The organism is Marmoricola sp. URHB0036 (genome assembly GCF_000426045.1).
Lineage (GTDB): Bacteria > Actinomycetota > Actinomycetes > Propionibacteriales > Nocardioidaceae > Marmoricola.
On the sequence record NZ_AUEP01000012.1, the window covers coordinates 77,501 to 132,975 of the forward strand.

At 71.0% G+C, this 55,475-nt stretch carries 59 protein-coding genes and 1 riboswitch (2 of these 60 running past the window's edge); of the genes, 12 read left to right on the plus strand and 47 right to left on the minus strand.

The window, feature by feature from the left end:
- Positions 1–1,035, minus strand: the 5' portion of a protein-coding gene (gene tyrS / locus H976_RS0114620) for a tyrosine--tRNA ligase (protein WP_027862145.1). The gene continues 228 nt to the left of window position 1, outside the view; 1,035 of the gene's 1,263 nt are visible here — the first part of the coding sequence; it begins with the start codon at positions 1,033–1,035; the stop codon falls past the left edge of the window.
- Positions 1,036–1,150: 115 nt separating this feature from the next.
- Between tyrS and H976_RS28910 the strand changes: the two genes are divergently transcribed.
- Positions 1,151–2,206 carry a glycerophosphodiester phosphodiesterase family protein gene (locus H976_RS28910; protein WP_027862146.1) on the plus strand — a complete coding sequence of 352 codons (1,056 nt, stop codon included), beginning with the start codon at positions 1,151–1,153 and terminating at the stop codon, positions 2,204–2,206.
- A gap of 159 nt (positions 2,207–2,365) precedes the next feature.
- Here H976_RS28910 and H976_RS0114630 read toward each other — a convergent pair whose 3' ends face one another.
- From H976_RS0114630 to argC, 10 genes are all read right to left on the minus strand, one after another.
- Positions 2,366–2,932 (minus strand): DNA-3-methyladenine glycosylase, encoded by a 567-nt coding sequence (locus H976_RS0114630; protein WP_027862147.1) that lies wholly within the window; start codon positions 2,930–2,932, stop codon positions 2,366–2,368.
- Positions 2,920–4,332 (minus strand): argininosuccinate lyase, encoded by a 1,413-nt coding sequence (gene argH / locus H976_RS0114635; protein WP_027862148.1) that lies wholly within the window; start codon positions 4,330–4,332, stop codon positions 2,920–2,922. The genes H976_RS0114630 and argH overlap by 13 nt, the downstream gene beginning before the upstream one ends.
- Positions 4,333–4,399: 67 nt before the next feature.
- Entirely contained in the window at positions 4,400–5,830 is a 1,431-nt protein-coding gene (gene argG / locus H976_RS0114640; protein ID WP_027862149.1) for an argininosuccinate synthase, read from the minus strand.
- Between the two features lie 88 nt (positions 5,831–5,918).
- Positions 5,919–6,449, minus strand: a complete 531-nt coding sequence (locus H976_RS0114645; protein WP_027862150.1) for an arginine repressor — start codon at positions 6,447–6,449, stop codon at positions 5,919–5,921.
- On the minus strand, positions 6,446–7,375 hold the full coding sequence (gene argF, locus H976_RS0114650; RefSeq protein ID WP_027862151.1) for an ornithine carbamoyltransferase: 930 nt from the start codon (positions 7,373–7,375) through the stop codon (positions 6,446–6,448). Before argF ends, H976_RS0114645 begins: the two co-directional genes overlap by 4 nt.
- Complete coding sequence (locus tag H976_RS0114655) at positions 7,372–8,601, minus strand: acetylornithine transaminase (protein ID WP_027862152.1); 1,230 nt, start codon at positions 8,599–8,601, stop codon at positions 7,372–7,374. Before H976_RS0114655 ends, argF begins: the two co-directional genes overlap by 4 nt.
- Entirely contained in the window at positions 8,598–9,554 is a 957-nt protein-coding gene (argB, locus tag H976_RS0114660) for an acetylglutamate kinase (RefSeq protein ID WP_051276876.1), read from the minus strand. The genes H976_RS0114655 and argB overlap by 4 nt, the downstream gene beginning before the upstream one ends.
- 11 nt (positions 9,555–9,565) lie before the next feature.
- Positions 9,566–10,717, minus strand: a complete 1,152-nt coding sequence (argJ, locus tag H976_RS0114665; RefSeq protein ID WP_027862154.1) for a bifunctional glutamate N-acetyltransferase/amino-acid acetyltransferase ArgJ — start codon at positions 10,715–10,717, stop codon at positions 9,566–9,568.
- Positions 10,718–10,776: 59 nt separating this feature from the next.
- A complete protein-coding gene (locus H976_RS0114670; RefSeq protein ID WP_027862155.1) occupies positions 10,777–11,163 on the minus strand; it encodes an ACT domain-containing protein in 387 nt (128 codons plus the stop codon).
- On the minus strand, positions 11,160–12,200 hold the full coding sequence (gene argC, locus H976_RS0114675) for an N-acetyl-gamma-glutamyl-phosphate reductase (protein WP_196804093.1): 1,041 nt from the start codon (positions 12,198–12,200) through the stop codon (positions 11,160–11,162). Before argC ends, H976_RS0114670 begins: the two co-directional genes overlap by 4 nt.
- Positions 12,201–12,452: 252 nt before the next feature.
- Here argC and H976_RS0114680 point away from each other — a divergent pair, with 252 nt between their 5' ends.
- Positions 12,453–13,232: a class I SAM-dependent methyltransferase gene (locus H976_RS0114680; protein ID WP_196804094.1), complete on the plus strand. Its 780-nt coding sequence runs from the start codon at positions 12,453–12,455 to the stop codon at positions 13,230–13,232.
- Positions 13,233–13,239: 7 nt separating this feature from the next.
- Here the strand turns inward: H976_RS0114680 and pheT are convergent, their stop codons facing one another.
- The 6 genes from pheT to H976_RS0114710 all read right to left on the minus strand — a co-directional run bounded on the left by pheT (position 13,240) and on the right by H976_RS0114710 (position 22,242).
- Positions 13,240–15,723 carry a phenylalanine--tRNA ligase subunit beta gene (pheT, locus tag H976_RS0114685; RefSeq protein WP_027862158.1) on the minus strand — a complete coding sequence of 828 codons (2,484 nt, stop codon included), beginning with the start codon at positions 15,721–15,723 and terminating at the stop codon, positions 13,240–13,242.
- Positions 15,724–15,775: 52 nt separating this feature from the next.
- Entirely contained in the window at positions 15,776–16,879 is a 1,104-nt protein-coding gene (gene pheS / locus H976_RS0114690; RefSeq protein WP_027862159.1) for a phenylalanine--tRNA ligase subunit alpha, read from the minus strand.
- A gap of 157 nt (positions 16,880–17,036) precedes the next feature.
- The gene (locus H976_RS0114695; RefSeq protein WP_231388942.1) at positions 17,037–18,086 is read right to left on the minus strand and encodes an ATP-binding protein; all 1,050 of its coding nucleotides are present in this window, start codon (positions 18,084–18,086) and stop codon (positions 17,037–17,039) included.
- A 14-nt stretch (positions 18,087–18,100) separates the two neighbouring features.
- A complete protein-coding gene (locus tag H976_RS0114700; RefSeq protein ID WP_027862161.1) occupies positions 18,101–20,689 on the minus strand; it encodes a DUF4153 domain-containing protein in 2,589 nt (862 codons plus the stop codon).
- Positions 20,686–21,387: a response regulator transcription factor gene (locus H976_RS0114705; RefSeq protein WP_027862162.1), complete on the minus strand. Its 702-nt coding sequence runs from the start codon at positions 21,385–21,387 to the stop codon at positions 20,686–20,688. Before H976_RS0114705 ends, H976_RS0114700 begins: the two co-directional genes overlap by 4 nt.
- A gap of 63 nt (positions 21,388–21,450) precedes the next feature.
- Positions 21,451–22,242 carry an AraC family transcriptional regulator gene (locus H976_RS0114710; RefSeq protein ID WP_027862163.1) on the minus strand — a complete coding sequence of 264 codons (792 nt, stop codon included), beginning with the start codon at positions 22,240–22,242 and terminating at the stop codon, positions 21,451–21,453.
- Between the two features lie 49 nt (positions 22,243–22,291).
- On the opposite strand from H976_RS0114710, the gene H976_RS0114715 reads away from it, so the two are divergent.
- Both H976_RS0114715 and H976_RS0114720 read left to right on the plus strand, forming a co-directional pair.
- The gene (locus tag H976_RS0114715; RefSeq protein ID WP_027862164.1) at positions 22,292–22,720 is read left to right on the plus strand and encodes a DUF2000 domain-containing protein; all 429 of its coding nucleotides are present in this window, start codon (positions 22,292–22,294) and stop codon (positions 22,718–22,720) included.
- Positions 22,721–22,740: 20 nt separating this feature from the next.
- Entirely contained in the window at positions 22,741–23,172 is a 432-nt protein-coding gene (locus tag H976_RS0114720; protein ID WP_027862165.1) for an MmcQ/YjbR family DNA-binding protein, read from the plus strand.
- Here H976_RS0114720 and H976_RS0114725 read toward each other — a convergent pair.
- From H976_RS0114725 to H976_RS26495, 5 genes are all read right to left on the minus strand, one after another.
- Positions 23,169–23,993, minus strand: a complete 825-nt coding sequence (locus H976_RS0114725; protein ID WP_027862166.1) for an RNA methyltransferase — start codon at positions 23,991–23,993, stop codon at positions 23,169–23,171. The two genes, H976_RS0114720 and H976_RS0114725, sit on opposite strands and share 4 nt — an antisense overlap.
- A gap of 15 nt (positions 23,994–24,008) precedes the next feature.
- Positions 24,009–24,392, minus strand: coding sequence for a 50S ribosomal protein L20 (rplT, locus tag H976_RS0114730; protein WP_027862167.1), 384 nt, complete (start codon positions 24,390–24,392; stop codon positions 24,009–24,011).
- Between the two features lie 70 nt (positions 24,393–24,462).
- Positions 24,463–24,657, minus strand: a complete 195-nt coding sequence (gene rpmI / locus H976_RS0114735) for a 50S ribosomal protein L35 (RefSeq protein ID WP_027862168.1) — start codon at positions 24,655–24,657, stop codon at positions 24,463–24,465.
- A gap of 24 nt (positions 24,658–24,681) precedes the next feature.
- A complete protein-coding gene (infC, locus tag H976_RS0114740; protein WP_027862169.1) occupies positions 24,682–25,416 on the minus strand; it encodes a translation initiation factor IF-3 in 735 nt (244 codons plus the stop codon).
- Positions 25,417–25,732: 316 nt separating this feature from the next.
- Positions 25,733–26,182 carry an SseB family protein gene (locus tag H976_RS26495; RefSeq protein WP_051276860.1) on the minus strand — a complete coding sequence of 150 codons (450 nt, stop codon included), beginning with the start codon at positions 26,180–26,182 and terminating at the stop codon, positions 25,733–25,735.
- Between the two features lie 212 nt (positions 26,183–26,394).
- On the opposite strand from H976_RS26495, the gene H976_RS0114750 reads away from it, so the two are divergent.
- From H976_RS0114750 to H976_RS0114765, 4 genes are read left to right on the plus strand one after another with little or no spacing between them, the layout of a single operon-like run.
- A complete protein-coding gene (locus tag H976_RS0114750) occupies positions 26,395–26,877 on the plus strand; it encodes a hypothetical protein (RefSeq protein WP_051276861.1) in 483 nt (160 codons plus the stop codon).
- 3 nt (positions 26,878–26,880) lie between these two features.
- On the plus strand, positions 26,881–28,104 hold the full coding sequence (locus H976_RS0114755; protein ID WP_027862171.1) for an amino acid deaminase/aldolase: 1,224 nt from the start codon (positions 26,881–26,883) through the stop codon (positions 28,102–28,104).
- Positions 28,101–28,652: a 4-amino-4-deoxy-L-arabinose transferase gene (locus H976_RS0114760; RefSeq protein ID WP_231388944.1), complete on the plus strand. Its 552-nt coding sequence runs from the start codon at positions 28,101–28,103 to the stop codon at positions 28,650–28,652. Before H976_RS0114755 ends, H976_RS0114760 begins: the two co-directional genes overlap by 4 nt.
- 12 nt (positions 28,653–28,664) lie before the next feature.
- Entirely contained in the window at positions 28,665–29,750 is a 1,086-nt protein-coding gene (locus H976_RS0114765) for an MBL fold metallo-hydrolase (RefSeq protein ID WP_027862173.1), read from the plus strand.
- Here the strand turns inward: H976_RS0114765 and H976_RS0114770 are convergent.
- From H976_RS0114770 to ribD, 9 genes are read right to left on the minus strand one after another with little or no spacing between them, the layout of a single operon-like run.
- Positions 29,732–30,697 (minus strand): GNAT family N-acetyltransferase, encoded by a 966-nt coding sequence (locus tag H976_RS0114770; protein ID WP_155918279.1) that lies wholly within the window; start codon positions 30,695–30,697, stop codon positions 29,732–29,734. The two genes, H976_RS0114765 and H976_RS0114770, sit on opposite strands and share 19 nt — an antisense overlap.
- A 49-nt stretch (positions 30,698–30,746) precedes the next feature.
- Complete coding sequence (locus H976_RS0114775) at positions 30,747–31,223, minus strand: PH domain-containing protein (protein WP_027862175.1); 477 nt, start codon at positions 31,221–31,223, stop codon at positions 30,747–30,749.
- On the minus strand, positions 31,207–32,064 hold the full coding sequence (gene hisG / locus H976_RS0114780) for an ATP phosphoribosyltransferase (RefSeq protein ID WP_027862176.1): 858 nt from the start codon (positions 32,062–32,064) through the stop codon (positions 31,207–31,209). Before hisG ends, H976_RS0114775 begins: the two co-directional genes overlap by 17 nt.
- 8 nt (positions 32,065–32,072) lie before the next feature.
- Positions 32,073–32,336 (minus strand): phosphoribosyl-ATP diphosphatase, encoded by a 264-nt coding sequence (locus tag H976_RS0114785; RefSeq protein WP_027862177.1) that lies wholly within the window; start codon positions 32,334–32,336, stop codon positions 32,073–32,075.
- Between the two features lie 10 nt (positions 32,337–32,346).
- Positions 32,347–32,817 carry a hypothetical protein gene (locus H976_RS30060; RefSeq protein WP_155918281.1) on the minus strand — a complete coding sequence of 157 codons (471 nt, stop codon included), beginning with the start codon at positions 32,815–32,817 and terminating at the stop codon, positions 32,347–32,349.
- Between the two features lie 4 nt (positions 32,818–32,821).
- Positions 32,822–33,313, minus strand: coding sequence for a 6,7-dimethyl-8-ribityllumazine synthase (gene ribH / locus H976_RS0114795; protein WP_027862179.1), 492 nt, complete (start codon positions 33,311–33,313; stop codon positions 32,822–32,824).
- Positions 33,310–34,578, minus strand: coding sequence for a bifunctional 3,4-dihydroxy-2-butanone-4-phosphate synthase/GTP cyclohydrolase II (locus H976_RS0114800; RefSeq protein ID WP_027862180.1), 1,269 nt, complete (start codon positions 34,576–34,578; stop codon positions 33,310–33,312). The genes ribH and H976_RS0114800 overlap by 4 nt, the downstream gene beginning before the upstream one ends.
- The gene (locus tag H976_RS0114805) at positions 34,575–35,165 is read right to left on the minus strand and encodes a riboflavin synthase (protein WP_027862181.1); all 591 of its coding nucleotides are present in this window, start codon (positions 35,163–35,165) and stop codon (positions 34,575–34,577) included. Before H976_RS0114805 ends, H976_RS0114800 begins: the two co-directional genes overlap by 4 nt.
- Positions 35,165–36,202: a bifunctional diaminohydroxyphosphoribosylaminopyrimidine deaminase/5-amino-6-(5-phosphoribosylamino)uracil reductase RibD gene (gene ribD / locus H976_RS0114810; protein WP_027862182.1), complete on the minus strand. Its 1,038-nt coding sequence runs from the start codon at positions 36,200–36,202 to the stop codon at positions 35,165–35,167. Before ribD ends, H976_RS0114805 begins: the two co-directional genes overlap by 1 nt.
- 81 nt (positions 36,203–36,283) lie before the next feature.
- A riboswitch (FMN riboswitch) is annotated at positions 36,284–36,459 on the minus strand.
- A 233-nt stretch (positions 36,460–36,692) separates the two neighbouring features.
- Here ribD and H976_RS0114815 point away from each other — a divergent pair.
- Genes H976_RS0114815 through H976_RS0114825 form a run of 3 tightly spaced genes read left to right on the plus strand, consistent with a single transcriptional unit; the run spans position 36,693 to position 38,718 of the window.
- Positions 36,693–37,271 (plus strand): TetR/AcrR family transcriptional regulator, encoded by a 579-nt coding sequence (locus H976_RS0114815; RefSeq protein WP_027862183.1) that lies wholly within the window; start codon positions 36,693–36,695, stop codon positions 37,269–37,271.
- On the plus strand, positions 37,268–37,858 hold the full coding sequence (locus H976_RS0114820) for a carboxymuconolactone decarboxylase family protein (RefSeq protein ID WP_051276862.1): 591 nt from the start codon (positions 37,268–37,270) through the stop codon (positions 37,856–37,858). The genes H976_RS0114815 and H976_RS0114820 overlap by 4 nt, the downstream gene beginning before the upstream one ends.
- Positions 37,858–38,718 (plus strand): RNA polymerase sigma-70 factor, encoded by an 861-nt coding sequence (locus tag H976_RS0114825; RefSeq protein WP_027862185.1) that lies wholly within the window; start codon positions 37,858–37,860, stop codon positions 38,716–38,718. The genes H976_RS0114820 and H976_RS0114825 overlap by 1 nt, the downstream gene beginning before the upstream one ends.
- Positions 38,719–38,779: 61 nt before the next feature.
- Here H976_RS0114825 and H976_RS0114830 read toward each other — a convergent pair whose 3' ends face one another.
- The 6 genes from H976_RS0114830 to def all read right to left on the minus strand — a co-directional run bounded on the left by H976_RS0114830 (position 38,780) and on the right by def (position 44,207).
- The gene (locus tag H976_RS0114830; protein WP_027862186.1) at positions 38,780–40,234 is read right to left on the minus strand and encodes a S8 family serine peptidase; all 1,455 of its coding nucleotides are present in this window, start codon (positions 40,232–40,234) and stop codon (positions 38,780–38,782) included.
- A 69-nt stretch (positions 40,235–40,303) separates the two neighbouring features.
- Positions 40,304–40,954 (minus strand): ribulose-phosphate 3-epimerase, encoded by a 651-nt coding sequence (gene rpe, locus H976_RS0114835; RefSeq protein WP_027862187.1) that lies wholly within the window; start codon positions 40,952–40,954, stop codon positions 40,304–40,306.
- A 25-nt stretch (positions 40,955–40,979) separates the two neighbouring features.
- Positions 40,980–42,296 carry an RsmB/NOP family class I SAM-dependent RNA methyltransferase gene (locus H976_RS26500; RefSeq protein WP_051276863.1) on the minus strand — a complete coding sequence of 439 codons (1,317 nt, stop codon included), beginning with the start codon at positions 42,294–42,296 and terminating at the stop codon, positions 40,980–40,982.
- Positions 42,293–42,739 (minus strand): hypothetical protein, encoded by a 447-nt coding sequence (locus H976_RS0114845; protein WP_027862188.1) that lies wholly within the window; start codon positions 42,737–42,739, stop codon positions 42,293–42,295. Before H976_RS0114845 ends, H976_RS26500 begins: the two co-directional genes overlap by 4 nt.
- The gene (gene fmt, locus H976_RS0114850; RefSeq protein WP_027862189.1) at positions 42,736–43,662 is read right to left on the minus strand and encodes a methionyl-tRNA formyltransferase; all 927 of its coding nucleotides are present in this window, start codon (positions 43,660–43,662) and stop codon (positions 42,736–42,738) included. The genes H976_RS0114845 and fmt overlap by 4 nt, the downstream gene beginning before the upstream one ends.
- A complete protein-coding gene (gene def, locus H976_RS0114855) occupies positions 43,662–44,207 on the minus strand; it encodes a peptide deformylase (protein ID WP_027862190.1) in 546 nt (181 codons plus the stop codon). Before def ends, fmt begins: the two co-directional genes overlap by 1 nt.
- 51 nt (positions 44,208–44,258) lie before the next feature.
- Here def and H976_RS0114860 point away from each other — a divergent pair, with 51 nt between their 5' ends.
- Positions 44,259–44,819 (plus strand): dihydrofolate reductase family protein, encoded by a 561-nt coding sequence (locus H976_RS0114860; protein ID WP_027862191.1) that lies wholly within the window; start codon positions 44,259–44,261, stop codon positions 44,817–44,819.
- On the opposite strand, the gene H976_RS0114865 is transcribed toward H976_RS0114860, so the two are convergent.
- From H976_RS0114865 to carB, 10 genes are all read right to left on the minus strand, one after another.
- Positions 44,820–46,877: a primosomal protein N' gene (locus H976_RS0114865; protein WP_155918283.1), complete on the minus strand. Its 2,058-nt coding sequence runs from the start codon at positions 46,875–46,877 to the stop codon at positions 44,820–44,822.
- 156 nt (positions 46,878–47,033) lie between these two features.
- Entirely contained in the window at positions 47,034–48,236 is a 1,203-nt protein-coding gene (metK, locus tag H976_RS0114870; RefSeq protein ID WP_027862193.1) for a methionine adenosyltransferase, read from the minus strand.
- Positions 48,237–48,346: 110 nt separating this feature from the next.
- The gene (coaBC, locus tag H976_RS0114875) at positions 48,347–49,600 is read right to left on the minus strand and encodes a bifunctional phosphopantothenoylcysteine decarboxylase/phosphopantothenate--cysteine ligase CoaBC (RefSeq protein ID WP_027862194.1); all 1,254 of its coding nucleotides are present in this window, start codon (positions 49,598–49,600) and stop codon (positions 48,347–48,349) included.
- A gap of 14 nt (positions 49,601–49,614) precedes the next feature.
- Entirely contained in the window at positions 49,615–49,962 is a 348-nt protein-coding gene (gene rpoZ, locus H976_RS0114880) for a DNA-directed RNA polymerase subunit omega (protein WP_036226622.1), read from the minus strand.
- A gap of 38 nt (positions 49,963–50,000) precedes the next feature.
- Positions 50,001–50,618: a guanylate kinase gene (gene gmk / locus H976_RS26505; protein ID WP_051276878.1), complete on the minus strand. Its 618-nt coding sequence runs from the start codon at positions 50,616–50,618 to the stop codon at positions 50,001–50,003.
- A gap of 3 nt (positions 50,619–50,621) precedes the next feature.
- Positions 50,622–50,936 carry an integration host factor, actinobacterial type gene (mihF, locus tag H976_RS0114890; protein ID WP_027862196.1) on the minus strand — a complete coding sequence of 105 codons (315 nt, stop codon included), beginning with the start codon at positions 50,934–50,936 and terminating at the stop codon, positions 50,622–50,624.
- Positions 50,937–51,225: 289 nt separating this feature from the next.
- The gene (locus tag H976_RS0114895) at positions 51,226–51,678 is read right to left on the minus strand and encodes a hypothetical protein (protein WP_027862197.1); all 453 of its coding nucleotides are present in this window, start codon (positions 51,676–51,678) and stop codon (positions 51,226–51,228) included.
- Positions 51,675–52,520 carry an orotidine-5'-phosphate decarboxylase gene (gene pyrF, locus H976_RS0114900; RefSeq protein WP_027862198.1) on the minus strand — a complete coding sequence of 282 codons (846 nt, stop codon included), beginning with the start codon at positions 52,518–52,520 and terminating at the stop codon, positions 51,675–51,677. Before pyrF ends, H976_RS0114895 begins: the two co-directional genes overlap by 4 nt.
- Positions 52,517–53,578, minus strand: a complete 1,062-nt coding sequence (locus H976_RS0114905; RefSeq protein ID WP_027862199.1) for a quinone-dependent dihydroorotate dehydrogenase — start codon at positions 53,576–53,578, stop codon at positions 52,517–52,519. Before H976_RS0114905 ends, pyrF begins: the two co-directional genes overlap by 4 nt.
- Positions 53,579–55,475: the 3' portion of a carbamoyl-phosphate synthase large subunit gene (gene carB / locus H976_RS0114910; protein ID WP_027862200.1), read on the minus strand. It continues 1,442 nt past the right edge of the window; 1,897 of the gene's 3,339 nt are visible here — the last part of the coding sequence; the start codon falls outside the window, past its right edge — the gene reads right to left on this strand; the stop codon is at positions 53,579–53,581.

Sequence of the window (55,475 nt, forward strand, 5' to 3'; positions counted from 1 at the left end):
ACCGGCCTCGCGCAGGGCCGCCGTCAGCGTCTCGGTGCGGAGCTCGTGCAGGTCACCGGTGCCGAACAGCGCTGCCGCCGCGGCCTTGGCGTGCTCGGTCTCCTCGGCGCCGTGGACCACGGTGGTCACGGCGTCGGCCAGCGCCTTCTGGCCGGCACGCAGGAACGGCTTCTCCCGGGTCTGCTCCTCGAGGTCCTCGATCTCCTCGCGGCTCAGGAAGGTGAAGATGCGCAGCATCTCCCCCACCTTGTCGTCCTCGACGTTGAGCCAGAACTGGTGGAAGGCGTACGGCGACATCATCCCGGGGTCGAGCCAGAGCGCCCCGCCTTCGGTCTTGCCGTACTTGGTGCCGTCGGCCCGGGTCACGAGGGGCGTCGCGAAGGCGTGTGCCTTGCCACCGTCGGAGCGCCGGATCAGCTCGACCCCGCCGGTGAGGTTGCCCCACTGGTCGGAGCCACCGAACTGCAGCGTCACGCCGTGGTCGCGGTAGAGGTTCAGGAAGTCCATCGACTGCAACAAGATGTAGCTGAACTCGGTGTAGCTGATGCCGTCCTCGAGCCGGCTGCGCACCACGTCGCGGGCCAGCATCCGGTTGACCGGGAAGTGCTTGCCGATGTCGCGCAGGAAGTCGATGGTCGACAGGCTCGCCGTCCAGTCGTAGTTGTTGACCATCGTGGCCGCGTTGGGTCCGTCGAAGTCGAGGAAGGGCTCGATCTGCTGGCGGACCTTCTCGACCCACTCCTTGACCGTGTCGAGCGAGTTCAGCGTGCGCTCCCCCGAGTCACGGGGGTCACCGATCATGCCGGTGGCGCCTCCGACCAGGGCGTACGGCGTGTGACCGGCCAGCTGCAACCGCTTAGCGGTGAGGATCTGCACCAGGTTGCCCATGTGCAGGCTGGGCGCCGTCGGGTCGAAGCCGACGTAGAACCGGACGCTGCCTTCCGCGAAGGCCGCTCGCAGGGCGTCGAGGTCGGTCGAGTGGGCGATCAGCCCGCGCCACTCCAGGTCGTCGAGCAGGGTGGGATCGGTGCTCACGGGGCCAGCCTGCCATGGTCGCGTCGACGGCCGGGTGAGCGGTCTCGGCGAAAGCACCGCGGAGGGGCGGGATTGTTTCTACACTTTTGTCACATTTCGATTGGACTCCCCCGCCATGAACCCGCTCTCCCGCTCCGGCTCGCGCGCGCTCGCGCTGGTGCTGGTCTGCATCGCCACGCTCGCGGTGACGCTTGGCACGGCGGTGCCCGCGGAGGCGGCGCGACTGAACCTGCACCGCGGCAGCCACGGCGCCCAGGTGCACCTGCTCGAGACGCGACTGCACCGCCTGGGGCTGCTGACGGCCTCGGCGGTCGACCGTCAGTACCGCGCGGCCACGGTCAACTCGGTCAAGCACTTCCAGCGCAACCACCACCTGCGCGCCAACGGCCGGGTCAACCAGCGGGTGTGGAACCTCGTCGCCCGCGCTGTACAGGCGAAGGCGGCCCGACCGAAGCCGTTGCCTCCCCCGACCGGGCCTGCGCCCGCGATCGTCGGCCACCGCGGAGCGGTCACGCCGGACACCCCGGAGAACACCCTTGCCTCGATGCATCGCGGCGCGGCGTACGCGGCCGTGCTGGAGTTCGACCTGCGGGTGACTGCGGACCACCAGATCGTGCTGATGCACGACGTCACGCTCGACCGGACCACGAACTGCACCGGCCGGGTCATCGACTGGACGCTGTCGAACCTGCGGGCGCAGTGCCACGTGGGCAGCCAGCCGATCCCGACCTTCGACGAGGTGGCGGCGTACGCCGAGACGACCACCCTCAAGATCGCCCCCGAGATCAAGAACGCCGACATCAGCGACGCCGACCTCGGTCAGGTGTTCGACATCATCGACGCGCACGGGCTCCAGGGACGCACGATCATGCAGTCGTTCGAGGCGCCGGTGCTGCAACGGATCCATGCACAGCGACCCGACCTCCGGCTGATGCTGGTCTCGACCCAACCGGTGACCGTCGCAGCCGCCCGCGCTGCTTACGCAACGACGGTGGCGATCCGGTTGGAGAACCTGACGGCTGCGCAGGTCGCGACGTACAAGCAGAACGCGATCAAGGTGTGGACGTTCACCGCCATCGACAACCCGACGCTGGACCAGGCGCACCGGATCCACGCGGACGCCGTGATCACCGACATCCCCGGCCAGGCCAAGGCGCACTACGACGGCTAGGGCGGTTCTCTCAATCCCCGTCCGTCGCGAGCGTCGTCCCACGGAGTGCATCGCAAGGCGGACGAGGGAGCCGTGGCGGAGCCACCGGCGACTGAGGACAACGCCGCGAGGTGCCCGTGGGGCGGCGCGCAGCAGGACATGGGGTTGAGAGAGACGCCCTTAGCGCGGCTTGGCCGCGACGTAGCGGCTCACCGTCGGGTCGTCGCTGACCCAGAACCGCCACGGCCAGTCGGCCGCCTTGCGCAGCCCGACGCGCGGACCGGTGCTGACCACGTCGACCGGCGGGCCCGGCACCAGGACCTCCCGCAGGTCGAGACCGTTGTCGCCGAGGTCGATGCCGAGGGCCTGGCAGAGCCGACCCGGGCCACGCGCGAGGTCGCGGTCGGTCGATCGCCCCCGGCGGCTGCGCGCGGTCTCGAGGCCGTCGACGACCGCGCCGGCGCGCAGCAGGATCGCGCTCGGCTGGCCCTCCGGTCCGCAGGACACGTTGCAGCAGTGGTGCATGCCGTAGGTGAAGTAGACGTAGAGGTGACCGGGTGGACCGAACATCACGGCGTTCCGCTTCGTCATGCCGTTGAAGGCGTGCGAGCCGGGGTCGTCCGGTCCGTCGTACGCCTCCACCTCGGTGAGCCGGACCGTGACTCCCCCGTGCGTGAAGGTGGCGCCGAGCAGTCGCGGGGCGGCCTCGAGGACCGGACGACTGAGAAGGTCGGTCAGGTCAGCCATGAGCGGTGGTCGGCGATCGTGGCGCGCAGCTCGGTCAGCTGCTCGGCCACGCGATCGGGGGCGGTGCCGCCGCGGCCGTTGCGGGAGGCCACGGAGCCCTCGGCGGTGAGGACGTCGCGTACGGCGGGAGTGAGCCGCGGGTCGATCTCCGCGAACTGCTCGTCGGTCAGCTGGTCGAGCTCGAGGCCGAGCTCCTCGCAGCGGCGTACGCACGCGCCGGCCAGCTCGTGCGCGACCCGGAACGGCACTCCCTCGCGCACCAGCCACTCGGCGATGTCGGTGGCGAGCGAGAAGCCCTGCGGCGCCAGCTCGGCCATCCGGTCGGTGTCGAAGGCGAGGGTCGCGACCAGGCCGGTGAACGCGGGCAGCAGCACCTCGAGGGTGTCGACGGCGTCGAAGACCGGTTCCTTGTCCTCCTGGAGGTCGCGGTTGTACGCGAGCGGGAGCGCCTTCAAGGTGGCGAGCAGTCCGGCGAGGTCGCCGATGAGCCGGCCGGCCTTGCCGCGGGCGAGCTCGGCGACGTCGGGGTTCTTCTTCTGCGGCATGATGCTCGACCCGGTGGAGAACGCGTCGTCGAGCTGCACGAAGCCGAACTCCCGGGTGGCCCAGAGGATGATCTCCTCGGCCTGGCGGCTGACGTCGACGCCGATCATCGCGGCCACGAAGGCGAACTCGGCGACGAAGTCACGGGCCGCCGTACCGTCGATCGAGTTGGCGGTGCTGCCGGTGAAGCCGAGGTCGTGCGCCACCGCTTCGGGGTCGAGGCCGAGGCTGGACCCGGCGAGCGCACCCGAACCGTACGGCGAGTCGGCCGCCACCCGGGCGTCCCAGTCGCGGAGCCGGGACACGTCCCTGACGAGAGGCCAGGCATGGGCCATCAGGTGGTGGCTGAGCAGCACCGGCTGGGCGTGCTGGAGATGGGTGCGTCCCGGCATGATCGCGCCGAGGTGCCGCTCGGCCTGGTCGGCGAGGGCGTCGGCGAGGTCGAGGACATTCGCCCCGATGGTGCGGCCGTGGTCACGGAGGAAGACCTTGAACAGGGTCGCGATCTGGTCGTTGCGACTGCGGCCGGCCCGCAGCTTGCCGCCGAGGTCAGCGCCGACCAGCTCGACAAGAGCTCCTTCGAGGGCACCGTGCACGTCCTCGTCGGAGGCCTGCGGCAGCAGCTCACCCTCGCGGACCCGACGGTCGAGCTCGTCGAGGCCGTCGAGCAGGCCGGTCAGCTCGTCGTCGGTGAGCAGCCCCGCCCCGTGGAGCACCCGGGCGTGCGCACGCGAGCCGGCGAGGTCGTAGCCGGCCAGTCGCCAGTCGAAGTGGGTCGACTTCGAGAGCGCCTCGAGCTCGGGGCTCGGTCCCCCGGCGAACCGGCCGCCCCAGAGCTTGCCCTGGTTGGTGTTCACGCTGTTCCTCTCAGGACGTCATGCGAAATGGTCGCCATCGCAGCCACAACGTATGACGTCCGCGTGTTCAGTCGGTGCCGATCTCCATGGCCACGTCGTCGAGGACCCGGTCGCTCTCGTCGTTCTCGGCCGCGGGGTTGCGGGTGATGCGGTCGGCGCCGCCGGCCTCCAGCTCGCCGTAGAGGGTGCCGTGCTCGACGAGGACCTGGCCCTGGTCGAGCGGCTGGGCGGCGTACAGCTCCAGCTTGGACCGCGAGTCGGCGATGTCGAGGTTGCGCATGGTGAGCTGGCCGATCCGGTCGGTCGGGCCGAAGGCGGCGTGCTCGGTGCGCTCCATGGAGAGCTTGTCGGGGTGGTAGGAGAAGTTCTCGCCGGCCGTGCGCAGGATCGTGTAGTCCTCGCCGCGTCGCAGTCGCAGGGTGACCTCGCCGGTCACGAGGGAGGCGATCCAGCGCTGGATCGACTCGCGGAGCATCAGCGCCTGCGGGTCGAGCCACCGGCCCTCGTAGAGCATCCGGCCGAGCTGGCGACCCTGGTTGTGGTAGTTCGCGACGGTGTCCTCGTTGTGTACTGCGTTGATCAGTCGTTCGTACGCCGCCCACAGCAGTGCCATGCCGGGCGCCTCGTAGATGCCGCGCGACTTGGCCTCGATGATCCGGTTCTCGATCTGGTCGGACATGCCGAGACCATGGCGACCGCCGATGGTGTTGGCCTGGTGGACCAGCGCGACCGGGTCGTACGACGTGCCGTTGATCGCGACCGGGCGACCGGCCTCGAAGCGGACGGTCACGTCCTCGGGCTCGATGTAGAGATCGGGATCCCAGAACTTCACGCCCATGATCGGCTCCACGGTCTCCAGCGAGACGTCGAGGTGCTCGAGGGTCTTGGCCTCGTGGGTGGCGCCCCAGATGTTGGCGTCGGTGGAGTACGCCTTCTCCTTGCTGTCGCGGTAGGGCAGGTCGTGCTCGGTGAGCCACTGGCTCATCTCCGCGCGACCGCCGAGCTCGTGCACGAAGTCGGCGTCGAGCCACGGCTTGTAGATGCGCAGCTCGGGGTTGGCCAGCAGGCCGTAGCGGTAGAACCGCTCGATGTCGTTGCCCTTGAAGGTCGATCCGTCGCCCCAGATGTCGACGCCGTCCTCGTGCATCGCGCGCACCAGCATCGTGCCGGTCACCGCTCGCCCGAGCGGGGTGGTGTTGAAGTAGGTGCGGCCGCCCGAGCGGATGTGGAAGGCACCGCACGCCATCGCGGCCAGACCCTCCTCCACGAGAGCGGTCTTGCAGTCCACGGAGCGGGCGATCTCGGCACCGTACAGGAGCGCACGGTCGGGGACGCCCTCGATGTCGGGCTCGTCGTACTGGCCGATGTCGGCGGTGTAGGTGCACGGGATCGCACCCTTGTCGCGCATCCAGGCCACGGCGACCGAGGTGTCCAGGCCGCCGGAGAAGGCGATGCCGACACGTTCGCCGGTGGGCAGTGAGGTGAGGACCTTGCTCACGTTGGGTTCCTTACGTCGTTGTGGTGTGGTCTCGACTGATCACTCGCTGCGCTCGCTGCTCGACCACCTGGGAAGTCTGCGGACCTGGTCAGTCGAGCTCGCGACCGGCCAGGCCCACGAGTCGTCGTACGACGCCCTCGCCGCCGGCCGGGTCCCGCGAGATCACCACCACGGTGTCGTCGCCGGCGATGGTGCCGAGCACGTCGCCGAGCTCGGCCTTGTCCAGCGCCGAGGCCAGGAAGTTGGCCGCCCCCGGCGGAGTGCGGAGCACGACGAGGTTGGCACTCGACTCGGCCGAGACGAGCAGCTCCTCGCACAACCGGGCCAGCCGGCTCTCGCTGGCGGCGGTCTCGCGGGGTGCCACCGCGGTCCGGTCGCCGCCCTCCGCCGGCACGGCGTACACCAGCGCGCCGGAGGCCGACCGCACCTTCACGGCGTCGAGCTCGACGAGGTCGCGGCTCAGCGTCGCCTGGGTGACCACGACGCCGTTGTCGGCGAGCAGCTCGCCGAGCTCACCCTGGGAGCGGACCTCGCCGCGCGTCAGCAGGTCGATCTCGAGCTGCTGGCGGGCGTTCTTGGTGGGCGGGATGTGGGCGTGGCCCGAGGTGTTCAGTGTCATGACGGACCTCCGGACAGCAGCCAGACGAGGACGGCCTTCTGCACGTGACGACGGTTCTCGGCCTCGTCCCAGACCACGCTGCGTGGCCCCTCGAGAACCTCGGCGGTGATCTCCTTGCCGCGGTAGGCCGGGAGGCAGTGCATCGCGATCGCATCGGAGGCGGCATGGGCCAGCAGCGCGTCGTTCAGCTGCCAGGGCGCGAACGCCTGCGCCCGGGCCTCGGCCTCGGCCTCGCGGCCCATCGAGATCCAGGTGTCGGTGACCACCACGTCGGCGCCGCTGACCGCCTCGACCGGGTCGGCCTCGAAGCCGGCCGAGCCATCGGTGAGCCTGGCGAGCTCCTGGGCGCGGGCGAGGACGTCCGGGTCCGGGTGGTAGTCGGCCGGTCCGCTCACGCGCACGTGCATCCCGGCGGTGACACCGGCGAGCAGCAGGCTGTGCCCCATGTTGCAGGCCGGGTCGCCGACGAAGGCGAGGGTCTGGCCGGCGAGGGTGCCGCGGTGCTCGCGGATGGTGAGCAGGTCGGCCAGGGCCTGGCAGGGGTGGAACTGGTCGGTGAGCGCGTTGACGACGGGTACGCCGGCGTACGCCGCCATCTCCGCGAGCCGGGACTGCTCGTGGGTGCGCCACACGACGGCCGAGGCCTGTCGGCCCAGCACGCGGGCGGTGTCGGCGATCGACTCGCGCACGCCGACCTGCGCCAGCGACCCGTCGATGATCATCGGGAAGCCACCGAGCTCGGCGATGCCGGAGGCGAAGGAGGCCTGGGTGCGCAGCGTGGGCTTGTCGAAGAGCACCGCCACCGTGCGGGGGCCGGCGAGCGGGCGCTCGTCGTACGGGCTGGCCTTGAGCTTCAGGGCCAGCTCGAGCACGCCCGCCTGCTGCTCCGGGGACAGGTCGTCGTCGCGCAGGAAGTGGCGCGTCATGTCCGCGTCCGGTACGCCGCGTCGAGGATGCCCGGCCAGGCGTCGAGGAACGAGTCGGCCTGGTCGGCGGTGAGGATCAGCGGCGGCGCGAGCCGGACCCGCTCGGGCGTCGGGTTGTTCACGATGAACCCGGCCTCGAGAGCGGCGGCGAACACCTCGGCCGAGGCCGCCTCGGTCAGGTCGAGGCCGATGAGCATGCCGGAGCCGCGCACCTCGGTGACCCGGTCGTCGGCGGCGAGACCCTCGCGCAAGCGCCTACCGACCTCGATCACGTGCTCGAGCAGTCCCTCCTTCTCGATCGTGTCGAGCACGGCCAGGGCCGCCGCGGCCGCGACCGGGTTGCCACCGAAGGTGGTGCCGTGGTTGCCCGGCTGGAGGAGGTCGGCCGCGTCACCGGTGGCCAGGCAGGCGCCGATCGGGAAGCCGCCGGCGAGACCCTTGGCGACGGTCACGATGTCGGCCGGCGCGTCCATCGGGTCGGCGACGTCGGCGTTCTGGTGGGCGAACCAGGCACCGGTGCGGCCGACGCCGGTCTGGATCTCGTCGAGCCAGAGCAGCGCGCCCTGCTTGCTGGTGATCTCGCGTGCCCGGGCGAGGTAGTCGTGTGGTGGCGCGACCACGCCGGCCTCGCCCTGCAGCGGCTCGAGCACGACGGCGGCGGTCTCGTCGGTGACGGCCGCGGCGAGTGCGTCGGCGTCGCCGTACGGCACGAAGGTCACGCCCCCCGGCAGCGGCTCGAACGGCTCGCGGTAGGCCGCCTTGGCCGTCAGGGCCAGCGCACCCATGGTGCGGCCGTGGAAGGCTCCCTCGGTCGCGACGACGTGGGTGCGTCCGGTGCGTCGGGTGAGCTTGAGAGCTGCCTCGTTGGCCTCGGCGCCCGAGTTGGCGAAAAACACCTTGCCGGGTGGTCTCGACTGATGGCTCGCTGCGCTCGCTGCTCGACCACCTAGCAACAGGTCCAGCAGTCGCTCGGCGAGGCTCACCTGCGGGTCGGTGGCGAAGAAGTTCGAGACGTGCCCGAGCGTCTGCATCTGTTCGGTGACCGCGCCGACCAGGGCCGGGTGGGCATGACCGAGCGAGTTGACCGCGATGCCGCCGAGGAGGTCGAGGTAGCGGGCGCCGGCGTCGTCCCAGACGTAGGGCCCCTCCCCACGGGTGAGCACCAGCTTGGGCGGTCCGAAGGTGTTCATCATCGACTCGGCGTAGCGAGCCTGGACGTCGCTCATGACTTCGACTCCTTCAGCTCACCGCTGGCGTAGGCCTTGCGTAGCTTGGTCTCGACACCGGGCAGCACCTGGGTGCCGACGCCCTCCTTGGTGAACAGCTCGAGGAGCACGGCGTGCGGCTCGCGGCCGTCGACGACGGTGGCCCGGGGTACGCCGCCGGTGACCGCGTCGTAGCAGGCCTGCATCTTCGGGACCATGCCGCTGTCGAGGCTCGGCATCAGCTCGTGCAGGCTCTCCGGGCTGATCTCCTGGATCACGTCGTCGCTGTCGGGCCAGTCGCGGTAGAGGCCCTCCACGTCGGTGAGCACCATCAGCTTCTCCGCACCCAGCGCGATGGCGAGGGCGGCGGCCGCGGTGTCGGCGTTGACGTTGTGCACGATCCCGTTCGTGTCGGGGGCCACGCTCGAGATCACCGGGATGCGTCCGGCCTCGACCAGGTCCTCCACGGCCTCCGGCCGGACCTCGGCCACCTCGCCGACGAGGCCGAGGTCGACCTCCTCGCCGTCGATGACGGTGTTGGTGGCCTTGGCGGTGAACAGGCCGGCGTCCTCACCGGACAGGCCGACGGCGATGTGCCCGTGCTGGTTGATCAAGCCGACCAGCTCGCGCTGCACCTGGCCGACCAGCACCATGCGGACGACGTCCATGGCCTCGGGCGTGGTGACGCGCAGGCCACCCTTGAACTCCGACTCGATGCCGAGCTTGTCGAGCATCTTGGAGATCTGGGGTCCGCCGCCGTGCACGACCACGGGCTTGAAGCCGGCGTAGCGGAGGAAGGCGATGTCCTCGGCGAAGGCCTTCTTCAGGGTGTCGTCGATCATCGCGTTGCCGCCGTACTTCACCACGACCGTCTGGCCGTGGTACTTGATCAGCCAAGGCAGCGCTCCGGCGAGGGTCTCGGCCGGGTGGATCGAGTACGGCTTGGTGTTGTCGGCGCTCTGGTCGTCGCTCATCTGGGGTGAGGTCATGAGCTGTAGGCGCTGTTCTCGTGGACGTAGGCGTGGGTCAGGTCGTTGGTCCAGATCGTGGCGCGCTCGGACCCGGACTTGAGGTCGATGGTCACGCTGACCTCGCGCTCGGAGAGGTCGACCTTGGCCGGGTCCTCGGCAGGCGTGGAGGCCTTGCACACCCAGACGCCGTTCATCGCGACGTCGAGGTCGGCCGGGTCGAAGGCCGCCTTCGTCGTACCGATGCTGGCCAGGACGCGCCCCCAGTTGGGGTCCTTGCCGAAGACCGCGGCCTTGAACAGGTTGCTGCGCGCGACACTGCGGCCGACCTCAATCGCCTCGGCCTCGGTGGCCGCGTGCAGCACGGTGATGGCGATCTCGTGGTCGGCGCCCTCGGCGTCCTTGAGCAGCTGCATGGTCAGGTCGGTGCAGGCCTGGGTGAGCGCCTCGGCGAAGTCGGCCAGGCTCGGCGTCACCCCGCTGGCACCGCTGGCCATCAGCGTGACGGTGTCGTTGGTCGACATGCAGCCGTCGGAGTCGAGCCGGTCGAAGCTGGCAGCCGTCGCAGCGCGGAGGGCGGTGTCGAGGTCGGCCGCGGGCACGGCGGCGTCGGTGGTGAGTACGACGAGCATGGTCGCCAGCTGGGGAGCGAGCATCCCGGCTCCCTTGGCCATCCCGCCGATCGACCAACCGTTGCCCTCGACGACAACCTGCTTGCTCACCGAGTCGGTCGTCATGATCGCCTCGGCCGCGGCCGTGCCGCCCTGGTCGCTGAGCGAGCCGACACAGCCGTCGACGCCCTTGATGAGGTTCTCGCGCGGGTTGGACAGACCGATCAGTCCGGTCGAGCAGACGACCACGTCGCCCGCCCCGATGCCCAGGCCGTTGGCCACCTGCTCGGCGACGGCGTGGGTGGTCTGGAAGCCCTCGGCGCCGGTGTAGCAGTTGGCGCCACCGGAGTTGAGCACGACCGCGCGGACGATGCCGTCCTTGACCACCTCCTCGCTCCACAGGATCGGGTTGGCCTTGCAGCGGTTGGCGGTGAAGACCGTGGCGGAGTGGTGCTGGGGTCCGTTGTTGACGACCAGGGCGACGTCCTTGCCGCCACTGGTCTTCAGGCCCGCTTCGACGCCGGCAGCGGTGAAGCCGGCTGGGTGGGTGACGCTCATGAGTTCTTGTGCTCCTGGTTCGGGGGGTGGTCTCGACTGATCGCTCGCTGCTCGACCACCTAGGCGGGAATGGCTGGGGTGACGTCGTGCCCTCGTCGTCGCCACTCCTCGGCCGCCCGGTCGGCGTCCTCCTGGGGGACCAGGATCCAGTCGGTGTCGAAGGTGGAGATCGTGAAGATGCTGATCTCGATCTCGGCGAGCGGTCGCAGCAGCTCGGCGAGGATGCCGGTCAGCGAGAAGTCGAGCGGTCCTTCGACGGCGAAAGCGGTGAACGGCCCGGCCTGCTGGGCCTTCTTCGGCACGCTGCGCCGCGCGCAGACCAGGCTGGTCTCGCGGGCCGTCGCCGTGATGGAGAACAGCGACGACGACTCGGCCCACGGGGGGATCTCCGCGCCCGGCGCGAGGCGTACGACGGCGAGCGTCTCGGGGAACTGCTCGAGCTTCACGGCGCCAGCCCCACGGTCGACAGGCCGGTCTGCTCGGGGAGCCCGAGAGCGAGGTTCATGCACTGCACGGCCGCGCCGCCAGTGCCCTTGGCCAGGTTGTCGACTGCTCCGACCGCGACCATCCGACCGGCAGCCTCATCGAGGGTGATCTGCAGGTGCACGCTGTTGGACCCGATCACCGACTTGGTCTGCGGCCACTGCCCCTCGGGGAGCAGGTGCACGAACGGCTCGTCGGCGTACGCCTTCTCGTAGGCGGCCCGCACGTCGTCGGCGGTGACGCCTTCCTGGATCGAGGCGCTGGCGGTGGCCAGGATGCCGCGCGGCATCGGCACCAGCACCGGGGTGAAGCTGACCCGCACCTGCTCGTCGGTGAGGCCGGAGAGGTTCTGCACGATCTCGGGGGTGTGGCGGTGCGTCCCGCCCACGCCGTACGCCGAGGCCGAGCCCATCACCTCGCTGCCCAGCAGGTTCGGCTTGGGCGCCTTGCCGGCGCCGCTGGTCCCGGACGCGGCCACCACCACGAGGTCGTCGGCCTGCACGAGCCCGGCGGCCACGGCGGGGGCCAGCACCAGCGTCGAGACGGTCGGGTAGCACCCCGGTACGGCGATCCGCTTCGCTCCCTCGAGCAACGTCCGCTGTCCCGGCAGCTCGGGCAAGCCGTAGGGCCACGATCCCGCGTGCGTGGAGCCGTAGAACTTTTCCCAGTCCTCGGCGTCGGTGAGCCGGAAGTCGGCGCCGCAGTCGATCACCACGACGTCGTCGCCGAGCTGCTCGGCGACCGGGCCGGACTGGCCGTGCGGCAACGCCAGGAAGACGACGTCGTGCCCCGCCAGCGTCTCGGTCGAGGTCTCCTCCAGCACCCGGTCGGCCAGCGGCACCAGGTGGGGCTGGAGAGCACCGAGCCGTTCACCGGCGTTGGACCCAGCGGTGAGCGTGCCGATCTCCACGTCGGGATGGGCCAGGAGCAGGCGCAAGACCTCTCCCCCGGCGTACCCGCTGGCTCCGGCGACGGCGACTCGTGTCGTGGGCATGTGCATGACTATACAGAGTTCTGCATGCCACCCGGATCCGGGTCGCCTTTCAGACGGGATGGGGCGACCATGGGCTAGGCCGTGTCAGCACACCCGGGGCCGTCGCGAGCGTCGCGACGTGCGTGTCCTGGCAAGGCCGACGAGGGAAGGCGTGGTGGTGCCACGTCGACGCAGGAGAACGTAGCCAGGGCGCGTGCAGCGCGGCGCGCAGCAGGCCGGGGTGTGCTGCCGCGGCCTTGGACGGAGGGAGGGCCGATCGTGGCGGACAGGTGGTCGGACGGCAACGCCTACGAGCACTTCATCGGCAGGTGGAGCCGTCAGGTGGCGCCCCGGTTCGTCCGCTGGCTCGACCTCCCGCCCGGGCTGCGTTGGCTGGACCTCGGCTGCGGCACCGGCGCGTTGACCGAGGCGGTGCTCGACGGCGCTGCCCCGACGGCAGTGCTCGGCATGGACCCGAGTGCGGGATTCGTCGAGGCGGCGCGGCGACGGCTCGACGGCGCACCGGTGGAGTTCCGGGTCGGCACCGCCGAGGACGCCCCGCCCGCGGTCGCCGACGTCGTGGTCTCCGGCCTGATGCTCAACTTCACACCCGATCCGGCTGCGGCCGTCGCTGCGATGGTCGCCGCTGCACCGGCAGGCACCGTGGCGGCGTACGTCTGGGACTACGCCGGACGGATGCAGCTGTTGCGCACGTTCTGGGACGTGGCCTGCTCGATCGACGTGACGGCCATCGATCTCGACGAGGCCCAGCGGTTCCCGCTGTGCGAGCCCTCGGCACTGACCGAGCTGTGGGAACGATCGGGGCTCACCGACGTAGGCACGTCGAGCATCGAGGTCGACACGGTGTTCGCGGACTTCGAGGACCTGTGGACGCCGTTCCTCGGCGGCACCGGCTCCGCCCCGGCGTACGTCGCGACCCTCGACGCCCCCGCAAGGGACCGACTGCGCCAGGGCATGCAACGGATGGTGCACACCGAACCGGACGGCTCCATCCGGATGCACGCCCGGGCGTGGGCCGTGCGCGGCCGGGTGGCCTGAGCCGGACCTACGCCCGCTGCTCGGCTCCGTGCCGCTGCACAGCCAGCTCGACGGCCGCGTCGCGAGCCGCCGCAGTGTCCTTCTCGGTGAGTGTGCGGTCGGGAGCCCGGAAACGCAGCGCGAACGCGAGCGACTTGCGTCCCTCGCCGACCTGCTGGCCGGTGTAGACGTCGAAGAGGCGTACGGACTCGCACAACGGCCCGGCCCCCTCGCGCAGGGTGGCCGCCAGGTCGGCCGACGGGAGGTCGGCGTCCACGATCAGCGCGACGTCCTCCTTGGCGACCGGGTAGGCGGAGAGCTGCGGCGCCCGGGGCACCGCGACAGCCCTGGCGAGCAGGGCGTCGAGGTCGAGCTCGGCGACCGAGGTGCGTGCCGGGACGCCGAAGGCTCGGCACACCCGCGGGTGCAGCTCACCGGCGTGCCCGACAGGCGTCTCACCGAGCACGAGCTCGGCACACCGACCGGGGTGCCACGGCGCCAGGCTCGCCTGACGGACCGAGAGCTCGAGCCCGAGCGCGTCGGCGACCACGCGGGCGGTCTCGATGACGTCGCTCCAGGACGCCGGGCGTCCGTCGCCCCACCACCCTGACCGGTCGCGGTCACCACAGAGGGCGAACGCGAGGTGCAGCGGCTGGTCGGGCAGCGCCTTGTTGAGGTCGTCCCACTCCCCCTCGGTCGGTGGTCGGTCGACCGGGAGGATCGGGGCGCCCGCGCCGGAGTGCGGCAGCGTGACCGGCGCCGTCTCGAACAGGGCCAGGTCGCTGGTGCCGCGGCTGACGTTGCGGGCGACGGTGCGCAGCAGGCCGGGCAGCAGCGTCGTGGTCATGTACGGCTCTTCGTTGCGCAGCGGGTTGGCCAGCCGGAGCGTCGTACGACGGGAGTCGGCGGCCTCGATGCCGAGCCGGTCGAGGTCGGCGTCCCCGATGAACGGGAAGTTGATCACCTCGACGTAGCCCTCGCCGGCCAGGGTGCGGCCGACACGACGGCGCATCGACTGGTCCTGGGTGAGGCCCCCTCCCGAGGGGGCAGGCGGCAGGATGCTCGGCACGTCCTCGTAGCCGACGATGCGGGCGACCTCCTCGACGAGGTCGAATGGGTCGGACAGGTCGGGTCGCCACGGCGGCACGGTGGCGGTGAGCTCGTCGGCGCCGGCGTCGACCTCGCACCCGATCGCCTCCAGGTTGGCGATGGTGGTGTCCGAGGCGATGTCCATGCCGGTGACTCGCGCGGGCAGGTCGATCGGGATGGTGATCGTGGGCTGCGACGGCGGCTGGCCGACGACGGTCACGCCGGGCTCGATGGTGCCACCGCCGTACTCCGCGAGCAGCTCGACCACCCGGTCGGCCGCGGCCTCGCAGATGGTCGGGTCGACGCCACGCTCGTTGCGCTTGCCGGCCTCGGAGGTCAGCTTGTGGCGGCGGCCGGTGCGGAACATCGACACGGCATCCCAGTGGGCGGCCTCGATCAGGACGTGGGTGGTGGTGTCGGACATCTCGGTGTCCTGGCCGCCCATCACGCCACCGAGGCCGATGATGCCGGAGTCGTCGGTGACGACCAGGTCCTCGGTCGACAGCGTGCGGTCGTTGCCGTCGAGGGTGGTGAGGTGCTCCCCCTCGGCGGCTCGACGGACCCGGATGGGTCCGGTGAGCTTGTCGGCGTCGTAGCCGTGGATCGGGCGACCCAGCTCGAACATCACGTAGTTGGTGACGTCGACCGCCAGCGAGATCGGGCGCTGGCCGAGGAGCAGGAGCCGGCGTGACATCCAGTCGGGGGTCGGCGCCGTCGGGTCGAAGCCGGTCACCGTGCGGGCCACGAAGACCGGGCAGCCCTCGGGGTCGTCGACGACCACCGGGTAGCCGTTGCCGTCGGCGGCCGGGGTCGGGCGCAGCGCCGGGTCGCGGAAGGGGGCGCCGTAGGCCAGGGCCGACTCGCGGGCGACCCCACGCAGCGACATGGCATAGGCGCGGTCAGGGTTGATCTCGAACTCGATGACCTCCTCGCGGAGGTCGAGCAGGTCGAAGACGTCGTCACCGGGCTGACCGGCGTCGGCAGGGAGCACGAGGATGCCATCGTGATCGTCGCCGAGGCCCAGCTCCTTGGTCGAGCAGATCATGCCGGCGGAGACGTGGCCGTAGGTCTTGCGCGCAGAGATCTCGAAGCCGCCGGGCAGGACCCCTCCGGGCAGCACGACGACCACGAGGTCTCCGGGCGCGAAGTTGTGCGCGCCGCAGACGATGCCCTGGGGCTCGCCCGTGCCGTTGGCGTCACCGACGTCCACGGTGCACCAGTTGATGGTCTTGCCGTTCTTCTGCGGCTCGGGCTCCAGGGTGAGCACGCGGCCGATGACGAGCGGTCCGGTGATGTCGTGCCCGGGGCGGTCGAGCGACTCGAGCTTGAGCCCGAGGGCGGTCAGCCGGTGGGCGAGGTCCTCGGTGGTGACGCCGTCCGGGAGGTCGGCGTACTCGCGGATCCAGGAAACGGGGGCCTTCATTCGGGGTCCCCGGCGAGGCGCGAGCGCAGCGAGTGGCTTGTTGGGGTGATCATCACAGGTCTGCTCCGAACGGGGTGGAGAAGCGGACGTCGCCCTCGAACATGTCGCGCAGGTCGGCGACACCGTGGCGGAACATCAGGGTGCGGTCGATGCCCATGCCGAACGCGAAGCCGGTGTAGCGCTCGTTGTCGACGCCGCACGCGGTGAGCACGCGCGGGTTGACCACGCCGCAGCCGCCCCACTCGATCCAGCCCTCGCCCTTGCAGGTGCGGCAGTCGTCGACGGCGGGGTGCAGTCCGCGGCAGACGAAGCAGCGCAGGTCGACCTCGGCGGAGGGCTCGGTGAACGGGAAGTACGACGGACGGAAACGGGTGCTGATCCCCTCACCGAACATCGACTCCGCGAAGTGGTCGAGGGTGCCCTTGAGGTGGGCCATGGTGATGCCGCGGTCGATGCAGAGTCCTTCGACCTGGTGGAACATCGGGCTGTGCGTGGCGTCGTACTCGTCGGTGCGGAAGACGCGACCGGGCGAGACGACGTAGATCGGCGGCGTACGGGTCAGCATCGCGCGGGCCTGCACCGGGCTGGTCTGGGTGCGCAGCACGAGGTGGTGCTCGGCCGGCTCGGTCCAGAAGGTGTCCTGCATCGTGCGCGCCGGGTGGTCGGGGCCGAGGTTGAGGGCGTCGAAGTTGAGCCACTCGGCCTCGACGATCGGACCCTCGGCGACCTCCCAGCCCATCGCCACGAACACGTCGGCGATCTTCTCGTGCATCATCGTGATCGGGTGGCGAGCGCCCTTCGTCGTACGGTCCCAGGGGAGGGTGACGTCGACGGTCTCCTCGACCAGCATGCGGGCCTCGGCCTCGACCTCGAGCTCGGCCTGGCGGGCGGCCAGCGCCTGGTTGACGGCGGCGCGGGCCTGGCCGACGCGCTGGCCGGCGTCCTTGCGCGCCTGGGGCGGCAGCGCCCCGATCTCCCGGTTGGCGAGCGCGAGCGGGGACCGGTCACCGGCGTGCTCGGTGCGGACCTGCTTGAGGGTCTCGAGGTCGGTCGCGGCAGCGATCGCAGCCAGCGCCTCGTCACGCATCGCGGCGACGTGCTCCTCGTCGAGCGGGGTCACCTGGACCGGGTCGTACTCGGAGTTCGGGCCCGACATGGACTGCCTTTCGCTTTCAGGGTGCACGCGGCGTGCGCGGGCCAGTCTAGGAAGTGCGTCGTACGGTGGGCCAACGGGATTCATTCAAGCCGGATAGTCCAGATCATCTGGCCGCTTCAGGTGGTGGTTGGAGCGGCGTTTCGTTCTGGACTATCCGTCACCTGCGGTCGTCGGAGGGCCAGCGGATCTCGAGGCGGGCGCCACCGGAGTCGGAGTCGGCGATGAGCACCTCGCCGCCGTGGACGCGGGCGAGGCCGTGGACGATGTACATGCCCAGGCCCGTGCCACCGCGTACGCCGTGCTTCCAGAACTTGGTGAACACCCGAGCCCGGATGGCCTCGTCGATGCCCTCGCCCTCGTCGTCGACCCGGATGAGTACGCCGGGAAAGGGCTCGGTGGTGCCTTCGACGCTGACCCGCACGACGCCCTCGCCGTGCCGGATGGCGTTGTCGACGACGTTGGTGACGACCTGGGAGAGCTTGTCGGGATCGGCGAAGACCGACGGCACCGGCTCGGCGTACGACGACTCGATGGTGCGCGTGGTCCCGGCGCGGACCGACTCGACACACCTCTCCACGAGCGTCTGCGTGTCCACGTCGCGCGGGTAGAGCGGCAGCCGGCCGGTGTCGATGCGGGCCACGTCGAGCAGCTCGGTGATCAGGCGGGAGAGCCGCTCGGAGTCGGCGTGCACCGTGGTGAGCATCAACTTCTTCTGCTCGTCGTTGAGCCGCTCCCACTTGCTGAGCAGGGTGCCGACGAAGCCCTTCACCCCGGTCAGCGGCGAGCGCAGCTCGTGGGCCACGGTCGCGACGAGGTCGGAGCGGTCGCGGTCGAGCCGAGCCCGCCCACGGCCCGAGCGGATGACGAGGGCCACGCTCTCGACGGGACCGAAGCGGCGTACGCGGTTGATCCGGCCGGTGACGAGCACCTCGGTGCCCTCGGTGGTCAGCCAGGCCTGCTCGGTGAGACCGACCCGGCTGCCGAGTCCCTCGTAGGGCTTGTTGCTGGCGTACCAGTCGCAGCTCTCCTGGTCCTGGAGGGCCATCACCTCCGACAGCGGCCGGCCGACCTCGACCGCGCTGCCGAGCAGACGGCGTGCCTGCTCGTTGACCGTCGTGACGATGCCGTCGGCATCGGCGATCACCACACCGTCGGGCAGTGCGTCGAACAGTCCGTCGGACACGCTGGCGGCGGGCTCGGCACTCACGCCGCCAGCGTAGGTCACTGAGCGGGCTCGACGACCTCACTGCAGCCGGCACTCGCCGGGAGAACGAAGTCGTCGAGCGCGTCACGTCCACGCACCCGGCCGAGGTTCCAGCCCGCCCAGGTGTCGTCGTCCGGCGAGGTCTCGCCGAGGGCGCAGGCGGCCTGTTCGGGCGGCAGTGCCACCAGCGTCGGCGCGGCGTCGAGGCTGAGGGTGCGCAGGTAGGACCAATCGACCTTGCCGGTGGCCTGATAGCGGTCGACGTTGTGCTCGGCGATCCAGGCATCGGGGTTGGCGATCGCCAGGCCGAGCAGCAGGGCCGCGCCCGAGAGCAGTGCGGCGCGCGGCAGCCAGGCGCCGCGCAACCCGATGCCGGCGACGAGCACACCGAGCACCACCAGCCCGAGCCAGCCCTCGAACAGGTCGACCACCAGCCGCAGGCGGGTGAACCCGTAGGCGTCCTGGTAGAGGTCCATGCGGTGCAGTGCCGACGCGACCACGACCAGGGTGAGCAGGCAGAGCGCACCGAGTGACGCCCGCAGCCAGGCTCGGTCACCGGCCGTGTCCAGCCGTGCCTTGCGGGCGGCCGCGGAGACCACGAGCAGCGTCAGCAGGGTGGCGATGGTGAGCTGGGCGAAGCCCTGGTGAACGTACTCCGCGTAGGTCAGTCCGGTCGCGCTCCGGATGTAGTCGTGTCCGCCGAAGAAGGCAGCCGCCTGCGCCACCAGGAACAGCACGAACACCGCGTCGACGAGCAGCACCGGGGCCAACCACTCGAAGCGGTGCTGCACCGGACGTCGTACGCCGGGGCGCTCGACCTGGGGCGGGTTGATCGCGAGGTACGCCGCCGCCAGCACCGTTCCGCCGACCGCGACCATCACGAACAGCCGCAGGGCCAGGCTGTCCTCGACGTTGGGCAGCACCGAGCGCACCCAGTGGCCGAAGATCGCGTCACCGCTCGCGAAGAGCAGCCCGAAGACGAGGATCCCCAGCACCGACAGCAGCACCGTCCGGGTGACCGCGGCCGCGTTGGTGCCACCGCCCGACGCCCGGATGGTCCGACCGAGCCACGGGAGCCCCCGTACTCCCGCGGTCGGCCAGGCCACCGCACCGGCGATCATCCCGAGGACGCTCCGGCCGGCGGTCAGGGCGGCGGTGACGAGGACGGCGCTGACCAGCAGGCCCAGCACGTCCAGCCACTCCGCAGCACGCAACGTCAGCACCAGGGCGAACCCGAAGGCCAGCACGGCGCAGGCCCAGGTGAAGGGGCTTCGCCGGTGCCGGGTCAGGACCAGCACCAGCACACCTGCCGCCGCCAGGATCAGGGTGGCAGCGAGGCCGATGTTGGAGAACGGCAGCGACAGCCCGGCGAAGACACCGATCCCGATGCAGGCCAGCAGCACCCAGCGGCGGGGCGGCACCTTGGCGTCGACCCAGAGGTTGCCGAAGAGGTCGTCGACCAGCGACCCGGAGCCGGCCGTCAGCGGCGTCAGCGGCGGCGCCACCGGCTGGGTGATCTCCGGTGCGGGCGGGGTGGGCGTTGGGGCGTCCATGGGCAGGTTCCTCTCTGGCTGCGCTGACGGTCGGGACGGTGAGCTGGGCAGCTCGACGCGGAAACGGGCGCCGGTCTCGCCGGGGACGGGGTCGACGACCGTGATCCGGCCGCCGTGCAGGTCGGTGACCCAGCGGGCGATCGCGAGCCCGAGCCCGGTGCCGCCCCCCGAGTCGGGCAGGGTGCCGAACCGCTCGAAGACCCGCTCGCGGTCCTGGGGGTCGATGCCCGGGCCCTGGTCGGCGACCTCGAGCCGGAGGCTTCCGCCGACGACGTCGGCGGAGAGGTGCACCACCCCCCCGGCCGGGCTGTGCCGGGCGGCGTTGTCGAGCAGGTTGGCGAGCAGCTGGTGCAGGCGGGCGCGGTCGGCGTACGCCGAGAGGTCGGGCGGCTCGACGCGCACGGCGAAGGTGACCCCGCGCTGGCTCGCGCCCGGGCCTGACCTCGCCTCGGCCACCGCCGCGTCGACGACTGCCGCGACCGGCTGCTCGACGCGGTCGAGGGACACCACGCCGGCATCGACCCGGGACAGGTCGAGGAGGTCGTCGACGAGGTCGCTGAGCCGCTCGGCCTGGGCGCGGGCGACGTGCATCACCTCCGGGTCGGGGGCGGTCACGCCGTCGTCGAGGTTCTCCAGCACCGCCACCAGCGCCGCCAGAGGCGTGCGCAGCTCGTGGGAGACGCTGGCCACCAGGTCGCGCCGCTGCCGGTCGACGGTGGCGAGGTCGGCCGACATCGTGTTGAAGGCGCGCGCGAGCTGGCCGACCTCGTCGGTGGAGCCGCTCTGCACGCGCACCGCGTAGTCCCCGGCCGCCATCCGGCGCGCGGCCTCGGTCATCTGCCGCAACGGTGAGGTCATCCCGACCGCGAGCAGCTGGGTGACGGCCAGGGCCAGCAGCACCGTGACCGGGATGCTGAGCCACGCCGGTACCGTCCCGGCGCCCAGCGTGGCCAGCACCGCCGCGACCAGCACGCTGGCTGCCACCAGCAGGCCGAGCTTGACCTTGATCGAGGTGACCTGGCCCAGCGGCTCCCTCGGTGCGGCGGCGCTCATCGTTCCTCGAGGGAGTAGCCGACACCGTGCACGGTGCGCACCCGCTCGGCGCCGATCTTGGCGCGCAGCGCCTTGACATGGCTGTCGACCGTTCGGGTGGCTCCGGCGCCACCGTCCCAGCCCCACACCTCGGCCAGCAGCCGTTCGCGGCTGAGCACCTGGCCCTTCGCGGCCGCCAGGCAGGACAGCAGGTCGAACTCGGTCGGCGTCAGGTGGATCTCGTCGCCGACCAGCCACACGCGGCGCGCACCCGGGTCGAGGCGCACGTCCCCGACAGTCACCGGCGTCGGCGGCGTCTCCCGCACCAGCTGCTCAGCGCGCTCGACCCGGCGGAGCAGGGCGGCGACTCGGGCCATCAGCTCGCGCATCCGGAACGGCTTGGTCAGGTAGTCGTCGGCGCCGACCCCCAGCCCGACCAGGACGTCGGACTCGTCGTCGCGGGCGGTCAGCATCAGCACGGGCACCGGCCGCTGCTGCTGGATGCGGCGGCACACCTCGAGCCCGTCGAAGCCGGGCAGCATCACGTCGAGGACCACGAGGTCGGGACGGTGCTCCTCGAAGGCCGCGACCGCGCCCGGCCCGTCGTACGCCGGGACGACGTGGTGTCCCTCGGCCCGGAGCCGGTCGCCCACCGCCTGGTTGATCAGCGGCTCGTCCTCGACGACCAGGATCGTCGAGGGGGTGGCGGGTGTGTCCATGGCAGGAGCCTAGGGACGACCGCGGTGGCGAGGGGTGCGGGAAACGTGAAGGTTGTGTGCAGGTCAGGCCGAGGCGGCGTAGGCCCCGGGAGTGACGCCGAGCATCCGCTTGAAGTGACGCGTGAGGTGCGCCTGGTCGTGGAAACCGACCTCGACGGCCACCTCGGCGGGACGGCCCCCGGCGAGCAGCATCCGCCGCGCGCGGTCGAGCCTTCGGCCCGTCAGGTAGCGGTGCGGCGGGATCCCGACCTCGCGCCGGAAGGCACGGACCAGGTGGGTCGGGTGGGCGTCGAGCAGCGTGGCCGCCTCGGCCAGGCTGATGCCTTCGGCGACGTGGCCGTCGAGGAGGTCACGGAGCCTGGCCGCCAGTCGGGGGTCGGACCGCACCGGCCGGTCCGGCAGTCGTTCGAGGTGGGCCGTCAGCCGGGTGGTCACCAGCGCGAGGCGGCTCTCGGCCTCGAACTCGTCGCCCGGGTGTCGCATCGCCTCGTGCAGCAGGTGCACCTCGCTGCGGAGAGCCGGGTCGTCCCACCCCGGGTGGTCGACCGCGCGGCCGATCCGTCGTACGTCCAGGGTGTCGGCTTCGAGGTAGGCGACTCGCTTGCGGAACCCGCCGGCCGCCACCGACCGGCCGTCGTGGGGGACGTACGGCGGCAGCAGTGTCACCCGGGAGGCGAGGGCCGCGTGCTCGTGGCGCTCGAGGTCGAACCGGACGGCACCGGTGTCCACCACGAGCAACGTCCAGGTGTCGTGGGTGTGCAGCGGGTAGGCGTGCCGCGGGAAGTGCGCGTGCAGCACCTCGCTGACGCCCGGGACCGCCGGGTTCCAGGCCCGCAAGGTCGGCTCGGGCTCCATGTCAGGAACGTACAAGACGACGACACGCAGGTCGGTCGACGATGAGGACGTGAACGACGCACTGACTCCCCCGTTCGACACCAAGGTCGCCGTCCTCGTTCGAGACGACCTCGAGACCTGGCAGCGGCTCAACGTCACCGCCTTCCTGGCCAGCGGAATCGCGGCGGCCTACCCGCAGCTGGTCGGTGAGCCGTACGCCGACGCGGACGGCCAGCGCTATCTCGCCCTGCTCGGCATCCCGGTGCTCGTCTTCGAGGGCACCAAGGAGCACGTCATCGCCGCCCGCGAACGAGGGCTGCGGCGACAGCTGCCGATCGCGGTGTACACCTCTGACATGTTCCGCACCGGTCACGACGCCGCCAACCGTGCCACGGTCAGTGCGGTCGCCGGCGCCGACCTCGACCTCGTGGGGTTGGCGGTGCACGGCCCGAAGAACGCCGTCGACAAGATCCTCAAGGGCGCTCGGCTGCATCCCTGAGCCCGTCGTACAGTCCGGTCATGGCGCGCCGTAGGAGTCGCAAGGCCCGGGTCGACGACGTGCACCGCCTCGCCCAGGGCATGCCGCACGTCACGGTCTACCCCGACATGAAGAACGCGGTCTACCAGGTCGGTGGCAAGTCGTTCGTGTTCTTCCGCAACCCGCGCCCGGACGCCTTCGACCCCGAGACGAAGGAGCGGTACGACGACGTCATCGTCTTCTGGGTCGCCTCCGAGGACGACAAGCAAGCGATGGTGCTGGACCCGGACTCGCCGTACTTCACCACCCCGCACTTCGACGGCCACCCGTCGGTGCTGCTGCGCGGCAGCCGGATCGGCGAGATCGACCTCGACGAGCTGACCGAGCTGGTCCAGGACGCGTGGCTCTCGCGCGCCTCACGCCGACGGGGCGAGACCTGGCTGGCCCAGGAGAGTGACCCGCGGAAGGGTTAGCGGCGGGCGCGGGCGGTGGCGTAGAGGCAGACGGCAGCGGCGGTGGACAGGTTGAGGCTCTCGGCCCGGCCGTAGATCGGGATCGACACGCGGTGGTCGGCCAGCGCCGCCAGCTCGTCCGGCAACCCCCAGGCCTCGTTGCCGAACAGCCACGCCACCCGGCCGGCGAGCAGGCCCGAGCCCTCGGCCTCGAACAGGTCGGTCTCCCCCGCGCCGTCGGCCGCCAGCACGGTGAAGCCCTCCGCCTGGGCCCGTCGTACGACGTCCGCGGGATCGTCGTGCACGGCGAGCGGGACGTGCCACAGGCTGCCGACCGTCGCGCGGACGGTCTTGTCGTTGTAGGGGTCGACACTGTTGCCGGCCAGCACGACCGCATCGGCGCCGGACGCGTCGGCGCAGCGGATCACCGTGCCGGCGTTGCCGGGGTCGCGGACGTCCGCGCAGATCACCAGGACCTGTGGTTTCGAGATGAGCTGGTCCAGGGGTACGTCGAGGAAGCGGCACGTCGCGACGATGCCCTGCGGGGTGACCGCCCCGCTCAACGAGGCGATCGCGTCATCGTCGGCGAGGGACCACGGGATCCCCGAGTCGTCGACCGCCTTGCGGAGCGCGGCGTACTGCTCGCTGGCCCCGAGGGTGGCGAACACCTCGACCACCCCACCGGCGTGCAGCGCCTCGGTCAGCGCCTTGGCACCCTCGGCGAGGAACAGCCGGTGCTCGGCCCGGGAATTGCGACGGGCGAGCCTCCGAGCCGTCTTGACCCGGCCGCTCTTGCTGGAGAGGGGCCGTGGGTCAGGACTGGCTGCAGGGAGGCTCGCCACCGTCTGGGGCGAGGGTCAGGCCGACGCGGGAGCGTTGACGTCCTCGGGGAGAGCCGACCTCGCGGTCTCGACGAGCACGGCGAAGGCCGGCGCGTCGTTGACGGCCAGGTCGGCCAGGATCTTGCGGTCGACCTCGACACCCGCGGCCTTGAGGCCCTGGATGAAGCGGTTGTAGGTCAGCCCGTTGGCCCGGGCGCCCGCGTTGATGCGCTGGATCCAGAGCTTGCGGAAGTCGCCCTTCTTCTTGCGCCGGTCGGCGTAGCTGTAGACCAGCGAGTGGGTGACCTGCTCCTTCGCCTTGCGGTAGAGGCGCGAGCGCTGGCCCCGGTAGCCGGAGGCGCGCTCGAGAGTGACCCGACGCTTCTTCTGGGCGTTGACCGCCCGCTTGACGCGTGCCATGTGTGTTGCTCCTAGCGTGTTCGTGAATGCCCGTCGCAGAGATGCACTGGGGCAGGTGGGGAGTGGGAGGTCAGAGTCCGAGCAGCTTCTTGGCGCGCTTGACGTCGGCCTTGGCCAGCTCGGTCGTGCCCGACATGCGACGGGTCATCTTGGACGGCTTCCGCTCCAGGTTGTGGCGCATGCCCGTCTTCTGGCGACGGATCTTGCCCGAGCCCGTGACGCGAAAGCGCTTGGAGGCACCGGAGTGAGTCTTGTTCTTCGGCATGGTGGTGTCGTTTCCTTCTACTCGTTACGCGTCGATCTCGGGGTCGAGGTTCTCGGAGCGACCGCGCTCCTTCTTCGGCGCCGGTGAGGCGTGGGCGGCGCGACGCTCAGCGTGCTCCTCGGCCCGCTCGGCCTCGCGAGCGGCAGCGCGCTCCTGCTTCTCCGCCTTCACCTCGGCCTTCGCCTCGGACTTCTTCTTGTGCGGCCCCAGGACCATGATCATGTTGCGGCCGTCCTGCTTGGGGGACGACTCGATGAAGCCCAGCTCGTTCACGTCCTCGGCCAGCCGCTGCAGCAACCGGAACCCGAGCTCGGGGCGGTGCTGCTCGCGACCACGGAACATGATCGTGATCTTGACCTTGTCGCCCTGGCGAAGGAACCGAACGACGTGACCCTTCTTGGTCTCGTAGTCGTGCTGGTCGATCTTCGGCCGGAGCTTCATCTCCTTGATGACCGTGTTGGTCTGGTTGCGACGTGCTTCACGGGCCTTCTGCGCGTTCTCGTACTTGAACTTGCCGTAGTCCATGAGCTTGCAGACCGGCGGCCGTCCCTGGGGTGCGATCTCGACGAGGTCGAGGTCGGCCTCCTGGGCCAGCTTGAGGGCCTGGTCCGTCGGCACGATGCCGACGGTCTCGCCATTGGGGCCAACGAGCCGGACTTCCGGTACCCGGATCCGGTCGTTGATACGCAGCTCAGTGCTGATGGGTCCTCCTGTGTAGGTCTCTTGGTCAACCCGTGGAGAACAACGTGATCGGCACATTTCTGCCCCGACAACGAAGAAGGCCTCCGCGCGACGCACGGAAGCCTCAGTAACGGGAGTACGGCGACACCTGTCGCTGCATCCCGTGACCTGGACCCGACGACCTGGTGAAGCTTCGGTCGGTGCGGGTGGGAGGAGGCCTCCGCTTGTCAGATCGATCATGCCCGTGAGGACATGAGCGATCGGTCACGCACAAGGGTACAAGGGATGGCTGCTGAGGGAAAATCCACCCCTCGGTGGTTGAGGAGCGAGCGCCAGCGAGCGTCTCGAAACCACGTGATCAGGTGGTTCGCGACGGCCTCGTTCCTCGGCCTCCTCAACCACCGAGGGTGTGGAGGTCCGCGCCCTCGACGACGAACGTGACCGGGCCGGCCACGTCGATCAGCAGGGCCGAGGCCTCGTCCTGGAGGGCGGACAGGGCCGCGTGCCGGGCGGTCACCGGGACCGGACGCGCGCTCGGGTCCCAGGCCTCGAGCGCCGACGTGCCCGTGAAGGCGAGCAGGGCCTTGCGACCGTCGCGACCGGTCATCAGCACGGCGGCCATGTCACTGGTCTTGTCGTGGGCCAGTCCTTGCTCGTCGTGCTCGACCTCCCCGAGCAGCGCGACCACGGGGACCAGCAGTCGGGTCTGCGCCAGGCTCGCGAGGACGGCCCGGGTGGCGTCGGGGTCATCGGGTGCGGCGTCGTACGCCGTCAGCGCCGCGGCCAGGTCGGGGTCGACCTGACCGGTGTCGCCGGCGAAGCCGGGGTCCGGGATGGTGCGCATCCCGCGATGGTGCCAGAGGGGTCTTGCGGGGGCGCATCCAGATGGGTAAGTCCAAGGGGGTGTGCAAGCGAGCGCCGCTCAGGGCGTGCGCTGGCAAGGCGGAGGAGGGAGCCGTGGCGGAGCCACGGCGACTGACGACAACGCAGTCCAGCGTGCGTGATGAGTGGGGCGCAGCGTGCTCCCCCTTGGACTTGCGCATCTAGGCTGGGCGCATGCCCCTCGAGGTGACCATCGACAGCACCACCTGGGCGGCGCTCGCCCTGACTCTGACGATCATCGGTGGTGCCCTGAGCTGGGTGGCCTGGCGCCGACGTGGCCTGGCCGCCGGGCTGCGTGGCTTGGCGTGGACACTGGTGCCGGTCGCCGCCTGGCTGACCGGCACCCTCAAGCTGGCCGTGAACGTCATCAACGACGTCGGCGACTGGGCCACCCGCCTCGTGTTCTCACCAGCCGTCTGGATCGGGATCATCGTCGCCGGAGGCTCGGCTGCCCTGTTCGTGATCTCCGGACAGCTGAGGGTGCGTGGCATCGGCGTACGCGGCAAGGCCGCGGAGCGGGCCACCCGCAAGGCCGAACGTCTGCAGGCGAAGGGAGCGGCCCCGGTGACCGCGAAGAAGCAGCCGAAGAAGCGTGACCCGGACGACCTCGACAACCTCGACGACATCGAGGCCATCTTGAAGAAGCACGGAATCTGACCGGTGGGCACCGACGAGCCTCACGGCAGCGATGCCGCGCGCTACCAGCTCGCGCGACGACTCAACTCAGCCGTCGCCGGACTGAAGGACCCCGCGACGCCGATGATGGTCGTCGACCTGGACGCCTTCGACGCCAACGCCGCTGACCTGGTCCGACGCGCTGCGGGCAAGCCGATCCGGGTGGCCTCGAAGTCGCTGCGCATCCCGGCGCTGGTCGAGCGCGTGCTGGCGAAGCCGGGCTTCGCGGGTGTCCTCGCCTACTCGTTGCGCGAGGCGATCTGGCTGGTACGCAACGGGGTCACCGACGACGCGGTGATGGGCTACCCGACGGTCGACCGGGGAGGGTTGGCCGACCTCCTCGGCGACGAGGAGGCACGCGGGCGCGTCACCTTGATGGTGGACGACCCGGCCCACCTGTCCCTGATCGAGGCCGCCGCTCCCGACGGGGTGAAGCCGCGGGTCGCCATCGACATCGACGCCGGCCTGAAGATGGGCCGGTCCCACGTCGGACCCAAGCGCTCCCCGTTGTACGACGCCGCCGAGGTGGTCGACCTGGCCCGCGACATCGTCGACCGCGGCTTCTCGCTCGTCGGGGTGATGACCTACGAGGGCCAGGTCGCCGGGGTGCCGGACGACGTACCCCATCAGCGGGCGAAGTCCCTGGTCGTCCGCAAGCTCAAGTCGGCCTCGATCGCGCAGCTCGAGGAGCGACGGGCCCAGATCGTGGCCCGGCTCGCCGACCTGACCGCCCTGGAGTTCTGGAACGCCGGTGGGTCCGGCAGCGTCGAGTCGACGGTGGCCGACCCGGTGGTCACCGAGGTCGCGGCCGGATCGGGACTGCTCGTCCCGGGGCTGTTCGACCACTACCTCAGCTTCCGGCCGCGCCCGGCCGCCTTCTTCGGCGTCCCGGTCGTACGTCGTCCCTCCGAGGGCGTCGTCACGGTGGCCGGCGGCGGCTTCGTCGCGAGCGGTCCCACCGGCAAGGACCGCGCTCCCCTGCCCTGGGCGCCACCCGACCTGCACCTGACCGGGCTCGAGGGAGCGGGCGAGGTGCAGACGCCGCTCACCGGCTCGGGCGCGCACCTGCTCCAGATCGGCGACTGGGTGTGGTTCCGGCACGCCAAGTCCGGCGAGCTGGCCGAGCACACCAACCTCGTGCACCTCCTCGCCGGGGAGGACGTCGTCGAGACCGTGCCGTCGTACCGCGGTCTCGGGCTGGCCTGGTGAACGCTCCCGCCACCGTGCTGGAGCTGCTGGCCGCGCGTCCCGCCACGCTCGGCACAGGTCGGCTGGTCTGCATCGACGGCCCGGCCGGGTCCGGGAAGACCACGCTGGCCGAGGCGGTCGCCCAGAGTTTCGACGGCGCGTCGCGCCTCCTGCACATGGACGACATGTACCCGGGCTGGTCAGGACTCCCCCGCGTCGACGAGCAGCTCGACGGGCTGCTGACTCCCCTGGGCGAGGGGCGAGCCGGCAGCTACCGCCGCTACGACTGGGTGGCCGGCGAGTTCGCCGAGACGGTGCCGGTGGAGCCGGTGCCGCTGCTGGTGCTCGAGGGCGTCGGCAGCGGGGCCTCGCGGTTCGCTCCGCTGCAGACGGTGCTGGTGTGGGTGGAGGCGCCGCACGACCTGCGCATGCGCCGGGGCATCGAGCGCGACGGCGACGCGTTCGCCCCGTACTGGGAGCAGTGGGCCGCTGACGAGCAGCTCCTGTTCGCGCGCGAGGGCACCCGCGAGCGCGCCGATGTCCACGTGGACGGCACCCGGCCCTACTGAGACCATGGGCCGGTGGCGACGGCCATCCGCATCGAGGCCCTGCCGGCGCGTCTCGGCGACTGCCTGCTCGTGGAGTGCCTGCGCCCCGGAGCCGTGCCGTGGCGGATGCTGGTCGACGGTGGACCGTCCGACACCTGGCCCGTGCTCGAGGCCAGGCTGGCGAGGTTGCCGGAGGGGGCACGGCAGATCGACGTCGCCGTCGTCACGCACGTCGACAGCGACCACATCGGCGGTTTCCTCGCCTTCGTGCGCAGCGACTTCGCCCACGACCAGGTGCGCGACTTCTGGTTCAACGGCCGCCAGCACCTCGAGGGCGTGCGGAGCATCGAGCAGGGTGAGGACCTGGGAGCGGTGCTGACCGGCACGACCGGTGGCGCCGTACTCCCCTGGAACGAGGCGTACGGCGGGCAGCGGATCGCCACCACCTCCGACCGCCTCGTCGAGGTCTCGGTCCCGGACGACGGACCACACATCACGGTGCTATCGCCGGACGCCACGCGGCTGGGCACGCTCGCCAGGACGTGGGCCACCGTGCTGAAGAAGGCGCGCGACGGGACCCGCGAGATCGGCGGCCCCGACCGCCCCAGGAAGCTGGGCGACCTGGAGAAGCTGGCAGCTCAGCACACTCCGAAGGACGACTCGGTGCCCAACGGCAGCAGCATCGGGCTGCTCGTCGAGCATCGCGGCGCCAGCGTGGTGCTGGCCGGCGACGGGTTCGGCGACGTCCTCGCGGACGGCCTCGGAGCAGTCGCGGCGTCACGTGGGGTCGAGCGCCTCGACATCGACGCGTTCAAGCTGCCGCACCACGGCAGCCGCGGCAACGTGCTGGCGAGGATGTTGGCGGCCGCACCGGCGCAGCACTACGTCTTCTCCAGCAACGGTGACACCTTCCACCACCCCGACGACGCGGCAGTGGCGCGCACGGTGCTGGCGGCGCCGCACGGCGCGACGCTGTGGTTCAACTACCGCAACGCCCGCACCGAGCGCTGGGCAGCAGCCGACCTGCGCAAGAAGCACGGCTACCGGGTCGAGTACCCCGCCGACGCGACCGCCGGAGCGGTGCTCGAGCTCCCGGCCGGTCAGTCGCGCATGAGGTAGCTGGTCCAGCGCTGTTCGGCCACGAAGCCGATCGACTCGTAGAGCCCCAGGGCGCCGGTCGGATTCTCCGAGTCGACGTCGAGCGACGCACGGCCGTAGCCCGCGTCGCGGTAGCTCCGGACGGCGACGTGCAGGAGCGCTCCCGCGAGCCCCCGACGGCGGTGATCGGGCAGGGTGCCGACCTTGTTCACGTAGGCCTCACGGACGCCGGTCGCCTCGAAGAAGGCGTCGAACTCGCTGGTCTGGACGTACGCCGCCACCCGACCGTCGTGGTCGCGGGCGACCAGGCTGAGTGCGGGCCGGGAGTTGCGCGTCTCCCCGACCCACTGCGCCCACAGCTCCTGGCTCCAGGGCACGAACCCGGGATGGTCCGCGAAGGCCTCGTTGTGGGCGAGGCGCATCTCGTCCTGGTCGACGCCGTCCCAGGTGGACACGTGGTAGCCGTCGGGCAGTCCGTCGCTGCTCCCCTCGACCCGCGACAGGTCGCAGACCATCTGGAAGTTCCACCGGTGCGGGTGCATCCCGTGGCGCTCGAAGATGTCGGCCAGGTCGGTGTTGTCGGCCGGAGCGGTCGCGGCGATCACCGGCTGGAGATCCGCGCCGCGCTCGCGGACGTAGTCGTGGGCCCGGTCGATCATGGCCGGCACCAGCTGCGACCCGAGGCCGTGGCCGCGGTGGTCGGGATGGACGGTCCCGCCGATCTCGACCTTGAGCGACCCGTCGTACGGCGCCCGGGGCGTGAGCTGGGCATGGGCCACGAGCCGTCCGTCGGCCTCCACCACGACCCAGTCGTGGGACAGGTCGATCATCGGGTTGTCCAGTTCCTCGAGCACGTCCGCGACGCTGTAGTGCTCACCGGTCCGGTCGACCACCTCGGCGGCCGCCATCAGCGCGTTGATCGCCTCCGCGTCGTCGCGGGTCGCGGGTCGGAAGCGGGGCAGGGGCACGCCGGGATCGTAGGCGGCCGATGCGGCCCGGAGCACCGGGTTTTCCGAGTTAATCGGGGGTGTTGGCGGCGATGGCCGCGCGGATCTCCCTGATCGCGCGACGGGCGCGGGCGCCGTCGGAGCCCTGGATGCCCATGACCGACACGGTGGTCCCGTCGGAGAGGTCGAGGGTGCCCCAGGGCGCCCCACGACGCAGCGAGGCCTGGATGACCTGCGACCACTCGTAGGTCCGTTTGCGGTAGCCGTTGACCACCGTCAGTCCCGCCGTCGTCGCACTCACCCGGCACCGCATCAGGGCGTAATACGCCGCGAACAGCAGCAGCCCGATCAGCACCAGGGTGATGCGCTCGAGCACGGTGAACTGGGCACGGGTCGCGTCGTCGAAGGCGAACCAGACGACCACGACGATCGCGATCAGCAGACCACCGAGCACTCCGACCGCGATGCGCACTCCGAAGGGTCGCCAGGTGTGCGGCAGCGACGGCGCCTCCACACGGCCCGACCCGGGGTCAGAGCCGGCAGGCATGGATGTCGGTCAGCAAGATGGCCCGCGCACCGATCTCGTAGAGGTCGTCCATCAGCTTCTGGGCGCCATCACGCGGGACCATGGCGCGTACGGCGACCCAGCCCTCGCGATGCAGCGGCGACATCGTCGGACCCTCGAGCCCCGGAGTCAGCGCGACGGCTTCCTCGACCCGCTCCTGGGGCATGTCGTAGTCCATCATCACGTAGGTGCGCGCCACGAGGACTCCGTCGAGCCGCCGCTTGAAGACCTCGAAGCCCTCGGGGTCGGGAGCACCGGCGCGGGTGATCAGCACCGCCTCGGACTCGAGGATGACGTCGCCGGCGATCTCGAGCCCGGCGGCCTTCATGGTGCTGCCGGTCTCCACCACGTCGGCGATGACGTCGGCGACCCCGAGCTGGATGCTGCTCTCGACGGCGCCGTCGAGGCGGATCACCTCCGCCTCGATGCCGCGCTCCTCGAGATGACGGCGCACCACTCCGACGTACGACGTGGCGATCCGCTTGCCCGCGAGGTCGTCGAGCGAGGTCAACGCACCGGGTCGGGCGGCGAACCGGAACCTCGAGCGTCCGAAGCCGAGCTGGAGGGCCTCTTCGGCCTTGGCACCGGAGTCGAGCAACAGGTCGCGCCCGGTGATGCCGACATCGAGGGTGCCCTCGCCGACGTAGAGCGCGATGTCCCGGGGACGCAGGTAGAAGAACTCCACGCCGTTGTCGTGGTCGAGGAGGCTGAGCTCCTTGGAGTCGCTGCGCTGGCGGTAGCCGGCCTCGCGCAGGATCTCGGAGGCGGAGGCGGACAGCGAGCCCTTGTTGGGGATCGCGATCCGGAGGAGCTGATCGGTCATGGAAGGTCCTAGAGGTGGGCGTAGACGTCGTCGAGCGAGACTCCGGCGGCGAGCATCAGCACCTGCGCGTGGTACAGCAGCTGGCTGATCTCCTCGGCCGCCCTCGCATGACCCTCGAACTCGGCCGCCATCCAGGACTCGGCGGCCTCCTCGACCAGCTTCTTGCCGATCTGGTGGACACCGGCCTCGAGTGCCTTGACCGTCCCGGAGCCCTCCGGGCGCGACTCGGCCTTCTCGCTCAGCTCGGCCCAGAGCTCCTCGAACGTCTTCACGGGGATCAGCCTAGGCGTTGCCGAGGCTCCGCTCGTCAGGGCGGTCGACCTGTGGGAAGGCGGCGCACAGGGCGGCGTACTGGGCCACGTCGAGGTACGACGGGTTGCTCCCGGCCGGCATCCGCAGGACCTCGATGCCGCTCAGCACCGGGTCTGCCGCCAGCGCCGCGCGCGGGACGGGCGGCACCAGCGCCGCCAGACGCACCGGCAGGACCGGTCCCTCGGGGCTCTCGTCGACCGGACCCGTGGTCTCGCCGACGGCGTGCAGGCCCGCCGGCAGCCTCGGGTCGCGACCACTCACCCACAGCAGCACCGGCTGGCCGGCCCGGACCAGGGAGGTGCGGTACGACGGACGCACGCACCGGGTCGTCACGTTCGCGAAGCCGGTCTCGACGTGCTCGTCGAGAGCGCCACCCGCGGGGCTGGCCTTCAGCAGCCAGGCACCGAGTGAGTCCTGGCGCAGCGCCGGCGTCGCGGGCAACGGCTCAGCGGATGTCGTTGTCGGCGCCGATCTGGCGCAAGGTCTGAGCGGTGCGGAGGGCGGCGGCGGTGGCTTCGTAGCCCTTGCTCTCGCTGCTTCCCTCGAGCCCGGCCCGGTCGAGCGCCTGCTCCTCGGTGTCGCAGGTGAGCAGACCGAAGCCGACCGGCACTCCGGTCTGCAGCGCCACCTGGTTGAGCCCGTCGGTGGCCGCGGTGCAGACGTAGTCGAAGTGCGGGGTGCCGCCCCGGATGACGACGCCGAGCGCGACGACGGCGTCGTACTCCGCCCGGGCGCAGGCCTGGACGACCAGCGGCAGCTCGAAGGAGCCGGGAACGCGCACGACGTAGGGCTCGGTGACCTGGTACGCCGTGAGCGCCTCGTGCGCCCCGGCGAGCAGACCGTCCATCACCTGCTCGTGCCAGCTGGCGGCGACGACGGCGACCCTGAGGCCGCTGAGGTCGACGGGCTTGTCGGTGGGGATTCCTTCGCCGCTCATGAGTTCGCTCCTTGCGGATCGAGGTCGAGGCCGTCGAGCTGGTGGCCCATCCGGTCGCGCTTGGTCAGCAGGTACTGCAGGTTGTGCCCGTTGGGGCGTGGGGTCAGCGGCACGCGCTCGGTCACCGGGACGCCGTACGACTCCAGGCTCTCGGTCTTGTCGGGGTTGTTGGTCAGCAGGCGGACCGACGCCACCCCGAGGTCGCGGAGGATCTGGGTCGCGGCCCCGTAGTGCCGGGCGTCGGCCGGCAGTCCGAGGTCGAGGTTGGCGTCGACCGTGTCGCGACCACCGTCCTGGAGCTGGTAGGCCTGCAGCTTGGCGAGCAGGCCGATGCCGCGGCCCTCGTGGCCACGCAGGTAGATGACGACTCCCCTGCCCTCGCTGACGATCAGGTCCATCGCCTCGTTGAGCTGTGGTCCGCAGTCGCAGCGCTCCGAGCCGAACACGTCACCGGTGAGGCACTCGCTGTGCACGCGGGTGAGGACCGGCTGACCGTCGGCGATGGCATCTGCTCCGCCGTACACCAGCGCGACGTGCTCGCTGCCGTCGACGGTGATGCGGTAGCCGAACGCGGTGAAGTCGCCGTGGCTGGTCGGCAGCACCGTCTCGGCGACACGGACGACGTGGGACTCGGTGCGGCGGCGGTAGTGCACCATCTGCTCGATCGAGATCATCTTCAGGCCGTGCTCGTCGGCGAAGTCGCGCAGCTGCTGGCCGCGCTTCATGGTGCCGTCGTCGTTGACGACCTCGACGAGCACGCCGGCCGGGGTGAGTCCGGCCATCCGGGCGAGGTCGACGGCCGCCTCGGTGTGGCCCCGTCGTACGAGCACGCCGCCTTCGCGGTAGCGCAACGGGAAGACGTGACCGGGTCGCGTGACGTCCCACGGCTCGCTCGCCGAGTCGGCCAGCACGCGTGCAGTGTGAGCCCGGTCGGCGGCCGAGATGCCGGTGGTGACGCCGTCGCGGGCGTCGACCGAGATGGTGTACGCCGTCCGCAGCTTGTCCTTGTTGTGCGGCGTCATCAGCGGGATCTCCAACCGGTCGAGCATGTCGGCCGGCATCGGCACGCAGATCACCCCGCTGCTGTGGCGGATGGTGAAGGCCATCAGCTCGGGCGTCGCCTTCGAGGCCGCGAAGATGATGTCGCCCTCGTTCTCACGGTCCTCGTCGTCGACCACGACCACGGCCTTGCCGGCGGCGATGTCGGCGACCGCCTCCTCGACGCGATCCAGCCGGATCGTGCCCTGCACAGTGGGTTCGGTCATGCGGGTCTCACCATCTTCTCGACGTACTTCGCGATCACGTCCACCTCGAGGTTGACGACGTCGCCGGGTTGCTTGAAGCCCAGGGTGGTGCGGGCCAGGGTCTCGGGGATGAGGCTGACGGTGAAGCTCTCCGGCATGACGTCCACCACGGTCAGGGAGATGCCGTCCACCGTGATCGACCCCTTTGCGACCAGGTAGCGCTCGAGCTCGGCCGGCAGCGCGATCTCGACCAGCTCCCAGTGCTCGCTCGGCGTACGCCGCACGACCGTGCCGGTGCCGTCGACGTGCCCCTGCACGATGTGGCCGCCGAGACGGGTGGTCGGCGTGACCGCGCGCTCGAGGTTGACCTGCGTGCCCGGCTCGAGGGCTCCCAGGCTCGTCTTGGCGAGGGTCTCGTGCATGACGTCGGCGGTGAAGGTGCCCTCGTCACGCGTCGCGACGGTCAGGCAGCAGCCGTTGACCGAGATGGAGTCGCCCAGTCCGGCGTCGCCCGTGACCAGCGGACCACGGACGGTCAACCGAATGGCGTCGCCCTGGTCCTCCAGTGACTCGACGGTGCCGAGCTCCTCGATGATGCCCGTGAACATCAGTGGTTCTCCTTGGGGGTCATGGTCAGTCGGACGTTCGCCTCCGCGGCGGTGCCGACCGTGGTCACGTCGGTGATCCGGAGGCGCAACGTGTCGGCGATCGTGCTGATTCCGAAATCGCCCACGGCGCTGGTGCCGGCACCGAGGAGCGCCGGGGCGACGTACGCCACCACCTCGTCAACCAGCCCGGCCCGCACGAACGCGGCCGCCAGCTCGGGACCTCCCTCGAGGAAGACGTGCTGGCGGTCGAGCTGGTGCAGCCGGTCGAGCGCTTCCCGCGGGTCGTGGGTCTCCAGGCGGATCGTCGGTGCGCGGTCGTTGAAGATGCGCCGGTCGGGGTCCAGCTCGCGCAGGCCCATCACGGCTCGCAGCGGCTGGTGGGCCAGCGGTTCGTCGTACTCGTCGCGCACGGTGAGCTCGGGGTCGTCGACCTCGACCGTTCCCGTGCCGACCAGCATCACGTCGCACTGGGCCCGCAGCCGGTGGGCGTCGACCCGCGCGGGGTGGGAGGTGACCCAGCGGCTGCTCCCGTCGGCAGCGGCGCTGCGACCGTCGAGCGTGGCGGCGAACTTCCAGGTGACGAAGGGCCGGTGGTGCTCCATGCCGAAGGTCCACGCCCGGTTGAGCGCCCGCGCCTCGCGCTCCATCAGGCCGAACGCGACCTCGACCCCGGCGGCCCGCAGGGTCGACTCGCCACCAGCCGCGATCGGGTTGGGGTCTGGCTGCGCGAACACGACCCGCGCGACGCCGGCCTCGACCATGGCCTGGGCACACGGGCCGGTGCGTCCGGTGTGGTTGCAGGGCTCGAGCGTGACGACCGCCGTCGCACCTCGAGCATCGGCCCCCGCCTCGCCCAGCGCGGCAGCCTCGGCGTGCGGGGTCCCCGCCCCGCGGTGGTACCCCTCCGCGATCTCGGCCCCGTCAGCGTCCAACAGCACGCACCCCACCCGGGGGTTCGGGCCCAGCGGGACACCGGGCGTGCGCGCCAGGTCGAGCGCGCGACGCATCGCTCGCTGCTCGCTGGCGCTGAACTCCATCTCGATCTCGCCTCTCCGGTCGGTCCGCTCACGGACTCCGGGGCGAGGACGCATCGACCGGGTACGCCGGCCGCGCGACTCCTGCGTGCTTCTTCTCATCCGGACTTTGACCGTCGGTCCAGGAGTTCCACCTGGTCAACCGGACGCTCCCCATCTGGTGGACGGAGTGCGGCCGGGTCGCGGACTTCTGCGTGGATCGATGGTGCATCCACCCAGTCACCGCCGGTGCGGAGTTTCACCGCCCCCAGAGCACGCGAGCATCTCTGCTCGTCGTACCAAGCCTGCCACACCGGGACGAGCAAGGAGGTGTGAGGCGCCTCACCTGGGGCGGGACACCGGTCTTCCGGGTTGACGGAACGTTCCGGCAAAGGAGCGCTTTGACGGAACGATCCGTCAACCCGCGCGGGTGCCCTGGGGCGATTTCATGGAGCCTGTGGATCGATCCCGACGATCCGGGTTTCGTGTCAGTCCGGAGTGATGGCCTGTCTCCATGCCCATCTTGATCGACACCGAGAATCGCACGGGCATCCTCGTGCAGGCGGTCAACGACATCCTGATCGAGTCCGGTCCGGCCGGCCTGACGATTCGCAACATCGCCAAGGTCAGCGGCGTCGGCCCGTCGTCGATCTACGAGCAGATGGGCAGTCGCGAGCACCTGTTGCGGGTGGCCGCAGGGCGCACGACCAAGGCCCGCACGGCATCCCTTCGCGTCGAGAGCGCGATTCACGGGATGCTGGCCTTCCTGCCGCGCGAACCCGAAGAAGTCCTCGACACCCGCGCCTGGCTGGCCTGGCTCGAGCTCTGGCGAGTCGAGGACTTCCTGAGCCGCTGGATCGCCGAGAGCCGCGCAGACGAGCGCGCTCTGCTCGCGCGGGCAACCGACTACCAGCTGGTGCGCAACGAGCTCGATGAGCTGCTCGCGCTGGTCGACGGACTGCGCACGGCCATCTGCGCTCCGGTCGAGCCCATGCGACTCGAGACGGCCCACGGCATCCTCACGAAGCGATGTCACACCCTGCCGGCGTGTCGTGTCTCCCCTGTACAGACCCAGTCGAGGAGGACGGCATGACCATCACCCAGAGGAACGACTCAGCAACCACGAGCACCGCCCGCGTGCCGCTGGAGCACCCCGGCAGCCTGCTGGCCAAGCTGATGAACGCCTACTCGCGGCACGAGTTCGGGCTCGAGGCCGAGCCCACCAAGGCGCTGCTGCACCAGCCCAAGGTGCTGACGGCGATCGCGCGCTTCGGCATGAAGGCGCAGAAGTGGTCGCGGCTCGACACCGGGCTCAAGGAGCTGGCCACCCTCGCGGTCGCCAGCCACATCGGGTGCAGCTGGTGCATGGACTACGGCTACTACCTCTCCCGGACCCACGGGATGCCGATCGAGAAGCTCGAGCAGATCACCACGTGGCGTGAGAGCACGGTCTACACACCGGTGGAGCGCCAGGTGCTGGAGTACGCCGAGGCGATGACCGCCACTCCCCCGACGGTCACCGACGAGATGGTGGCGGCCCTGCGCGAGGAGATGGACGACGCCCAGCTGGTGGAGCTGACTGCGATGATCGGGGCGGAGAACCTCTTCTCCCGGACCAACATCGCACTCGGCCTGAGCAGTCAGGGTTTCAAGAGCCAGTGCGACCTGTCGAGGAACTGATGAACGCGACGGAGACCTTCGAGCAGCACCGTTCGACACTGATCGGGGCGGCGTACCGGATCCTCGGCAGCCGCTCCGACGCGGAGGACGTCGTCCAGGAGGCGTGGATCCGGTGGTCGGGTGTCGAGCACGACACCATCGACGAGCCGCGTGCCTTCCTGCTGACCGTGACCACGCGACTGGCGCTGAACCGCCTGCGCCAGCTGGCCAGGCGCAAGGAGTCCTACGTCGGCCCGTGGCTGCCGGAGCCGGTGGCCACCGACCCTTCGGCCAACGGCGAGGCCGCGGCCCAGCTGGCCGACGAGGTGTCGATGGCGATGCTGATCGTGCTGGAGTCGCTCAGCCCGCTCGAGCGGGCGGCGTTCGTACTGACCGAGGTCTTCGGCATGTCCGCACCCGAGGTGGCCGACGCGTTGGACCGGAGTCCGGCGGCCGTCCGCCAGCTGGTGCACCGGGCCCGTTCGCACGTCGAGGCGCGGCAGCCGCGCCACGTCGTCGACGAGCGCCGGCACCGCGAGATCACCGAGAGGTTCATGGCGGCCGCCAAGGGCGGTGACCTCACCGCGTTGCTCGAGATCCTCTCCCCCGACGTCGTGCTGGTCACCGACGGCGGCGGGATCAAGCAGGCGGCGTTGCGACCGATCCACGGCGCTGACCGGGTGCTCCGCTGGTTCGCGGGAGTGCTGGAGAAGCCGGAGAGCGAGACGATCGACTTCGAGCTGCGCTCGGTCAACGGCGAGCTCGCCATCGTGGCCACCACGGCGGACGGTCTCGACGGCGTCATCTTCGTCACCGTCGAGGACGACCGGATCACCGCGCTGCACGGTATCCGCAATCCCGAGAAGCTCGGTGCCGTCTGACCACACCTGGCCGACGGCACCGAGCCTCCGGTTTCTTCGCGGTCCCTCCGCGAGACTGGCGTCAGCGGATGGCCGCCACGGCCGCCACCACGTCGACGAGGCCGTAGCCCTTGTCGAAGCTGGTGGTGCCGAGCGGACCCGCTTCGTACGGCGCACCGTTGCTGAACTTGTACGCCGTCGACTTCAGCGCGTTCTCGACCTGGGCCGGAGTCGCCGACGGGTTGGCCTGGAACAGCTGGGCGACGATGCCAGCGATGTCCGGGGCGGCCATCGACGTGCCGCTGATCGTGTTGAAGGTGCCGATGTCCGTCGGGCCGGGGCCGTTCTGCGGGTCCAGCCCGGTCGAGCAGATCGGCAGGTAGAGACGGCAGGACGAGGTGATGTTCTCTCCCGGGGCCGAGATGTCGGGGTAGGTCGACTGGTCGCCCGCCTTGCCGCGCGAGGAGTAGTCGGAGACGGTCCCGTCGCGGGTGCCGTTGTCCTGGTCGTAGTACGACGCCACCGAGATGATGCCGCCCGTCGGGTCCTTGCCGGGCGGGTTCGACAGGTCGGTCGAGCCGTCGCCACCGTCGTTGCCGTTGGCCCACACCGTCACGACACCCTCGGCCGCGAGGGCCTCCTGGATCTTGGCGGTCGCCGAGTTGGGGTCGAACGCTCCACCGCCCGTCGGGCCGTAGGAGTTGTTGGTGACCTTGATCGGCGGGCAGGTGCTGGCGGGCACGCCGGCGCCACAGGGAGCGTCGTGGTTCTCGAGCACCCAGTTCAGGGCCGCGTCGGCGCCGATGATGACCAGGCCGGCACCGGTCGAGAGGTCGACCAGCTTGGCGCCCGGAGCGGCACCCTGCTGGACCACGCCGCCGACGGCCGTCGGGCGACCGGCGACGATGCCGTTCACGTGGGTGCCGTGGCCTCCGAGCGAGAGGGTGTCGGTGTCGATCGAGTTCGGCACCTTCTGCACGGTGCACTGGGTCTCGGTCGGGTCGCAGAGCGTCTTGTAGCTGGCCACGACGGCACTGCTGCCGTCGGCCTCCTTGAAGTACGGGTGCGTCGGGTCGACACCGGAGTCGATGACGCCGACCGAGACTCCCTTGCCGGTCAGCGCGCTGCCGTCGGCACCGGTCAGCGTCTGGGTCGCCTCGAGGCCGCGGGTGGCCTTGTTGGAGGTCTCGGCGAAGAAGCGGATCGGTTGTGCGCCGGCCTCGACGTAGGTGACTCCCGGCTGGCTGCGCACCGACTGGATCTGGGCCTTGGTGCCGCGGGCGCCGACAACGCCGATCTTCTTGAAGGTGACCACCTTGGTCAGGCCGACAGCTGAAACCGCCCGGTTGGCGTCAGCCAGGGTCGCACCGTGCACGAGCACCACGGTCTTCCCGGAGAGCGAGGTCAGCTGCTTGCCGAGGTACGGCGAGACCGCGGCCAGGTCAGGTGAGGCGGTCGCCGGGGTCGGCAGGGCGAGCCCCACGGCGATGACGGCAGCTGCACCAGCGGCCAGTGAGGTGAGGATGCGAGCACGCACTCGGGATCTCCTTGCCCGGCCACCCCCACTGGGCGGCACTGCACCCACAACGACCGTTTCGTCCCGGGGCTACGTGGCGAGCTTGCGCAGCTCCTCGACCACGGCGTCAGGGTCCTCGGCCGAGTAGACGGCCGACCCGGCGACGAACACGTCGGCGCCGGCCTCGGCGCAGCGCCCGATCGTCTCCAGCGAGACGCCGCCGTCGACCTGGAGCCACAGCTCGAGACCGGCCTCGGAGACCAGCTCCCGCGCCCGCCGGATCTTGGGCAGGCACGCGTCGAGGAACTTCTGCCCGCCGAAGCCGGGCTCCACGGTCATGATCAGCAGCATGTCGAGCTCGCCGAGCATGTCGGCGTACGGTTCGACCGACGTGGCGGGCTTGAGCGCCATCGAGGCTCGCGCTCCCTTGGCGCGCAGCTCGCGGGCCAGCCGGACCGGCGCCTTCGCCGCCTCGGCGTGGAAGGTCACCGATCCGGCACCGGCCTCGGCGTACGCCGGTGCCCAGCGGTCGGGGTCCTCGATCATCAGGTGGGTGTCGATCGGCAGGTCGGTCGCCTGGGCGAGGCTCTCGACGACCGGCAGCCCGATGGTGAGGTTCGGCACGAAGTGGTTGTCCATCACGTCCACGTGCACCCAGTCGGCGCTCGGGATGCGTGCGACCTCGTCGGCGAGGCGCGACAGGTCGGCGTTGAGGATGCTCGGCGTGATCTGAATGGCCATGGTGGGCCAAGCCTAGAGACCTTGCTCAGTGCTTGCGGAGGAGTGCCAGGAACATCGCGTCGGTGCCGTGCCGGTGCGGCCACAGCTGCACCGCCCCGGGGAGGTGTGCCGAGGCGGCGTCGTCGGCCTCGGGCACGAGTGGACCGCCGTCCTCCAGACGTACGTCGGCCCGGCCGGCCAGCACGTCCTGCACCACCCCGGCCGTCTCGGCGACGACGGGCGAGCAGGTCGCGTAGAGCACCACTCCCCCGGGTCGCACCGAGTCGATGGCGCTCTCGAGCAGCGCGCGTTGCAGCGGGACGAGGTCGTCGAGGTCATCGGGACGACGTCGCCAGCGACTCTCCGGACGCCGACGGAGCGCTCCCAGTCCCGAGCACGGCGCGTCGACCAGCACCCGGTCGAACGACCCGTCCGACCACGGGGGCCGGGTGCCGTCACCCACCACGACCTCGCCACCGGTGGCGCGCAGCGCCTGGGCGACCAGCAGTGCGCGGTGCGGCTGGCGCTCGTTGGCCAGCAGCCGGGCACCGTGCTGACGCGCCAGGGCGGCCAGCAGCGCCGCCTTGCCGCCGGGGCCGGCACACAGGTCGAGCCACCGCTCGTCGCGGCCCTCGAGAGCTGCCCGGGTCAGGGCCAGCGCGACCAGCTGGGAGCCGGCGTCCTGCACGCCGGCACGCCCGTCCCGGACCGCCGGGATCGCTCCCGGGTCGCCGGACTCGAGGCTCACGCCCAGTGGCGACAAGGTCGGCGCGCCGGTCAGCTCCTCGACGGTCGACAGCCCCGGTCGCGCCACCAGGGTCACCCGCGGTCGCTCGTTGTCGGCCGCCAGCAGCGCCTCGAGCTCGTCGGGGCGGCCCAGGGCGCGGGCCAGCTCGACCACGATCCACGGCGGGTGCGAGAACCGCACCGCCTGCGAGGCGTCGAGCAGGTCCATCCACGAGGCGAGGTCGCGCTCGGCGATCCGGCGCATCAGCGCGTTGGTGAAGCCGGCCGGCTTGTGGCCGATCCGTTCGCGGACCAGCTCGACGGTGCTCGCCACAGCGGCGTGGTCGGGAACGCGCATGGCGAGCACCTGGTGGGCGCCGAGACGGAGCGCATCGCGGACGGCGGGGTCGGGCTTCCGTCCGGCGAGATGGTCGATGACGGCGTCGTACGACCCCTGGCCGCGGAGCGTCCCACCGACCAGCTCGGTCACGAAGGCGGCGTCACGGCCCTCGATCCGTCGCTCGCGCAGGAGCTGGGGCAGCACCAGGTTGGCGTAGGCGTCGTCCTCGCGAACAGCCCGGAGCACGTCGTAGGCCGCCAGCCGGGGAGCATCGACCTTGCTGATCCTCGGGCTCACGCGAGGAACTCTTTGACCAGCTTCTTCGGTGCCGTCGCGACCCAGGCGTCGGTGATCACCTCGGCCAGCTCGCCGCGGGTGATCTCGCCGAGCCTGGCCTGCTGGACGAGTACGGCGTTGTAGCCCTTGAAGTGGTCAATGGTGAAGAACGGCCCGTCCCCGTCGACGAGCGCCTGCTTGTCGTCGGCGTTGGAGGTGCGGATCACCAGCAGGTCGTCGTACGGCTCACCGGTGTCGGGGTTGACGGCGGTCTTGTGCGGCTTGCGGTAGAGCACGAAGCCGCGGCCCTTGTCGCCCTTGACCCCCCGGCCATCAGACAGACGCAGGGGAACCAGCCACGTCGGTACGTCGCCCCAGGAGGTGCCGAACCAGGTCTCGGGCAGGCCGCTGCAGATCTCCTCGACGTCCTCGGGGCGGGCCGGCCTCGTCGAATCCCTGGTCATGAGCCCAGCATGGCCCCGTCGGGGAACTGCACGCCACGAGCCCAGTCGGCAGCATCCATCTCCTTGCGGCCGTGGGGCTTGACGCGGCCGAGCTCGACCGGCCCGGTGGCGGTGCCGACGAACACGGCGTTCTTGGTCACCCCGAGCACCCCCGGGTCGAGGCGCTCCCGGTCGACGAGCCGCACCGGTCCGAGCTTGATCCGCTCACCGGCCGACGTCGACCACGCGCCCGGTGCAGGAGTGCAGGCTCGGATGCGCCGGTCGACGGCGACGGCCGGTTCGGTCCAGTCGACGAGCGCGTCCTCGACGGTGATCTTGGGGGCCAGGCTGACGCCCTCACCCGGCTGCTCGCGGGCCTCGAGCGTGCCGTCCTCGATCCCGTCCAGGGTCTGCACGAGCAGACCTGCGCCTCCCTCCGCGAGGCGTGCGAGCAGGTCTCCGGCCGTGTCGCCCGGGCGCACGGTCTGGGTCATCAGTCCGAAGGTCGGCCCGGCGTCGAGCTCCTTGACGATGCGGAACGTGGTGGCGCCGGTCACCTCGTCGCCGGCCCAGATCGCGTGCTGCACCGGAGCGGCACCGCGCCAGGCGGGCAGCACCGAGAAGTGCAGGTTGACCCAGCCGTGCTCGGGGATGTCGAGGGCCGACTGCGGCAGCAGCGCGCCGTACGCCACCACCGGGCAGCAGGCCGGGTCCAACGCCCGCAGCGCCTCCTGGAAGTCGGGGTCGCGAGGGTGGTCGGGCTTGAGCACGGGTACGCCGAGCTCCTCGGCGCGCACGGCGACCGGCGAGGCGGCCAGCTTGCGACCACGACCAGCCGGCGCATCCGGACGAGTGACCACGCCGACCAGCTCGTGCTTGCTGTCGGCGACCGCGTCGAGGGCCGGCAGGGCGACCTCGGGGGTGCCCGCGAAGACGACCTTCACTAGATGCCGAGACCGTTCGTCGCGTGCGGGGAGAACTTCACCTGCGGCGTGGGGTCACCGAACCACTCGGCCTCGCGGATGAACTTCATCGCTTCCTTGCGGGCCTCGCGGTCCAGCCGGTCGACGAAGATGATGCCGTCGAGGTGGTCGGTCTCGTGCTGGATCGCACGGGCCAGCATCTCCGAGCCCTCGACGAGCAGCGGCTCGCCGTACATGTCGAAACCGTGGGCGACCACGGACAGGGCCCGTTTGCAGTCGATGCTGAACCCCGGGATGGACAGGCAGCCCTCGGGACCGTCCTGGATCTCCTCGGAGAGGGTCAGCTGGGGGTTGACGAGGTGTCCGAGCTCGCCGTCGACGTGCCAGGTGAACACCCGCAGCCCGACACCGATCTGGGGCGCCGCGAGACCCGACCCCGGGGCCTCGAGCATCGTGTCGGTGAGGTCCTGCACGAGCGTGCGGAGCTCCTGGTCGAAGTCGACGACCGGCTCCGCGGCCGTGCGCAGCACCGGGTCGCCGAACAGCCGGATGGGCCTGGTGGACAAGGGGTACACCTCCTGGTGACGAACGCCCGTCAGTCTAGGAGGCTGGTCCCCGTGCGCACGCTGAGCATCACCCAGAACGTCACCCTCGACGGGTGCGTGGAGATGATCACCGACTGGTTCCACCCGCAGGACCAGGGCCGGACCGACATGGCCGACGTACAGGAGGAGAACCAGCGCGCGGCTGCGCGCTGCGACGCGATGCTGCTGGGGCGGCGTACGTTCGAGGACTTCCGGGGCTACTGGCCCCAGCAGACCGACGACACCACCGGCATCACCGAGGAGCTCAACCGGCTGCAGAAGTACGTCGTCTCCACCACCCTGACCGACCCGGGCTGGCAGAACTCGACGATCCTCACCGGCGACCCGGTCGAGGAGGCGCGGCGACTCAAGGCCATGGACGGCCACGAGATCGACGTGACGGGCAGCATCACCCTGTGCCACGCGCTGCTCGAGGGCGGCGTGGTGGACGAGGTGCGGCTGTGGACCTATCCGGTGGTGCAGGGACGCGGGCGGCGGCTGTTCCCCGACGGGTTCCAGCTCGACCGACTGCGGCTGCTCGACGCCCGCTCGTTCCGGTCGGGGATCGTGCTGACGACGTACGCCGTCCGCTGACTACCCCAGCTCGGCCGGGTCGACCTCGACGCGGAGATGGGGCAGCTTGCGCGCCGAGCGCTGCGCCTGCAGCTGCTGGAGCGCGGCGGACAGGGCCGGCCCGGACGCGCGGGGGACGCGGACGACGTAGCGGACCTGCTCCTCGTCGCGCGCGTCCCGCGTCTCGACCGCGACCGGCCCGAGCACCTCGGCGCCGGCCGGCAGCTCGAGAGTCGGCAGAGCGCCCTCGAGGTCGTCCGGCTCGCCCGTGACCGTGGCGACCCGGGATGCGGGAGGGAGGTGGGCGGAGACCCGTTCGTCGATCTCGCGGCGGGCCAGTCCGGCGGGGTCCCAGCGGATCAGCGCCTGCAGGCCGGGGTGGGCCGACTCCCCCACGGCGAGCACGGCCCCTCCCGCCGCGGGTGAGCGGACGAGGGCAGCCGCGTTGGACCAGCGACGCAGGGCTTCCTCGGTCGCCCGCAGGTCGGCCCGGCCCAGGAGCAGCCAGGTGTCGAGCAGCAGCACGGCGGCGTAGCCCCCGCGGGCCACCGGCTCGGCGCCGGCGGTGGCCACCACGATGGCGGGCTGGTCGTCGACCTCGGCGATCACCCGCTCACCCGATGACGACTGGCGCACCAGCACCCCCGGGAGGGCGCGGCCGATCTCCTCGGCGGTGCGGGCATCGCCGAGGACCGGAGCCCGCAGGCCACGTCCACCGCACTCGGGACAGGTCCAGCCCGGCGCCTGGGTCGCACACCACGCACACTCGGGCGGGCGCGAGGGACCGCGCAGGCGCAGTGGTCCGTGGCAGACCGAGCACAGGGCCGGCGTACGGCAGTGGTCGCAGGCCAGCCGGGTGGCGTAGCCGACGCGCGGGGCCTGCACCAGCACGGGTCCGTGCTGGACCGCGTCGCGCAGCAGCTGGTGGGCCTCGCTCGGCAGCCGCGCCGAGCGGGCGGCGGCGTCGCGGGCCAGGTCGCGCTCGGAGTCGCCGGTGAGGCCGACCGAGATGCGCTCGCGGACCAGCTCGCGCGGGGCGACGACCTCGGTGGCCCAGCCCGTGCGGAGGAGGTATTCCGCCTCGACGCTGCGTGCGTGCGCCGCCAGCACGGCCGCGCAGCCGGTCTCCTGGGCGCGCATGAGCAGCACCTCGCGGGCGTGCGGGTACGGCGCCCGTGGCTCGTCGTGCAGGTCGTCGCCGTCGTCCCAGATCGCGACCAGCCCGAGGTCGCGCACGGGGGCGAAGGCAGCCGCACGGGTGCCGATCACGACCCGGACCGCACCCCGGGAGATGGCCAGGAAGGCGCGGTAGCGCTTGGCCGGGCCGGCGTCGGCCTGGAGCACGACGTGTCGGCCCTCTCCGAGACGGGCCGTCAGGGCAGCGTCGAGCCGGTCGAGGTCACGGTGGTCCGGGACGCAGACCAGCGCCCCCCGCCCGGCGAGCGCCGTGGCCACGACGCTCTCGGCCAGGATGGCGGCCCAGTCGTCGCCCGGCACCACGGTCCAGACGGCGCGGGGCGCACCGTCGGCCAGCCCGTCGAGGACCTCCACGCCGCCCGGGTAGTGCTTGACCAGGTCGAGGTCGACGCTCGCCTCGATCGGCGGAGCCGGCTGGCTCGGCTGCTTCTCGACAGTGGCGTGCCGGGGCGGGACGGCCAGGCGCAGCACGTCGGAGCGGGTGCCGGCGTACCTCCCGGCGACGGCAGCGGTCAGGGCAGCCACGTCGGGGGTCAGTACCGGCTCTGGACTGACCACGCGCCGCAGCGGCTGCAGCCGCCCCGTGTGCTCGGTGGTGGCCGCCCGCTCGATGACGAACCCGTCGACGTCCTGGCCCGCGAAACGCACCTTCACGCGCACGCCCGGCTGGGCGTCGTCGGCCATCGTCGCCGGGACGGTGTAGTCGAAGGGCCGGTCGAGGTGCGCGAGAGGGACGTCGACCAGCACCCGCGCCACCGGGTCGACCTCGGCCGGCTCGACGGGCTTCTTCGCCTTGGGCGGCGTGGCCTTGCGAGCGACCGCCCGGACCCGAGCGGGTGGTGGGAGCAGCGCGAGCTGGTCCTCCCCGTCGGTCTCGGTCACGGGGTCATGCTGTCACTCGGCTGGGACAGCCGCGTCCGTCGTACACAGGGACGGAGCGGACAGGGCTGGCGGGCAGAACTCAGGGCTGGCGGGCAATGCATTGCCTGCCAGCCCCCGGTTTCCCCGGACGTCCGGGGAAACCGATGCCGACCGCCCTCAGACCCCCGCCGCAGCCCGCAGCGCGTCGGCCCGGTCGGTCTTCTCCCAGGTGAAGTCGGGGAGCTCGCGACCGAAGTGGCCGTAGGCCGAGGTCTGGGCGTAGATCGGGCGCAGCAGGTCGAGGTCACGGATGATCGCGGCCGGGCGCAGGTCGAAGACCTCGAGCACGGCCTTCTGGATCGTCTCGTCGTCGACCTTGCCGGTGCCGAAGGTCTGCACGAAGACACCGACGGGCTGGGCCTTGCCGATCGCGTAGGCGACCTGGACCTCGGCGCGCCGGGCCAGGCCGGCGGCCACGATCGTCTTGGCCACCCAGCGCATGGCGTACGCCGCGGAGCGGTCGACCTTGGACGGGTCCTTGCCGGAGAACGCACCGCCACCGTGTCGAGCCATGCCGCCGTAGGTGTCGACGATGATCTTGCGGCCGGTCAGGCCGGCGTCGCCCATGGGTCCACCGGTGACGAACACGCCGGTCGGGTTCACCAGCAGGCGGTAGTCCTCCGAGGGGATGTCGAAGGTGGCGAGCACCTGGTCGATCACGTGCTTCTTGATGTCGGACTCGAGCGTCGCGAGCGTGGTCTCCTCGGCGTGCTGGGTGGAGAGCACGACCGTGTCGACGCGGACGGGACGGTCCTGCTCGTCGTACTCGATGGTGACCTGGGTCTTGCCGTCCGGGCGCAGGTAGTCGAGCGTGCCGTCCTTGCGCACCTCGGTCAGCCGCTCGGAGAGGCGGTGGGCGATGGTGATCGGCAGCGGCATCAGCTCGGGGGTGTCGTCGGAGGCGTACCCGAACATCAGGCCCTGGTCTCCGGCGCCCTGCTTGTCCATCTCGTCCTCGGAGGCGCTGACGCGCGACTCGTGGCCGTGGTCGACACCGGCGGCGATGTCGGCGGACTGGCCGCCGATCGCGACCTGGACGCCGCACGACTTGCCGTCGAAGCCCTTGAGCGAGGAGTCGTAGCCGATCTCGAGGATCTTCTTGCGGACCAGCTCGGCGACGGGGGCGTAGGCATTGGTGCGCACCTCGCCGGCGACGACGACCAGGCCGGTGGTCAGCAGGGTCTCGACCGCCACCCGCAGGTTGTTCTTGTCGGTGTCGTGCTCGAGCAGGTAGTCGAGCACCGTGTCACTGATCGCGTCGGCGATCTTGTCGGGGTGACCCTCGGTCACGGACTCGGAGGTGAACAGACGTCCGGTCAACTTCTCTACTCCTGCACAGTGGTGGTGGGCTGGTGCTGCCTTCGGGCCGGCGACCCCGTCGGGCGGGCCGCCAGCAGCCTAACCGAGGAGCACGAAGAGGCTGACAGGGCTCACGGTGTGTCCGAGGCGCGAACGCCCAGGACGCGGTCCCAGATGACGTGCGCGAGCGCCGCCTTGGAACCCAGTGGGACGCTCACGGCACTGCCGTCGGCGGCGAGTACGACGGCCTCGTTGTCCTCCGAGCCGAAGACCGCTCCCCCGCCGACGTCGTTGACGACCAGCAGGTCGCAGCCCTTGCGTGCCAGCTTGGCCCGCGCGTGGTCCATCACCGAGCCGTGCTCGTCACCGGTCTCGGCCGCGAACCCGACGACGACGATGTGGTCGTTGGGGCGCTCGTGGGCGAGGCCGGCGAGGATGTCGGGGTTCTGGGTGAGCTGGATGTCGGGACTGCTGCCGTCCTCGGACTTCTTGATCTTGGACTCGGCGGTGCTGGTGGGCCGGAAGTCGGCCGGAGCGGCGGCCATCACCACGGCATCGGCGGCGGTGCACGCCTCGAGCACGCGCTCCTGGAGCTGGGCGGTCGTCTCCACCCGGACCACCTTGACCCCGGCCGGGTCGGGCAAGCTGACGTTGGCAGCGACGAGGGTGACCTCGGCGCCGCGGGCAGCGGCGGTCCGGGCCAGGGCGTAGCCCTGCAGTCCCGAGGACCGGTTGCCGATGAAGCGCACCGGGTCGAGGTACTCCCGGGTGCCACCGGCGGAGACCACCACGCGGAGGCCGGAGAGGTCCTGGGTGGCCGCGCCGCCGGTGTCGTCGCGGCGAGCGAGGAGGTCCGCGGCCAGGGCGAAGATCTCGGCGGGGTCGGGCAGCCGGCCCTTGCCGGTGTCGGCTCCGGTCAGCCGGCCCTCGGCCGGCTCCAGCACGATCGCACCGCGCGAGCGCAGCGTGGCCACGTTGGCCTGGGTGGCGGGGTGCTCCCACATCTCGGTGTGCATCGCCGGCGCGAACAGGATCGGGCAGCGGGCGGTGAGCAGGGTGTTGGTCAGCAGGTCGTCGGCGAGGCCGTGCGCGGCCTTGGCGAGCAGGTCGGCGGTGGCCGGGGCGACCACGAGCAGCTCGGCCTGCTGGCCGATGCGGACGTGCGGCACCTCGTGGACGTCGGCCCAGACGTCGGTGCTGACCGGCTTGCCGGAGAGGGCGGCCCACGTCGGAGCGCCGACGAACTCGAGCGCGGCGGCGGTGGGTACGACGGTGACGTCGTGCCCCGACTCGGTGAACCGGCGGAGCAGCTCACAGGCCTTGTACGCAGCAATCCCGCCACTCACGCCGAGAACGACGTGAGGACGGGACTCACCGTTGACCATCGAAGGTCTGCTGACTACTCGACGGTCGGTTCGGCCGCGGGAGTCGGGGGCTGCTCGGCGGCCGCGGCGGCCAGCGCCTCGGCGGCGGCCTCCTCGGGGTCGATGTCCTCGCAGGTCAGCAGGTCGTCGTTGATCTCACGCAGGGCGATGGAGAGCGGCTTCTCCTGCACGTGGGTGTCCACCAGTGGACCGACGTACTCCAGCAGGCCCTCGCCGAGCTGGGAGTAGTAGGCGTTGATCTGGCGCGCACGCTTGGCGCTGTAGAGCACCAGCTTGTACTTGGAGTCGGTCTTGGTCAGCAGGTCGTCGATCGGGGGGTTGGTGATCCCCTCGGCGACGGGCTGGTTGCCGGACACGCTCATCGAGCCTCACTTACAAAGGATTGGGGTCGCGACGGGACTCAGGTGGTCCCGGACCGCATCAACTCTACCAATCTCTCGCCCGCATCGTGAATCCGCCGGTTGACGACCGTCACGTCGAACTCCGGCTCGGCGGCCAGCTCGTCGCGCGCGGTCTCCAGGCGGCGCTCCCGCTCGGCCTCGTCCTCGGTGCCGCGACCGACCAGACGGCGCACCAGCTCCTCCCACGACGGCGGCGCCAGGAACACGAACAGGGCCTCCGGCATCCGTTCACGCACCTGTCGCGCGCCCTGCAGGTCGATCTCCAACAGCGCCGCGCGGCCCTCCGCGAGGGCGTCCAGGACGGGCCGGCGTGGGGTGCCGTAGCGCGCTCCCTTGTGTACGACGGCCCACTCCAGCAGCTCGTCATCGGCCACCAGCCGGTCGAACTCGTCATCGGAGACGAAGTGGTAGTGCACCCCGTCCTGCTCGCCGGGACGGCGCCGCCGGGTCGTGGCGGAGACGGAGATCCAGATCTCGGGGTGCTGCTCACGCACCCAGGCGGTGACGGTGCCCTTCCCGACGGCTGTCGGACCGGCGAGGACGGTGAGCCGCGAAGGCGTCGGCGCGGATTTCTGGGCGGATTTCTGGGCGGGCTTCTGGGCCGGCTTCTGGGCCACCACTCACTCGGCGAACTCGTTGACCAGGGCCGCGACCTGCTTGGCACCCAGTCCGCGCACCCGGCGGGTCTCGGAGATCTTGAGCTTCTCCATCACCTGGCGCGCCCGCACCTTGCCGATACCCGGCATCGACTGGAGCAGCTCACTGACCCGCATCTTGCCGATCACCTCGTTGACCTGACCGTCGGCGACCACGTCGGCGAGGGAGGCGCCCGAGTGCTTCAGGCGGTTCTTCACCTCCGCTCGTTCCCGACGGGATGCGGCCGCCTTGTCGAGCGCGGCCTGGCGCTGTTCGGGAGTGAGGGGCGGCAGGGCCACGGAGGACTCCTCGACTTCCTGCTCGATGCTTGAGCGGGTTGGGGAAAGCGTGCACTCGTCCGGCTCACGCACGGTCCGCCGGACACCCGGCAATCTAGTCACGCGGCTCGGCCTGCTGCAACGCGAGGCGTGCCCACCTGGGCATGCGGAGACCAACATCACTGTCGGCGCTCACGAATCGCCGTCGGATCGGCCCGCGTCAGGGGCGTTGCGCGACCAGAACTGGCGGTTTGCGACCGAAGCTTCATTCGCATCGCGCCCGTTTCACAACACGCGTTGTGAAACCGGCTCAGAGCCCCAGGTTGACCTTGCAGACGTCGCGGCCCTCCTGCTCGATCCCGTTGGCTGCCTGGGCGACCTCGTCGGTGGTGATCGCATCGGCGGCGTCGACGATGGCCTGGCGGTCAGCGGCGCTCAGTCCGGCGGGCGGCTTGCCGTCCTGGAACTCGGAGGGCTTCACGCCCGCGTCCTTGAGGGCCCTCTCGAGGTGGTCGAGGGCGCCGACGAACGTCTGCCACTCGTCGGCGAGGTCCTTCGGCGCCTTGTCGGCGAGGTCGTGCATCATCGAGAGGTTGCTGAGCAGCGCCGAGGAGGAGGCGGAGTCGATCATCTCCGACATCTCCTTCTGGTGCCGTTTGAGGTCGCCGCAGTAGGCGTCGTACTCGTTGCCGCCGCAGCCGGCCAGCGGCAGCAGGACGGCCACGGCCAGCCCCACGAGGAGGGGACGGAGCCGCGTGCTCATCGGGCGGATCTCAGCGCGGCGAAGGCGTCGGCCGACCGACCCACCGCGTCGTGCAGCGCGCCGGCGTCCGGACCCGCGGACAGGATCTCCCGCGAGCTGGACGGCAGCACCTGGTCGAGGACGCCGCCGAAGATGCGGCGTACGTCGTCGGCGGTGCCGCCCTGGGCCCCGATGCCGGGCACGAGCAGCGGGCCGTTGATGGAGAGGTCCTCGTCGGTGTCCTCGATGGTCGCGCCCACGACGGCCCCGAAGGATCCCATCGGGGCCACGTCCCTGTTCAGACGCGCGAGCTCGGCCAGGACGGTGCCGGCGACGCTCGGGCCCGCGGTGGTGCGGGCGTGCTGGAACGCCGGCGCCTCCGGGTTGGAGGTCAGGGCCAGCACGAAGACCCCGGCCCCGTGCTCCCGTGCGGTGGCGATCATCGGGTCGAGGCTGCCGAAGCCGAGGTACGGCGCGGCGGTGATCGCGTCGGCCGCGATGGGCGAGCGTGGGTCCAGGTAGGCGTCGGCGTAGGCCTGGGCGGTCGAGCCGATGTCACCTCGCTTCACGTCGAGCACGACAAGGGCGCCGGCCTCACGAGCAGTGGCGATGACCTGCTCGAGAACGGCGATGCCGCGCGAGCCGAAGCGCTCGAAGAACGCCGACTGCGGCTTGACGGCGGCGACCAGGGGCGCCAGCACCTCGGTCGCCGAGAGCGCGAACTTCTCCAGCCCGTTGACCGAGTCGGTGAGGCCCCACGCGTCGAGCAGGGCGGCGTGCGGGTCGATCCCGGCGCAGAGCGGTCCGCGACCGTCCATGGCTGCCCGCAGGCGGGCGCCGAAGGGCTGGCAGGCGTCGGTCATCGGGTCTCCTGACGTGAGGCGCTGGAGGCAAGGGCGGCGTTCATCCGGGCCGGCCATCGGGGGCCTTGGTAGATGAAGGCGGTGTAGGCCTGCAGCAGGTCGGCCCCGGCGGCCAGGCGCTCGGCGGCGTCCTCGGGCGTGCTGATCCCGCCGACCCCGATGAGCACCAGGTCCTGACCGACCCGCTCGCGCAGGAGGCGCATCACCTCGGTGGCCCGGGAACGCAGCGGCGGCCCGGAGAGCCCACCGGCACCGGCCGCCTCGACCTGTTCGGGCGTGCTGGCGAGGCCGCCCCTGGAGATGGTGGTGTTGGTGGCCACGACGCCGTCCAGCCGGAGCGAGGTCGCGAGGTCGGCGACGGCCAGCACGTCCTCGTCGCCGAGGTCGGGGGCGATCTTGACCAGCAGCGGCACGTGCCGGTCGGAGAGGTCGTCGGCCCGGCTCCGGACGGCGCGCAGGAGCGGTTCGAGCTTCTCGACCGCCTGGAGGTCGCGCAGTCCGGGAGTGTTCGGCGAGGAGACGTTGACGACCAGGTAGTCGGCGTACGGCGTGAGCAGGCTGGTGCTCTTCTCGTAGTCGCGGACGGCGTACTCCTCGGGCACCACCTTGGTCTTGCCGATGTTGATGCCGAGCGGTACGCCGGGCCGACGGCCGGTGCGGTCGAGCCGTCGTGACGCCAGGCGCCGCGCGACCACCTCGGCGCCGTCGTTGTTGAAGCCCATCCGGTTGACCACGGCGCGGTCGGCCGGCAACCGGGCCAGTCGCGGCCGCGGGTTGCCGGGCTGCGGCTCGCCGGTGACGGTCCCGATCTCGACGAAACCGAAGCCGAGGTTGGCCAGCGCGTCGATGCCGACGCCGTTCTTGTCGAAGCCGGCGGCCAGCCCCATCAGCCCCGGGAACTCCAGGCCCATCACCCGGGTGGTGGGACCGCGGCGCCCGCGGGACAGGGCGCCGGTGGCCGGCCGGGCCGCCCGGATCGCCCGGAAGGCCGCGTGGTGCGCCTTCTCGGGGTCGGTACGGCTGAGCACCTTCTCGAAGAGCAGCTGGTAGGGCTGCACTCAGAATTCCCCGTCCAGCCGGCGCTCCGCCTCGGGGTCGCGCTCGGCGCCGAGCCGGGCCCAGTCCTGCAGCGAGCGCACGCCGATGTCGGCTGCCCGCATCGCCTCGATCCCCTGCACCGCAGCGCCAAGCCCCTGAACGGTGGTGATGCACGGGATGTTGGTCAGGATCGCCGCCGTCCGGATCTCGTAGCCGTCCAGCCGCGGGGAGCCGCCGCTGGTGGTGCCGTGCGGGGTGTTCACCACCAGGTCGATCTGGCCGTCCAGGATCATCCCGACGATGGTGCGCCGCCCGTCGGGCCCGTCACCCTCGCTGTGCTTGCGTACGACGGTCGCGGAGACCCCGTTGCGCCGCAGCACCTCGGCGGTGCCCTTGGTCGCGAGGATCTCGTAGCCGAGGTCGGCCAGCCGCTTCACAGGGAACACCATCGTGCGCTTGTCGCGGTTGGCCATCGACACGAACACCCGCCCCGACAGCGGCAGCGAGCCGTAGGCAGCGGTCTGGGCCTTGGCGAAGGCCTTGCCGAAGTCGGCGTCGAAGCCCATCACCTCGCCCGTCGAGCGCATCTCCGGGCCGAGGATCGCATCGACCGTCTTGCCGTCGATGGTCTTGAACCGGTTGAACGGCATCACGGCCTCCTTGACCGCGATCGGCGCGTTGCCGGGCAGGTCTCCCCCGTCGCCCGTGGGCGCCAGGACGCCTTCGGCACGGAGGTTGGCGATGCTCTCGCCGAGCATCACCCGGGCGGCGGCCTTGGCCAACGGTGTCGCGGTCGCCTTGGACACGAACGGCACCGTGCGGCTGGCGCGCGGGTTGGCCTCGAGGACGTAGAGCACGTCGGAGCCGAGCGCGAACTGGATGTTCAGCAGCCCCAGCACACCCACACCCCTGGCGATCGCCTCGGTGGCCTCGCGGATCCGGTCGATCTCCTCCTTGCCCAGCGTGATCGGCGGCAGCGCGCACGACGAGTCACCGGAGTGGATCCCGGCCTCCTCGATGTGCTCCATCACGCCGCCGAGGTAGAGCTCGGTGCCGTCGTACAGCGCGTCGACGTCGATCTCCACCGCGTCGTCGATGAACCGGTCGACCAGCACGGGGTGCTCGGGACTGATCTCGGTCGCGCGGGCGATGTAGCCACGCAGCGAGTCGTCGCCGTACACGATCTCCATGCCGCGGCCGCCGAGGACGTACGACGGACGCACCAGCACCGGGTAGCCGATCCGGGCCGCGATCTCCTGGGCCTCCGAGAACGAGGTCGCCATGCCGTGCTTGGGCGCCACCAGACCGGCCTCGGCGAGCACCCGGCCGAACGCGCCGCGCTCCTCGGCGAGGTGGATGGCGCCGGGTGGGGTCCCGACGATCCGCACGCCGGCGTCCTCGAGACCCTGCGCGAGCCCGAGCGGCGTCTGGCCGCCGAGCTGGCAGATGACACCGGCAATCGGTCCGGCCTTGCTCTCGGCGTGCACGATCTCCAGGACGTCCTCGAGCGTCAGCGGCTCGAAGTACAGCCGGTCGGAGGTGTCGTAGTCGGTCGAGACCGTCTCGGGGTTGCAGTTGACCATCACGGTCTCGTAGCCGGCCTCGTGCAGGGCGAGGCTGGCGTGCACGCAGGAGTAGTCGAACTCGATGCCCTGGCCGATCCGGTTGGGACCGGAGCCCAGGATGATGACGGCTTCCCGCTCCCGCGGGGCGACCTCGGTCTCCTCGTCGTAGGAGGAGTAGTGGTACGGCGTCCTCGCCGCGAACTCGGCCGCGCAGGTGTCGACCGTCTTGTAGATCGGGCGTACGCCGAGCGCGTGCCGGACGCCGCGGACGACGTCCTCCTTCATGTCGCGGATCTTGCCGAGCTGCGCGTCGGAGAAGCCGTGCCGCTTGGCCCGACGCAACAGGGACGGG

Coding starts and splice junctions, on each gene's coding strand:
- rplT (WP_027862167.1), bottom strand. CDS start 24,392: ATGGCACGCGTCAAGCGGGCGGTCAACGCCCAGAAGAAGCGTCGGGTC.
- hisG (WP_027862176.1), bottom strand. CDS start 32,064: ATGACCGATCAGCTCCTCCGGATCGCGATCCCCAACAAGGGCTCGCTG.
- argJ (WP_027862154.1), bottom strand. CDS start 10,717: ATGAGCGTCACCCACCCAGCCGGCTTCACCGCTGCCGGCGTCGAAGCG.
- infC (WP_027862169.1), bottom strand. CDS start 25,416: ATGTGCCGATCACGTTGTTCTCCACGGGTTGACCAAGAGACCTACACA.
- H976_RS0114700 (WP_027862161.1), bottom strand. CDS start 20,689: ATGAGCGCCGCCGCACCGAGGGAGCCGCTGGGCCAGGTCACCTCGATC.
- H976_RS0114705 (WP_027862162.1), bottom strand. CDS start 21,387: ATGGACACACCCGCCACCCCCTCGACGATCCTGGTCGTCGAGGACGAG.
- H976_RS0114805 (WP_027862181.1), bottom strand. CDS start 35,165: ATGTTCACGGGCATCATCGAGGAGCTCGGCACCGTCGAGTCACTGGAG.
- H976_RS0114720 (WP_027862165.1), top strand. CDS start 22,741: ATGGCGCGCCGTAGGAGTCGCAAGGCCCGGGTCGACGACGTGCACCGC.
- H976_RS26495 (WP_051276860.1), bottom strand. CDS start 26,182: ATGCGCACCATCCCGGACCCCGGCTTCGCCGGCGACACCGGTCAGGTC.
- argF (WP_027862151.1), bottom strand. CDS start 7,375: ATGACGCGCCACTTCCTGCGCGACGACGACCTGTCCCCGGAGCAGCAG.
- ribH (WP_027862179.1), bottom strand. CDS start 33,313: ATGAGCGGCGAAGGAATCCCCACCGACAAGCCCGTCGACCTCAGCGGC.
- argC (WP_196804093.1), bottom strand. CDS start 12,200: ATGCACATGCCCACGACACGAGTCGCCGTCGCCGGAGCCAGCGGGTAC.
- H976_RS0114895 (WP_027862197.1), bottom strand. CDS start 51,678: ATGAGCACGCGGCTCCGTCCCCTCCTCGTGGGGCTGGCCGTGGCCGTC.
- H976_RS0114710 (WP_027862163.1), bottom strand. CDS start 22,242: ATGGAGCCCGAGCCGACCTTGCGGGCCTGGAACCCGGCGGTCCCGGGC.
- pheT (WP_027862158.1), bottom strand. CDS start 15,723: ATGAAGGCCCCCGTTTCCTGGATCCGCGAGTACGCCGACCTCCCGGAC.
- H976_RS0114775 (WP_027862175.1), bottom strand. CDS start 31,223: ATGCCTGCCGGCTCTGACCCCGGGTCGGGCCGTGTGGAGGCGCCGTCG.
- pheS (WP_027862159.1), bottom strand. CDS start 16,879: ATGTCGGGCCCGAACTCCGAGTACGACCCGGTCCAGGTGACCCCGCTC.
- H976_RS0114800 (WP_027862180.1), bottom strand. CDS start 34,578: ATGACCGAACCCACTGTGCAGGGCACGATCCGGCTGGATCGCGTCGAG.
- H976_RS0114845 (WP_027862188.1), bottom strand. CDS start 42,739: ATGACCAGGGATTCGACGAGGCCGGCCCGCCCCGAGGACGTCGAGGAG.
- H976_RS0114820 (WP_051276862.1), top strand. CDS start 37,268: ATGACCATCACCCAGAGGAACGACTCAGCAACCACGAGCACCGCCCGC.
- H976_RS28910 (WP_027862146.1), top strand. CDS start 1,151: ATGAACCCGCTCTCCCGCTCCGGCTCGCGCGCGCTCGCGCTGGTGCTG.
- rpmI (WP_027862168.1), bottom strand. CDS start 24,657: ATGCCGAAGAACAAGACTCACTCCGGTGCCTCCAAGCGCTTTCGCGTC.
- coaBC (WP_027862194.1), bottom strand. CDS start 49,600: ATGGTCAACGGTGAGTCCCGTCCTCACGTCGTTCTCGGCGTGAGTGGC.
- argB (WP_051276876.1), bottom strand. CDS start 9,554: ATGAGCGACGACCAGAGCGCCGACAACACCAAGCCGTACTCGATCCAC.
- rpoZ (WP_036226622.1), bottom strand. CDS start 49,962: ATGAGCGTGTCCGGCAACCAGCCCGTCGCCGAGGGGATCACCAACCCC.
- H976_RS0114630 (WP_027862147.1), bottom strand. CDS start 2,932: ATGGCTGACCTGACCGACCTTCTCAGTCGTCCGGTCCTCGAGGCCGCC.
- H976_RS0114825 (WP_027862185.1), top strand. CDS start 37,858: ATGAACGCGACGGAGACCTTCGAGCAGCACCGTTCGACACTGATCGGG.
- H976_RS0114815 (WP_027862183.1), top strand. CDS start 36,693: ATGCCCATCTTGATCGACACCGAGAATCGCACGGGCATCCTCGTGCAG.
- ribD (WP_027862182.1), bottom strand. CDS start 36,202: ATGGAGTTCAGCGCCAGCGAGCAGCGAGCGATGCGTCGCGCGCTCGAC.
- pyrF (WP_027862198.1), bottom strand. CDS start 52,520: ATGACCGACGCCTGCCAGCCCTTCGGCGCCCGCCTGCGGGCAGCCATG.
- H976_RS0114750 (WP_051276861.1), top strand. CDS start 26,395: ATGCCCCTCGAGGTGACCATCGACAGCACCACCTGGGCGGCGCTCGCC.
- rpe (WP_027862187.1), bottom strand. CDS start 40,954: ATGGCCATTCAGATCACGCCGAGCATCCTCAACGCCGACCTGTCGCGC.
- H976_RS0114645 (WP_027862150.1), bottom strand. CDS start 6,449: ATGACACTGAACACCTCGGGCCACGCCCACATCCCGCCCACCAAGAAC.
- H976_RS0114655 (WP_027862152.1), bottom strand. CDS start 8,601: ATGAGCGACGTCCAGGCTCGCTACGCCGAGTCGATGATGAACACCTTC.